Source organism: Enterobacter sp. UPMP2060 (genome assembly GCF_053709655.1).
In genome coordinates this window covers 1-55,930 of record NZ_JBSKJQ010000011.1, presented here as the reverse complement: position 1 = coordinate 55,930, position 55,930 = coordinate 1, and the positions used below count along the sequence as shown (strand labels likewise).

General features: G+C 57.6%; 53 protein-coding genes (1 of these 53 cut by a window edge). 19 read left to right on the top strand and 34 right to left on the bottom strand.

What is annotated here, in order from left to right:
* The 4 genes from tyrB to ACWKXN_RS18375 all read left to right on the top strand — a co-directional run.
* Positions 1-829, top strand: partial view of an aromatic amino acid transaminase gene (gene tyrB / locus ACWKXN_RS18390; RefSeq protein ID WP_454544124.1) — the 3' portion only. The gene continues 365 nt to the left of window position 1, outside the view; 829 of the gene's 1,194 nt are visible here — the last part of the coding sequence; its start codon lies beyond the left edge, outside the window; it ends in the stop codon at positions 827-829.
* A 217-nt stretch (positions 830-1,046) separates the two neighbouring features.
* Positions 1,047-1,760 (top strand): acid phosphatase AphA, encoded by a 714-nt coding sequence (aphA, locus tag ACWKXN_RS18385; protein WP_182072276.1) that lies wholly within the window; start codon positions 1,047-1,049, stop codon positions 1,758-1,760.
* A gap of 113 nt (positions 1,761-1,873) precedes the next feature.
* Positions 1,874-2,290 (top strand): secondary thiamine-phosphate synthase enzyme YjbQ, encoded by a 417-nt coding sequence (locus tag ACWKXN_RS18380; protein WP_454544123.1) that lies wholly within the window; start codon positions 1,874-1,876, stop codon positions 2,288-2,290.
* Positions 2,291-2,292: 2 nt separating this feature from the next.
* Positions 2,293-2,646, top strand: a complete 354-nt coding sequence (locus ACWKXN_RS18375) for an MmcQ/YjbR family DNA-binding protein (protein ID WP_023310053.1) — start codon at positions 2,293-2,295, stop codon at positions 2,644-2,646.
* Between the two features lie 3 nt (positions 2,647-2,649).
* On the opposite strand, the gene uvrA is transcribed toward ACWKXN_RS18375, so the two are convergent.
* The gene (gene uvrA / locus ACWKXN_RS18370) at positions 2,650-5,472 is read right to left on the bottom strand and encodes an excinuclease ABC subunit UvrA (protein WP_454544122.1); all 2,823 of its coding nucleotides are present in this window, start codon (positions 5,470-5,472) and stop codon (positions 2,650-2,652) included.
* 250 nt (positions 5,473-5,722) lie between these two features.
* Between uvrA and ssb1 the strand changes: the two genes are divergently transcribed.
* Complete coding sequence (ssb1, locus tag ACWKXN_RS18365) at positions 5,723-6,253, top strand: single-stranded DNA-binding protein SSB1 (RefSeq protein ID WP_029740211.1); 531 nt, start codon at positions 5,723-5,725, stop codon at positions 6,251-6,253.
* A gap of 62 nt (positions 6,254-6,315) precedes the next feature.
* Here the strand turns inward: ssb1 and ACWKXN_RS18360 are convergent, their stop codons facing one another.
* Complete coding sequence (locus tag ACWKXN_RS18360) at positions 6,316-6,597, bottom strand: YjcB family protein (RefSeq protein ID WP_008503385.1); 282 nt, start codon at positions 6,595-6,597, stop codon at positions 6,316-6,318.
* Between the two features lie 645 nt (positions 6,598-7,242).
* On the opposite strand from ACWKXN_RS18360, the gene ACWKXN_RS18355 reads away from it, so the two are divergent.
* Positions 7,243-8,808, top strand: coding sequence for an EAL domain-containing protein (locus ACWKXN_RS18355; RefSeq protein WP_454544121.1), 1,566 nt, complete (start codon positions 7,243-7,245; stop codon positions 8,806-8,808).
* A gap of 6 nt (positions 8,809-8,814) precedes the next feature.
* Here ACWKXN_RS18355 and soxS read toward each other — a convergent pair whose 3' ends face one another.
* Positions 8,815-9,141 (bottom strand): superoxide response transcriptional regulator SoxS, encoded by a 327-nt coding sequence (soxS, locus tag ACWKXN_RS18350; RefSeq protein WP_013095071.1) that lies wholly within the window; start codon positions 9,139-9,141, stop codon positions 8,815-8,817.
* A 98-nt stretch (positions 9,142-9,239) separates the two neighbouring features.
* On the opposite strand from soxS, the gene soxR reads away from it, so the two are divergent.
* The 4 genes from soxR (at position 9,240) to ACWKXN_RS18330 (ending at position 14,104) form a co-directional block, all read left to right on the top strand.
* Complete coding sequence (gene soxR / locus ACWKXN_RS18345; RefSeq protein WP_014882155.1) at positions 9,240-9,698, top strand: redox-sensitive transcriptional activator SoxR; 459 nt, start codon at positions 9,240-9,242, stop codon at positions 9,696-9,698.
* A gap of 293 nt (positions 9,699-9,991) precedes the next feature.
* The gene (locus ACWKXN_RS18340; protein WP_454544120.1) at positions 9,992-10,663 is read left to right on the top strand and encodes a glutathione S-transferase family protein; all 672 of its coding nucleotides are present in this window, start codon (positions 9,992-9,994) and stop codon (positions 10,661-10,663) included.
* A gap of 294 nt (positions 10,664-10,957) precedes the next feature.
* Positions 10,958-12,307, top strand: coding sequence for a guanine/hypoxanthine transporter GhxP (ghxP, locus tag ACWKXN_RS18335; protein ID WP_023310059.1), 1,350 nt, complete (start codon positions 10,958-10,960; stop codon positions 12,305-12,307).
* 150 nt (positions 12,308-12,457) lie between these two features.
* A complete protein-coding gene (locus ACWKXN_RS18330; RefSeq protein WP_033144417.1) occupies positions 12,458-14,104 on the top strand; it encodes a Na+/H+ antiporter in 1,647 nt (548 codons plus the stop codon).
* Positions 14,105-14,612: 508 nt separating this feature from the next.
* Here ACWKXN_RS18330 and ACWKXN_RS18325 read toward each other — a convergent pair.
* Positions 14,613-15,500: a LysR family transcriptional regulator gene (locus ACWKXN_RS18325; protein WP_454544119.1), complete on the bottom strand. Its 888-nt coding sequence runs from the start codon at positions 15,498-15,500 to the stop codon at positions 14,613-14,615.
* Between the two features lie 102 nt (positions 15,501-15,602).
* On the opposite strand from ACWKXN_RS18325, the gene ACWKXN_RS18320 reads away from it, so the two are divergent.
* Both ACWKXN_RS18320 and ACWKXN_RS18315 read left to right on the top strand, forming a co-directional pair.
* Positions 15,603-16,013 (top strand): CidA/LrgA family protein, encoded by a 411-nt coding sequence (locus ACWKXN_RS18320; protein WP_021242769.1) that lies wholly within the window; start codon positions 15,603-15,605, stop codon positions 16,011-16,013.
* Positions 16,006-16,695: an LrgB family protein gene (locus ACWKXN_RS18315; protein ID WP_023310063.1), complete on the top strand. Its 690-nt coding sequence runs from the start codon at positions 16,006-16,008 to the stop codon at positions 16,693-16,695. The genes ACWKXN_RS18320 and ACWKXN_RS18315 overlap by 8 nt, the downstream gene beginning before the upstream one ends.
* Before the next feature lie 32 nt (positions 16,696-16,727).
* On the opposite strand, the gene actP is transcribed toward ACWKXN_RS18315, so the two are convergent.
* The 3 genes from actP to acs form a co-directional block, all read right to left on the bottom strand.
* Positions 16,728-18,377: a cation/acetate symporter ActP gene (actP, locus tag ACWKXN_RS18310; RefSeq protein WP_454544118.1), complete on the bottom strand. Its 1,650-nt coding sequence runs from the start codon at positions 18,375-18,377 to the stop codon at positions 16,728-16,730.
* Positions 18,374-18,688 carry a DUF485 domain-containing protein gene (locus ACWKXN_RS18305; protein ID WP_023310065.1) on the bottom strand — a complete coding sequence of 105 codons (315 nt, stop codon included), beginning with the start codon at positions 18,686-18,688 and terminating at the stop codon, positions 18,374-18,376. The genes actP and ACWKXN_RS18305 overlap by 4 nt, the downstream gene beginning before the upstream one ends.
* 135 nt (positions 18,689-18,823) lie before the next feature.
* Positions 18,824-20,782 (bottom strand): acetate--CoA ligase, encoded by a 1,959-nt coding sequence (gene acs / locus ACWKXN_RS18300; RefSeq protein WP_048976116.1) that lies wholly within the window; start codon positions 20,780-20,782, stop codon positions 18,824-18,826.
* Positions 20,783-21,206: 424 nt separating this feature from the next.
* Between acs and gltP the strand changes: the two genes are divergently transcribed.
* On the top strand, positions 21,207-22,520 hold the full coding sequence (gene gltP, locus ACWKXN_RS18295) for a glutamate/aspartate:proton symporter GltP (protein WP_023310067.1): 1,314 nt from the start codon (positions 21,207-21,209) through the stop codon (positions 22,518-22,520).
* Between the two features lie 83 nt (positions 22,521-22,603).
* Here the strand turns inward: gltP and ACWKXN_RS18290 are convergent, their stop codons facing one another.
* The 3 genes from ACWKXN_RS18290 to fdhF form a co-directional block, all read right to left on the bottom strand.
* Entirely contained in the window at positions 22,604-23,278 is a 675-nt protein-coding gene (locus ACWKXN_RS18290) for a tetratricopeptide repeat protein (RefSeq protein WP_048976119.1), read from the bottom strand.
* 121 nt (positions 23,279-23,399) lie between these two features.
* Positions 23,400-23,552, bottom strand: a complete 153-nt coding sequence (locus tag ACWKXN_RS18285; RefSeq protein WP_032644722.1) for a Hok/Gef family protein — start codon at positions 23,550-23,552, stop codon at positions 23,400-23,402.
* Positions 23,553-23,875: 323 nt separating this feature from the next.
* Positions 23,876-26,023: a formate dehydrogenase subunit alpha gene (fdhF, locus tag ACWKXN_RS18280; RefSeq protein ID WP_454544117.1), complete on the bottom strand. Its 2,148-nt coding sequence runs from the start codon at positions 26,021-26,023 to the stop codon at positions 23,876-23,878.
* A gap of 256 nt (positions 26,024-26,279) precedes the next feature.
* Here fdhF and ACWKXN_RS18275 point away from each other — a divergent pair, with 256 nt between their 5' ends.
* Positions 26,280-27,011 carry a response regulator gene (locus ACWKXN_RS18275; RefSeq protein WP_029740750.1) on the top strand — a complete coding sequence of 244 codons (732 nt, stop codon included), beginning with the start codon at positions 26,280-26,282 and terminating at the stop codon, positions 27,009-27,011.
* Here ACWKXN_RS18275 and ACWKXN_RS18270 read toward each other — a convergent pair.
* From ACWKXN_RS18270 to ACWKXN_RS18245, 6 genes are all read right to left on the bottom strand, one after another.
* The gene (locus tag ACWKXN_RS18270; protein WP_039262394.1) at positions 27,008-28,012 is read right to left on the bottom strand and encodes a carbohydrate kinase family protein; all 1,005 of its coding nucleotides are present in this window, start codon (positions 28,010-28,012) and stop codon (positions 27,008-27,010) included. The genes ACWKXN_RS18275 and ACWKXN_RS18270 overlap by 4 nt on opposite strands.
* On the bottom strand, positions 28,012-28,872 hold the full coding sequence (locus ACWKXN_RS18265) for a ketose 1,6-bisphosphate aldolase (protein WP_033144425.1): 861 nt from the start codon (positions 28,870-28,872) through the stop codon (positions 28,012-28,014). Before ACWKXN_RS18265 ends, ACWKXN_RS18270 begins: the two co-directional genes overlap by 1 nt.
* Positions 28,873-28,882: 10 nt before the next feature.
* Positions 28,883-29,569 (bottom strand): D-lyxose/D-mannose isomerase, encoded by a 687-nt coding sequence (locus ACWKXN_RS18260; RefSeq protein ID WP_047059282.1) that lies wholly within the window; start codon positions 29,567-29,569, stop codon positions 28,883-28,885.
* Positions 29,570-29,683: 114 nt separating this feature from the next.
* Positions 29,684-30,625 carry an ABC transporter substrate-binding protein gene (locus tag ACWKXN_RS18255; RefSeq protein ID WP_021242935.1) on the bottom strand — a complete coding sequence of 314 codons (942 nt, stop codon included), beginning with the start codon at positions 30,623-30,625 and terminating at the stop codon, positions 29,684-29,686.
* Positions 30,626-30,657: 32 nt separating this feature from the next.
* Entirely contained in the window at positions 30,658-31,653 is a 996-nt protein-coding gene (locus ACWKXN_RS18250; protein WP_032662554.1) for an ABC transporter permease subunit, read from the bottom strand.
* A complete protein-coding gene (locus ACWKXN_RS18245) occupies positions 31,650-33,170 on the bottom strand; it encodes a sugar ABC transporter ATP-binding protein (RefSeq protein WP_454544116.1) in 1,521 nt (506 codons plus the stop codon). The genes ACWKXN_RS18250 and ACWKXN_RS18245 overlap by 4 nt, the downstream gene beginning before the upstream one ends.
* Positions 33,171-33,401: 231 nt before the next feature.
* Between ACWKXN_RS18245 and ACWKXN_RS18240 the strand changes: the two genes are divergently transcribed.
* Both ACWKXN_RS18240 and yjdP read left to right on the top strand, forming a co-directional pair.
* Positions 33,402-35,684, top strand: a complete 2,283-nt coding sequence (locus ACWKXN_RS18240; protein ID WP_033144427.1) for an ATP-binding protein — start codon at positions 33,402-33,404, stop codon at positions 35,682-35,684.
* A gap of 69 nt (positions 35,685-35,753) precedes the next feature.
* A complete protein-coding gene (gene yjdP, locus ACWKXN_RS18235) occupies positions 35,754-36,077 on the top strand; it encodes a DDRRRQL repeat protein YjdP (RefSeq protein WP_033144428.1) in 324 nt (107 codons plus the stop codon).
* Positions 36,078-36,117: 40 nt separating this feature from the next.
* Here the strand turns inward: yjdP and phnP are convergent, their stop codons facing one another.
* The 16 genes from phnP to ACWKXN_RS18155 all read right to left on the bottom strand — a co-directional run bounded on the left by phnP (position 36,118) and on the right by ACWKXN_RS18155 (position 47,834).
* Positions 36,118-36,876, bottom strand: coding sequence for a phosphonate metabolism protein PhnP (gene phnP / locus ACWKXN_RS18230; RefSeq protein WP_094935049.1), 759 nt, complete (start codon positions 36,874-36,876; stop codon positions 36,118-36,120).
* 9 nt (positions 36,877-36,885) lie between these two features.
* Positions 36,886-37,320, bottom strand: coding sequence for an aminoalkylphosphonate N-acetyltransferase (gene phnO, locus ACWKXN_RS18225; protein WP_182931448.1), 435 nt, complete (start codon positions 37,318-37,320; stop codon positions 36,886-36,888).
* On the bottom strand, positions 37,313-37,864 hold the full coding sequence (gene phnN, locus ACWKXN_RS18220) for a ribose 1,5-bisphosphokinase (protein ID WP_236903190.1): 552 nt from the start codon (positions 37,862-37,864) through the stop codon (positions 37,313-37,315). The genes phnO and phnN overlap by 8 nt, the downstream gene beginning before the upstream one ends.
* Positions 37,861-38,997, bottom strand: coding sequence for an alpha-D-ribose 1-methylphosphonate 5-triphosphate diphosphatase (phnM, locus tag ACWKXN_RS18215; RefSeq protein ID WP_454544115.1), 1,137 nt, complete (start codon positions 38,995-38,997; stop codon positions 37,861-37,863). The genes phnN and phnM overlap by 4 nt, the downstream gene beginning before the upstream one ends.
* Entirely contained in the window at positions 38,994-39,674 is a 681-nt protein-coding gene (gene phnL / locus ACWKXN_RS18210; protein ID WP_454544114.1) for a phosphonate C-P lyase system protein PhnL, read from the bottom strand. Before phnL ends, phnM begins: the two co-directional genes overlap by 4 nt.
* A 9-nt stretch (positions 39,675-39,683) precedes the next feature.
* Positions 39,684-40,439, bottom strand: coding sequence for a phosphonate C-P lyase system protein PhnK (gene phnK / locus ACWKXN_RS18205; protein WP_182382927.1), 756 nt, complete (start codon positions 40,437-40,439; stop codon positions 39,684-39,686).
* Positions 40,436-41,281 carry an alpha-D-ribose 1-methylphosphonate 5-phosphate C-P-lyase PhnJ gene (phnJ, locus tag ACWKXN_RS18200; protein ID WP_033144435.1) on the bottom strand — a complete coding sequence of 282 codons (846 nt, stop codon included), beginning with the start codon at positions 41,279-41,281 and terminating at the stop codon, positions 40,436-40,438. The genes phnK and phnJ overlap by 4 nt, the downstream gene beginning before the upstream one ends.
* On the bottom strand, positions 41,274-42,338 hold the full coding sequence (locus ACWKXN_RS18195) for a carbon-phosphorus lyase complex subunit PhnI (RefSeq protein WP_454544113.1): 1,065 nt from the start codon (positions 42,336-42,338) through the stop codon (positions 41,274-41,276). Before ACWKXN_RS18195 ends, phnJ begins: the two co-directional genes overlap by 8 nt.
* On the bottom strand, positions 42,338-42,922 hold the full coding sequence (phnH, locus tag ACWKXN_RS18190) for a phosphonate C-P lyase system protein PhnH (RefSeq protein WP_454544112.1): 585 nt from the start codon (positions 42,920-42,922) through the stop codon (positions 42,338-42,340). Before phnH ends, ACWKXN_RS18195 begins: the two co-directional genes overlap by 1 nt.
* Entirely contained in the window at positions 42,919-43,371 is a 453-nt protein-coding gene (phnG, locus tag ACWKXN_RS18185; RefSeq protein WP_033144437.1) for a phosphonate C-P lyase system protein PhnG, read from the bottom strand. Before phnG ends, phnH begins: the two co-directional genes overlap by 4 nt.
* Positions 43,372-44,097: a phosphonate metabolism transcriptional regulator PhnF gene (phnF, locus tag ACWKXN_RS18180; RefSeq protein WP_454544111.1), complete on the bottom strand. Its 726-nt coding sequence runs from the start codon at positions 44,095-44,097 to the stop codon at positions 43,372-43,374. It abuts the gene before it with no gap.
* A 20-nt stretch (positions 44,098-44,117) separates the two neighbouring features.
* Positions 44,118-44,897: a phosphonate ABC transporter, permease protein PhnE gene (gene phnE, locus ACWKXN_RS18175; protein ID WP_454544110.1), complete on the bottom strand. Its 780-nt coding sequence runs from the start codon at positions 44,895-44,897 to the stop codon at positions 44,118-44,120.
* Positions 44,898-45,014: 117 nt separating this feature from the next.
* Complete coding sequence (gene phnD, locus ACWKXN_RS18170) at positions 45,015-46,031, bottom strand: phosphonate ABC transporter substrate-binding protein (protein ID WP_224979807.1); 1,017 nt, start codon at positions 46,029-46,031, stop codon at positions 45,015-45,017.
* A 24-nt stretch (positions 46,032-46,055) separates the two neighbouring features.
* The gene (gene phnC / locus ACWKXN_RS18165) at positions 46,056-46,844 is read right to left on the bottom strand and encodes a phosphonate ABC transporter ATP-binding protein (protein ID WP_033144439.1); all 789 of its coding nucleotides are present in this window, start codon (positions 46,842-46,844) and stop codon (positions 46,056-46,058) included.
* A 136-nt stretch (positions 46,845-46,980) separates the two neighbouring features.
* On the bottom strand, positions 46,981-47,418 hold the full coding sequence (gene yjdN, locus ACWKXN_RS18160) for a VOC family metalloprotein YjdN (protein ID WP_167818950.1): 438 nt from the start codon (positions 47,416-47,418) through the stop codon (positions 46,981-46,983).
* An 80-nt stretch (positions 47,419-47,498) separates the two neighbouring features.
* Complete coding sequence (locus ACWKXN_RS18155; RefSeq protein WP_023310096.1) at positions 47,499-47,834, bottom strand: zinc ribbon domain-containing protein YjdM; 336 nt, start codon at positions 47,832-47,834, stop codon at positions 47,499-47,501.
* Positions 47,835-48,429: 595 nt separating this feature from the next.
* On the opposite strand from ACWKXN_RS18155, the gene crfC reads away from it, so the two are divergent.
* Positions 48,430-50,775 carry a clamp-binding protein CrfC gene (crfC, locus tag ACWKXN_RS18150; RefSeq protein ID WP_182072921.1) on the top strand — a complete coding sequence of 782 codons (2,346 nt, stop codon included), beginning with the start codon at positions 48,430-48,432 and terminating at the stop codon, positions 50,773-50,775.
* The gene (locus tag ACWKXN_RS18145) at positions 50,772-51,647 is read left to right on the top strand and encodes a diguanylate cyclase regulator RdcB family protein (protein ID WP_033144442.1); all 876 of its coding nucleotides are present in this window, start codon (positions 50,772-50,774) and stop codon (positions 51,645-51,647) included. Before crfC ends, ACWKXN_RS18145 begins: the two co-directional genes overlap by 4 nt.
* A gap of 44 nt (positions 51,648-51,691) precedes the next feature.
* On the opposite strand, the gene kdgT is transcribed toward ACWKXN_RS18145, so the two are convergent.
* Positions 51,692-52,684, bottom strand: coding sequence for a 2-keto-3-deoxygluconate transporter (kdgT, locus tag ACWKXN_RS18140; protein WP_033144443.1), 993 nt, complete (start codon positions 52,682-52,684; stop codon positions 51,692-51,694).
* Positions 52,685-53,332: 648 nt separating this feature from the next.
* Between kdgT and proP the strand changes: the two genes are divergently transcribed.
* Complete coding sequence (gene proP, locus ACWKXN_RS18135) at positions 53,333-54,835, top strand: glycine betaine/L-proline transporter ProP (RefSeq protein WP_029740241.1); 1,503 nt, start codon at positions 53,333-53,335, stop codon at positions 54,833-54,835.
* Positions 54,836-54,868: 33 nt separating this feature from the next.
* On the opposite strand, the gene ACWKXN_RS18130 is transcribed toward proP, so the two are convergent.
* Complete coding sequence (locus tag ACWKXN_RS18130) at positions 54,869-55,822, bottom strand: nickel/cobalt transporter (protein WP_454544109.1); 954 nt, start codon at positions 55,820-55,822, stop codon at positions 54,869-54,871.
* Positions 55,823-55,930 lie beyond the last annotated feature (108 nt).

Here is a 55,930-nt window from a genome sequence, read left to right as displayed (position 1 = left end):
AGGCGTGTGGGTCAGTGACCCGACGTGGGAAAACCACGTTGCGATCTTCGAGGGCGCAGGTTTCAACGTGGCGACCTATCCGTGGTTCGACAGCGAAACGAACGGCGTGCGCGTTGAAGCGCTGCTGGAGAAACTAAACACGCTGCCGGCGCGCAGCATTGTGCTGCTGCACCCATGCTGCCATAACCCGACCGGGGCGGATCTCACCAACGCCCAGTGGGATGCGGTGATTGAGGTACTGAAGGCCCGCGACCTGATTCCGTTCCTCGACATTGCCTACCAGGGCTTTGGTGCGGGCATGGAAGAAGATGCTTACGCCATCCGCGCCGTGGCCTGCGCCGGGCTGCCAGCGCTGGTCAGCAACTCCTTCTCTAAAATCTTCTCCCTGTACGGTGAACGCGTTGGCGGTCTGTCCGTGGTTTGTGAAGACGCCGAAGCGGCGGGTCGCGTGCTCGGCCAGCTGAAGGCGACGGTGCGCCGTATTTACTCCAGCCCGCCAAACTTTGGTGCGCAGGTGGTGGCGAAGGTTCTCGGTGACGAACAGCTGAAAGCGTCCTGGCTTGCCGAAGTGGAAGCGATGCGTAAGCGCATCCTGTCCATGCGAAAGGAGCTGGTTAACGTGCTGAAAGAGGCCGTGCCGGGACATAACTTCGACTATCTGCTCAAGCAGCGTGGGATGTTCAGCTATACCGGTCTGAGCGCGGCGCAGGTCGATCGCCTGCGGGAAGAGTTCGGCGTCTACCTGATCGCCAGCGGCCGTATGTGCGTGGCGGGCCTGAATGCCAGCAACGTTCATCGCGTGGCGCAGGCGTTTGCTGCTGTAATGTAAGCACTTACCAACCGACCCTCTCCCCGTGGGAGAGGGCTGGGGTGAGGGTATCAGGCCGCACAAAAACGTTGCCCGGCATTCTGTGATCGTCTTCTTTTTATTCCGCTTCATAAGCAAAAACTCCTTCCCTTCACCTCCCGCTGGGGTTATGGTCGGATAGTTTTTTGACCATCCGCTCAAATTAAAACGATAACAAACTGAATATTCAGGGGAAAATATGCGCAAGATCACACTGGCGCTCAGCGCCGCCTGCTTATTGTTCTCGCTTAACAGCGCCGTCGTCGCACGAGCTTCTGCCCCGACGCCGCTTTACACCGGCACCACCGCCGCCATTCTTGCCGAGCAGGCACCCATTCACTGGGTTTCAGTGGCCCAAATCGAAAACAGTCTGATCGGCCGCGCGCCAATGGCCGTGGGTTTTGACATTGACGATACCGTGCTTTTCTCAAGCCCCGGCTTCTGGCGCGGGAAGAAAACGTATTCACCCGACAGCGAAGCGTATCTGAAGAACACGGAATTCTGGGAAAAAATGAATAACGGCTGGGACGAATTCAGCATCCCGAAAGAGGTTGCCCGTGCGCTTATTGCTATGCACGTGAAGCGCGGTGACAGCATCTACTTTGTTACCGGCCGCAGTCAGACCAAAACCGAAACCGTCTCTAAAACGCTGCAGGATGATTTCCAGATCCCGGCGACCAGCATGAATCCGGTCATTTTTGCCGGTGACAAAGAGGGGCAAAACACCAAAACCCAGTGGCTGGAAAAGAAAAATATCAAAGTATTCTACGGCGATTCGGATAACGACATCACCGCCGCGCATGACGTGGGAGCCAGAGGGATCAGGGTGTTACGTGCCTCTAACTCGACCTATCGACCGCTTCCGATGGCCGGAAAGTTTGGCGAAGAGGTGATCGTCAACTCGGAGTATTAAGTACCCAGCAGCGTGTTTGACTCTTTTTTAATCAAATCTCGCTGCTGCGGGTTTTACCTTTCGTCTTCTTGCTGCACACTTAGAAAGATTCATCTTTCATCACGGAGCAGCACATGTGGTATCAACAGACCCTGACCTTAAGCGCTAAACCACGCGGATTTCACCTGGTGACGGATGAAGTCATCGGGCAACTCCGCGATCTGTCGCGGGTGAAAACGGGTTTGCTGCATCTGCTGCTTCAGCACACGTCCGCCTCTCTCACGCTTAATGAAAATTGCGATCCCACCGTCCGGTCCGACATGGAGCACCATTTTCTGAAGAGCGTCCCGGACAACACGCCTTACGAGCATGACTATGAGGGGGCGGACGATATGCCTTCCCATATTAAATCTTCCCTGCTGGGCGTATCGTTGATGCTGCCGGTTCACAACGGGCGGCTGCTGTTGGGAACGTGGCAGGGGATCTGGCTGGGAGAGCATCGCATTCACGGTGGTTCGCGTAAAATTATCGCCACGCTACAAGGGGAATAAAGATGACAATTTCGGAGATACTTCAGTACTGCATGAGCAAGCCCGGCGCGGAGCAGAGCGTTCATAGCGACTGGAAAGCCACGCAGATAAAAGTGGGAGATGTGCTGTTTGCGATGGTGAAAGAGGTGGAAGGCCGTCCGGCGGCGTCGCTGAAAACCAGCCCTGAACTGGCGGATTTGCTACGTCAACAGCATGATGACGTGAGGCCGAGCAAGCACCTCAATAAGGCGCACTGGAGCACCGTCTATCTGGATGGATCGATTCCTGGCTCGCAGATTTACTACCTGGTGGACGCGTCCTATCAGCAGGCGGTTGAGCTGCTGCCGGAAACCACCCGACAGCAACTCTCCGTGTGACAATTACAGCAACGGTTTAAGGAAGCGCGCGGTGTGCGAGGCTGCGCACTCTGCAACGGTCTCTGGCGTACCGGAGACGAGAATTTCACCGCCGCCGCTGCCGCCTTCCGGACCGAGATCGACAATCCAGTCCGCAGTTTTAATCACGTCCAGGTTATGTTCGATGACCACGATGGTGTTGCCCTGATCGCGCAGCTGATGCAGAACCTCGAGCAGCTGCTGAATATCGGCAAAGTGCAGGCCGGTGGTCGGCTCATCCAGAATGTAAAGCGTCTGACCGGTGCCGCGTTTTGACAGCTCACGCGCCAGCTTCACGCGCTGCGCTTCACCGCCGGACAGCGTGGTGGCCGACTGCCCCAGACGAATGTAGGTCAGGCCGACGTCCATCAGCGTCTGCAGCTTACGCGCCAGCGCAGGGACGGCGTCAAAGAACTCGCGGGCCTCTTCGATGGTCATGTCCAGCACTTCGTGGATGGTCTTGCCCTTGTACTTAATCTCCAGCGTTTCGCGGTTATAGCGTTTGCCTTTGCACTGGTCGCACGGCACGTAGATATCCGGCAGGAAGTGCATTTCAACCTTGATCACGCCGTCGCCCTGGCACGCTTCGCAGCGGCCACCGCGCACGTTAAAGCTGAAACGTCCTGGCGTATAGCCGCGTGAACGCGCTTCCGGCACACCGGCAAAGAGTTCACGTACGGGCGTGAAGACGCCGGTATAGGTTGCCGGGTTAGAGCGCGGGGTACGGCCAATCGGGCTCTGGTCAATGTCGATAACTTTATCGAAATGCTCCAGACCCTGGATGTCGCGGTACGGCGCAGGCTCGGCCAGCGTCGCGCCGTTCAGCGCCGTCTGCGCAATCGGGAACAGCGTATCGTTGATCAGCGTCGATTTACCGGAACCGGACACGCCGGTGATGCAGGTAAACAGGCCAACCGGCAGCGTCAGGGTGACGTCTTTCAGGTTGTTGCCGCGCGCGCCGGTCAGCTTCAGCACTTTTTCCGGATCTGCCGCTACGCGCTGTTTCGGCACCTCAATCTTACGCTTGCCGCTCATGAACTGACCGGTCAGCGACTCGGGCACCGCCATGATGTCCTTCAGCGTCCCTTCCGCGACCACCTGGCCGCCGTGTACGCCAGCGCCAGGGCCAATGTCGATGACGTGGTCAGCCGCGCGGATCGCATCTTCATCGTGCTCGACCACGATCACCGTGTTGCCGAGGTTACGCAGGTGGACCAGCGTGCCGAGCAGACGCTCGTTGTCGCGCTGGTGCAGGCCGATGGACGGCTCATCCAGCACGTACATCACGCCGACTAAGCCCGCGCCAATCTGGCTTGCCAGACGGATACGCTGGGCTTCACCGCCGGAGAGCGTTTCTGCCGAGCGGGAAAGCGTCAGGTAGTTCAGGCCGACGTTCACGAGGAATTTCAGGCGATCGCCGATCTCTTTCAGCACTTTTTCGGCGATTTTCGCGCGCTGGCCGGAGAGCTTCAGATTGTTGAAGAAGTCCATCGCATGGCCGATGCTCATGTCTGAGATGGTCGGCAGCGCGGTGTTTTCCACAAACACGTGGCGCGCTTCGCGACGCAGACGCGTACCTTCACAGGTGGCGCAGGAGCGGTTGCTGATGAACTTCGCCAGCTCCTCGCGCACCGCGCTGGATTCGGTCTCTTTGTAGCGGCGCTCCATGTTGTGCAGCACCCCTTCGAACGGGTGGCGGCGCACGGAGGTATCGCCGCGATCGTTCATATACTTGAACTCGATGTTCTCTTTGCCGGAACCGAACAGGATCACTTTGTGCACGTTCGGGCTCAGGCTCGCCCACGGGGCTTCGACGTCGAACTTGTAGTGCTCCGCCAGCGATTTCAGCATCTGGAAGTAGTAGAAGTTACGCTTGTCCCAGCCGCGAATGGCCCCGCCCGCCAGCGACAGCTCCGGGTTCTGAATCACACGGTCCGGATCGAAATATTGTTGAACACCCAGGCCGTCACACGTCGGGCACGCGCCCGCCGGGTTGTTGAATGAGAACAGGCGCGGCTCGAGCTCGCGCATGCTGTAGCCGCAAATCGGGCAGGCGAAGTTGGCGGAGAAGAGCAGCTCTTCCGCTTTTGGGTCGTCCATGTCGGAGACCACGGCCGTGCCGCCAGAGAGTTCCAGCGCCGTTTCAAAAGATTCCGCCAGGCGCGTGGCGAGATCGTCGCGTACCTTAAAGCGGTCAATCACCACTTCGATGGTGTGCTTCTTCTGCAGCTCCAGCTTTGGCGGGTCGGACAGGTCACACACCTCGCCGTCGATACGGGCGCGGATATAGCCCTGGCTTGCCAGGTTTTCCAGCGTTTTGGTGTGTTCGCCTTTTCGCTCTTTAATGATCGGCGCCAGCAGCATCAGGCGTTTCCCTTCCGGCTGCGACAGCACGTTATCCACCATCTGGCTTACGGTCTGGGCCGCCAGCGGGACGTCGTGGTCCGGGCAGCGCGGCTCGCCCACGCGGGCATACAGCAGACGCAGGTAGTCATGAATTTCGGTAATGGTACCGACCGTTGAACGCGGGTTATGCGAGGTGGACTTCTGCTCAATAGAGATAGCAGGGGACAACCCTTCAATATGGTCGACATCCGGTTTTTCCATCAGCGACAGGAACTGACGCGCGTACGCAGAGAGCGATTCAACGTAACGACGCTGTCCTTCGGCATACAAAGTGTCGAAAGCCAGTGAGGATTTGCCAGACCCCGAAAGCCCGGTCACGACAATGAGTTTGTCGCGAGGGATTATGAGGTTGATATTCTTGAGATTGTGGGTGCGGGCGCCCCGAACTTCGATCTTATCCATTCACCTTTCCCGGTTGGAACACGGATTGCCTGATTTGTTTGAAGGACAAACGGCTGTCAGAAACGGCTAATTATGACACAATTTGACCTGTTTGAATATACAGTATTGGAATGCATTTTCTGATTGGCTGTGTAACAATGTGGAGTTGCGAGAGAACTCTGGAACGTGCTACGCAACTATCAAAGTGCAGCATGGAAATGGTACACTCGCGCGTTTACACTATTAAGAAACGTATTCAGGAGACACGAACATGGCCAGCAGAGGCGTAAACAAGGTGATTCTCGTCGGTAATCTGGGCCAGGACCCGGAAGTACGCTACATGCCGAGTGGTGGCGCAGTTGCCAACATTACGCTGGCTACTTCCGAATCCTGGCGTGATAAAGCGACCGGTGAGATGAAAGAGCAGACCGAATGGCACCGCGTAGTGCTGTTTGGCAAACTGGCCGAAGTGGCCGGTGAGTATCTGCGTAAAGGTTCTCAGGTCTATATCGAAGGCCAGCTGCGTACCCGCAAATGGACCGATCAGGCCGGCGCTGAGAAGTACACCACAGAAGTCGTGGTCAACGTGGGCGGTACCATGCAGATGCTGGGTGGCCGTCAGGGCGGTGGCGCACCGGCAGGTGGCGGTCAGAGCCAGCAGCAGGGCGGTTGGGGTCAGCCTCAGCAGCCGCAGGGCGGCAACCAGTTCAGCGGCGGCGCACAGTCTCGTCCGCAGCAGCAGTCTGCTCCGGCGCCGTCTAACGAACCGCCAATGGATTTCGACGACGACATTCCGTTCTGATTTCCGCGTGCTGAAAACAAAAAACCCAGACTATCGTCTGGGTTTTTTTATTCCGGAAGGGATCAGGTAATCACCATCGGCCAGTCTGGCGGCGTATGGCTCATTGCCTCAACCATCACCACTTTAATGTTTTCCCAGACGGCAGCGATATCCAGCAGGGTGATGCCAAGCAGACCCGTTGCAAACCAGCAGGCCGCACCCAGCCCCAGCAGGGTGCTGATGACAGCAAGACCTGCATAGTCAGATTTACGAAACTGAATATTCAGCGTGCTGGCTAGAAACATCAGTACCGCACTCAACAAAGGCCAGCGCAGGAGAACCATGCTGGTAGTAATGGTTGCCATAAAACCCATCCTCTATAAAACAGACGAACTGAATGAAACGGTGTTTCTCGTTACAAAATATGTGTGAACTATATCACATTTGTTGATTTATTCGCCAGTGTCTGTGCGATCAAAAAAGAGGATTTTATTCTTCAGAAAAGGCGATTGCGCGGGCTGGTTCTGCCTTCGGCGCACGAGGAGGCGGAGCCACAGCTTGCCGAAAATGCCCTTCGGGCAAGTGGGGATAGCGCAAATTCGGTTTTTATAAGAGGGGCGTTATTCTCCGCCAATACTCAAAATATTGTGGTGTAGGCTGACTATTTATAAATCAACGAACACAATGCCTCAGAGCAAATAGCATAAAATGTCCTGATGAAGTTGTACTTTTTTCATGCTGTCAGACGTTTGGCTTAATCAACGATTGTCTGTTGTGTTATCTTCCCGTCTGCCTGACGGGCTGGATAATTATTTTCCTTAATTGAAACGGAACGAATACTTACAGTTTAACTTACGGGAAAATATTATCGGCATAACGAAATTTAAGATTTTTAATACTAAAAGTCAGTTGCTAACTTCGCATGATTCATGCAACGTAATCACCTGTTTAACAAAGCATCCGGCCTTAAGTACTACAGGCGTACAACATGCAGGGATATAGGGCGGGAAATGAATCGTAGCGCGCGGCGCAAAATGCTCAGGGTGGTAGGGATCATCATGGTAGTTATGCTGCCGGTGATGCTTGCGCTATGGTTTGCCCAACTGCGTGCCGTGTCTGAAACAAGCGCCCAGCTACGCACATTTGCTGAACTGGCTTTAGACAAAACAGAGCTGGTTATTCAACAGGTTGAGCTTGCCAGGGACGAGGCGGTAAAATATCAGGGCGAGCTTTGCACGCCGGGACACCGTCAATATATGCTGAACGTTGTTCGTGGTCGCCTGTTTGTCGCCGATTTAATTTACGCTGAAGGTCAGAATTTTCTTTGTTCGACCGTTTTTACACCGGATCACCCCTACGCCATTCCTGTCGCTAATTACACGCGCAAACCTGACGTCGCTATCTATTATTATCGCGATACCCCATTTTATACTGGCTATAAAATGACATATATGCAGCGCGGAAATTATGTGGTGGTCGTCAATCCGCTTTCATACAGCGAAGTCATGTCCGCGGATCATTCTCTCTCCTGGGGTGTGTACGACACGGTAACCAATGCTTTCTTTTCCGTCAGCCAGAAAGCCAATGTTTCTTTATTAAATTCGATGATTCGGGATAAGGAATCGGTATTTCAAAAAGATAACCGCTTTTATACGATCGTAACATCTCCCAAAAGACCGATTGCGGCCATTGTCTCGACATCAAATAAACGCTTTTATGAAACGCTTTATCACCAGGCGACGTTGACGCTACCGCTGGGCATGATCTGCAGCATTATTATTTTGCTGGTATGGTCGCGTACCCATCGTGAGCTCAATTCGCCGGGGCGCTTACTGCACCGGGCGCTGAACAAACGACAGCTTTGCGTTCACTATCAGCCGATTATTGATATTAAGAATAACCAGTGCGTGGGCGCGGAGGCGCTGTTACGCTGGCCTGGCTTTAACGGGCAGGTAATGAGCCCGGCTGAGTTTATCCCGCTGGCGGAAAATGAGGGAATGAGCGAGCGGATTACGGACTATGTCGTTGAGGAGGTGTTCAACGATCTGGGCCATTTCCTGGCCGAGCATCCGCATCTCTATATTTCGATTAACCTGTCGGCCACGGATTTCCACTCTTCGCGGCTGATCGCCATGATTTCCGACAAGGCCCGCCACTACGCCGTCCGTGCGCAGCAAATCAAAATAGAAGTGACGGAACGCGGTTTTATCGATGTGCTAAAAACCACCCCGGTGATTCAGGCTTTCCGTCAGGCGGGTTATGAAGTCGCGATCGATGATTTCGGTACCGGCTACTCGAACCTGCACAACCTCTACTCGCTGAACGTGGATATTCTGAAAATCGATAAATCGTTTATCGATACCTTAACGACCAACAGTACCAGCCACCTGATCGCCGAGCATATTATCGAGATGGCGCAAAGCCTGCGGCTGAAAACCATTGCGGAAGGGGTAGAGACGGCAGAGCAGGTGAGCTGGCTGTTGAAGCGCGGCGTCCAGTTTTGTCAGGGATGGCACTTCGCGAAAGCGATGCCGCCCCAGGAATTTATGACCTGGCAGCAGCAGCCTTTGCACTGAGGGTGATTAATTCAACTGGTGGCGATAGTCGCTCGGCGTGCGGTCAAACTCGCGGCGAAACACGCGGGAAAAGGTTTGTTGCGACACATAGCCAAGGTCCATCGCGATATCAAAAATGGGCCGCTGCGTTGAGCGTAGCGCCTGCGCCGCCAGCAGCAGTCTGCGCTGGCGAATGTACTCACCCAGCGTCTGATGCATGACCGTGCGGAACATTCTCTGTAAATACCATTTCGAATAGCCCGACTTTTTAGCGACCACATCAATGTTCAACGGTTGGTCGATATGTTCATCAATCCATTCAATAAGCGTCTGAATAATCTGCTGATGCGACATAAGGTTGCCCCTCTGTAGATACAACTATCTCGGTTAATTCGTCGTTTTCTCTGCGGGTGAGTATAATTCCTCAAGTTAACTTGAGGTAAAGAGGTTTTATGGAAAAGAGATTGCCGCGAATTAAAGCGCTGTTAACCCCCGGTGAAGTGGCGAAGCGAAGCGGCGTTGCGGTATCCGCGCTCCACTTCTATGAAAGCAAAGGGTTAATTAAAAGCATCCGCAACGGGGGCAACCAGCGTCGCTATACCCGCGACGTGCTCCGCTACGTGGCGATTATCAAAATTGCGCAACGAATCGGAATTCCCCTGGCCACGATCGGCGAGGCGTTTGGCGTGCTGCCGGAAGGGCATACGCTTAGCCCGAAAGAGTGGAAAGAGCTGTCGTCCCAGTGGCGTGAAGAGCTGGACAGGCGTATTCATACGCTGGTCGCGCTGCGTGACGAGCTGGATGGCTGCATCGGCTGCGGCTGCCTGTCGCGTAGCGATTGTCCGTTGCGTAACCCCGGCGACAGGCTGGGCGAGCAGGGGACGGGGGCGCGGTTGCTGGAAGAGGAATGAGATTGTGCGGCCGGCAAAAAGCATAATAAAGAACTAAAGCGCCACATAAGGGCGCTTTAGTTTTTCCCGGTCTTTGTCTTTCACTCTATCCCGCTGGTTCACGGGAGGGTTTCCCCCGACATCAGCACCCCTCAGTGTCGAGCTGGTTGGGGAGGTTCCGGATTGTGCTGACACTTTAATTCTATGCAAGACCCGTTTTTTCGCCAGCCTCACCGACCGTTTTTTAGACGAATTTTTTTCGCGGTGTTGTTCAATTTTCTATAGTTAAAAAGTATGAATAACAGGAGAAAGCCATGCTCACGGTACACCACCTTAACCAGTCGCGCTCGCACCGCGCGATCTGGGCGCTGGAAGAACTCGGCCTGCCTTATGAGATCGTCCACTACCAGCGCGAAAAGAACATGCTGGCGCCGGAGGCTCTCAAAAAGGTGCATCCGTTGGGCAAATCGCCGGTCATCGAAGATAACGGGCTGATCCTTGCGGAGTCTGGCGCCATTCTGGAATATCTGCAGGAAACATACGATGCCGGGTCGCGCCTTAAGCCTTTAGATCCGGCGCATAAGGTGCAATACCGCTTCTGGCTGCATTACGCCGAAGGATCGCTGATGCCGCTGCTGCTAATGAAGCTGGTCTTCAACAGCCTCGGCAAGCCGCCGGTGCCGTTTGGTATCAGAACCCTGGGCAAAGCGCTGGGGCAGGGGGTGCAGAAAGCGTATCTCAACCGTCAACTGGAAACCCATGCGCGCTTTATTGAGTCACATCTTGCCGAAAACAGCTGGTTTGCCGGGGATTCGCTCAGCATGGCCGATATCCAGATGAGCTTCCCGATCTTTGCGCTGCTGGCGCGCGGCGGTATCGCTAATCTGCCGCATATTCAGGCGTGGAAGACAAAAGTTGAGAACACCCCAGGCTGGCAAAGAACCCTGGAACAGGGGGGACCGTTATCTATCCCGGGCGAGGACTGAAATGTAAACAAATTGCGCATAGACGATAACGTTTGCGCATCCTCTGTTTATTTCTTCAGCGTCATAAGGGAATTTTAGCGAAAAACGATAAAGTTCAGTTGAAAAGGGCGGGGATTACGCTAGATAATCGTTTGCCTTAATTTGACCACCCGTTTGTAAGCGCGGAGCTAAACGTTTGCTTTTTTTGTGACGCCCTTTCGTCACAAACGCAACACAAGGATTTGACGTTCAGCTGGCAGTGGCGTCTCCACCTCGCTTACGGACTTCCTAAAAAACTCTCAGGGGATGTTTTCTATGTCTACGCCATCTGCGCGTACTGGCGGTTCACTTGACGCCATGTTTAAAATTTCGGCCCGCGGCAGCACCGTGCGCCAGGAAATTGTTGCCGGTTTGACAACGTTTCTGGCGATGGTTTATTCCGTCATCGTTGTGCCGGGCATGCTGGGCAAAGCAGGCTTCCCGCCAGCGGCTGTCTTTGTGGCGACCTGTCTTGTGGCCGGCGTGGGCTCCATCGTGATGGGTCTGTGGGCGAACCTGCCGCTGGCGATTGGTTGCGCCATCTCTCTGACCGCGTTTACCGCGTTCAGCCTGGTGCTGGGTCAGCACATCAGCGTACCGGTTGCGCTGGGTGCCGTGTTCCTGATGGGTGTGCTGTTTACCGTGATTTCAGCGACCGGCATCCGTAGCTGGATTTTGCGCAACCTGCCGCAGGGCGTGGCGCACGGTACCGGCATCGGTATCGGCCTGTTCCTGTTGCTGATCGCCGCCAACGGCGTCGGTCTGGTCATAAAGAACCCGCTGGACGGTCTGCCGGTAGCTCTGGGCCACTTCGCCAGCTTCCCGGTGATCATGTCGCTGATCGGTCTGGCGGTGATTATCGGTCTGGAAAAACTGAAGGTGCCTGGCGGCATTCTGCTGACCATTATCGGCGTTTCTATTGTCGGCCTGATTTTCGATCCAACCGTACACTTCTCCGGTATCTTCGCCATGCCGTCGCTGAGCGATGACAAAGGCAACTCCCTGATTGGCAGCCTGGATATCGTTGGCGCGCTGAACCCGGTGATCCTGCCAAGCGTGCTGGCGCTGGTCATGACCGCCGTGTTTGACGCGACCGGTACCATTCGTGCGGTGGCCGGTCAGGCGAACCTGCTGGATAAAGACGGTCAGATTATTGACGGCGGCAAAGCGCTGACTACCGACTCCCTGAGCAGCGTCTTCTCTGGTCTGGTGGGCGCGGCGCCTGCGGCGGTCTACATCGAGTCCGCAGCGGGTACGGCGGCAGGCGGTAAAACCGGCCTGACGGCGATCACCGTCGGCGTGCTGTTCATGCTGATCCTGTTCCTCTCTCCGCTCTCCTATCTGGTTCCGGCGTATGCGACCGCGCCAGCGCTGATGTACGTTGGCCTGCTGATGCTGAGCAACGTGGCGAAAATCGACTTTGCGGACTTCGTGGACGCGATGTCTGGCCTGATTACCGCGGTCTTTATCGTCCTGACCTGTAACATCGTGACCGGCATTATGATCGGCTTCGCGTCGCTGGTGATTGGTCGTCTGGTCTCCGGTGAATGGCGCAAGCTGAACGTCGGCACCGTGATTATCGCCGTTGCGCTGGTAGCGTTCTACGCGGGCGGCTGGGCAATCTAAGTTGTCCATTGATGCGAAAACGGGTGGCTCAGGCCGCCCGTTTTTATTTTCAGGACTCATCCTGTTGCCTTTTGCGTTACTCTGGAGAAGATAGAATAAAAGGCACGACGCCTTCCGGAGTACATAAGCAACACAGCAAACAGGGAACGCATGGAAATCTTCTTCACAATACTCATCATGACCCTTGTGGTCTCGCTATCCGGGGTGGTTACACGCGTACTGCCCTTTCAGGTCCCCCTGCCATTAATGCAAATTGCCATCGGCGCGCTGCTGGCGTGGCCGACGTTTGGCCTGCACGTGGAATTTGACCCCGAACTGTTCCTCGTGCTGTTTATTCCGCCGCTGCTGTTTGCCGATGGCTGGAAAACGCCCACCCGCGAATTCCTTGAGCACGGGCGCGAGATCTTCGGCCTGGCGCTGGCGCTGGTGGTGGTCACCGTCGTCGGGATTGGTTTTCTGATCTACTGGGCGGTACCGGGTATTCCATTAATACCGGCTTTTGCGCTGGCCGCCGTGCTGTCGCCAACCGATGCCGTGGCGTTGTCCGGCATTGTGGGTGAAGGCCGTATTCCGAAGAAAATCATGGGGATTTTACAGGGTGAGGCGCTGATGAACGACGCCTCCGGCCTGGTCGCCCTGAAGTTTGCCGTGGCCGTTGCGATGGGCACGATGGTCTTTACCATCGGCGGCGCAACCCTGGAATTCTTCAAGGTGGCGATTGGCGGTATTCTGGCGGGCTTCGTGGTGAGCTGGCTGTACGGCCGCTCATTGCGCTTCCTCAGCCGCTGGGGCGGCGATGAACCCGCAACGCAGATCGTACTGCTGTTTCTGCTGCCGTTTGCCTCTTATCTGATTGCCGAACATATCGGCGTGTCGGGCATTCTGGCTGCGGTTGCGGCAGGGATGACCATCACCCGTTCCGGCGTAATGCGCCGCGCGCCGCTGGCCATGCGTCTGCGTGCCAACAGCACCTGGGCCATGCTGGAATTTGTCTTTAACGGCATGGTGTTCCTGCTGTTGGGCCTGCAGCTGCCGGGCATTATGGAATCCTCGCTGGTGGCGGCGGAGGCCGATCCGAACGTTGAGGTCTGGATGCTGTTTACCGACATCGTGCTGATCTACATGGCGCTGATGCTGGTGCGTTTCGGCTGGCTGTGGACGATGAAAAACTTCAGCGTACGTTTCCTGAAGAAAAAGCCGATGGAGTTCGGCTCGTGGACAACGCGTGAGCTGCTGATCGCCTCTTTTGCGGGCGTACGCGGGGCGATCACCCTTGCCGGTGTGCTCTCCATTCCGCTGCTGCTGCCCACGGGCGACGTCTTCCCGGCGCGCTACGAGCTGGTCTTCCTGGCGGCGGGCGTGATTCTGTTCTCCCTGTTTGTCGGCGTGATTATGCTGCCGATTTTACTCCAGCATATTGATGCCGGTGATTCGACCCAGCAGCATAAAGAGGAGCGTATTGCCCGGGCGGCCACCGCCGAAGTGGCAATTGTCGCGATTCAGAAAATGGAAGAGCGTCTGGCCGCGGATGCGGAAGAGAACATCGACAATCAGCTGCTGACGGAAGTCAGTTCCCGCGTGATTGGTAACCTGCGCCGCCGCGCGGACGGGCGTAACGATGTGGAAAGCTCGCTGCAGGAGGAAAACCTGGAGCGCCGGTTCCGCCTGGCGGCGCTGCGCTCAGAGCGCGCCGAGCTGTACCATCTGCGCGCCACGCGCCAGATCAGCAACGAAACGCTGCAAAAGCTGCTGCACGATCTGGACCTGCTGGAAGCGCTGTTGATAGAGAATCAGTAGCGCTGTTTTTGCCCGGTGGCGTTGCGCTTACCGGGCCTGCGTGCTCGATCGGTTCCCTCTCCTTGTGGGCTGAGGGTTTCCCACAAAATAATGCCTGCACGGACGACCCCCTCTCCCTTGAGGGAGAGGGCTGGGGTGAGGGGGAACATACGGCTGTGGAGGTCATTCCGTTCACTTTATGTTCCTTGCTACTCTGTAACGACATGACCGGTGAACGTGCCAGGGTGGCTCAATCGCCACCACCCTGGCGACCCGGGCTCCCGGCGGTAAATCGCCGCTTCGCGGTGCCCTCAGCTTATTCCTTCAGGCTATCGGGTCGGGCATGAGCCTGCATCCCTGCAGGCCACGCCCTCTCGGCGCATCCCTGCGCCTCGCCCCGGCCTTACGGAAACGCTTCGGCGATTTACAGCCGGACCAGGGTGTCGCTGTAAGTCATTAATTTTGCAAAGAAGCGTTCATCGCTTCAGGTAAAAAATTACTGGGGATTCCTCAGCCCTGTGGGAGAGGGTTAGGGTGAGGGCACCCAAAACCCCTCACAACACTGCAGCCACGCCTGCGCGCTCTGCGATAAATACACCCCTTCACGCCAGATCATCCCCAGCTGCCAGTGCAGGTCGCTCTCCAGCGGGATCCAGCGCAGCGTGTTTTTATCCAGCCGCTCGCAAATTGGCTGCGGCAGAATGGCAATCCCCACGCCGGCCTGCACCATCGCCGCCAGGAAATCCCACTGTCCGCTGCGCACCGCTATGCGCGGCTTAACGTTATGCTGGTTAAACAGCGTCATTAGCTGGCGGCTGAGGGCGAAGTCTTCGTTGTAGATCAGCAGAGGGTGCTCGCCGAGCAGTTCAGGTCTCACCGAGTCCAACTTCAGCCAGTCGCCGGAGCGGGGAACCAGCACGCACAGCGGGTGGCTAAAGAGCGGAAGCGTCGCCAGACTGCTCTCTTCCTCAACGGGAAGGGCGGTCATTGCCACGTCGAGCTCGCCGTTGGTGACGGCCTGCTGGACGGTTAACCCACCAAACTCCGAAATCTTCAGCTCAACGCCGGGATAACGCTGGCGAAACAGGCTAATCGGCCCGGCCATCATCATCCCCACCATGGGCGGAATGCCGAGGCGAAGCACTCCTTTCTTCAGATGATTGATATCGCCCAGCTCTGCTTCCAGCTGGCGAAACTCCGCCAGAATCGCCAGCCCGCGTTCGAATACCACGCGTCCGGTGTCGGTCAGCAGCAGCTTGCGCCCGTCGCGGATCAGCAGGGTACAGTTCAGTTCATCTTCGAGGTTTTTCAGCATCTTGCTGATGGTGGGCTGGGTAACAAACAACTTCTCCGCTGCGCGGGTAAAACTTTGCTGACGAACCACTTCGACAAAATAGCGCAGCGTTCTTATGTCCATGATTATTCCTCGAAACTATACCTTTGATGATTTTAATTCATTTCAGTCCATACCGTGCGCTCTCTATACTGGCGCCTCGTCTCATTTTTGAGGAAAACCCCCATGGCCGTGGCGTTAAGCCGTGTTACGCCTGCCGTTGTGCAACGACTCCAGGTCCCGGTGCAGGTACTGCTCTACGCGGGACTGTTTGTTTTCGCGGAATATCTTGTCGGCTGGCTGCATCTGCCGCTGCCCGCCAATCTTGTCGGGATGCTGCTAATGCTGACGCTTATTCTGTGCCGCGTGATCCCCCTTAACTGGGTGCGCGCCGGGGCGCGCTGGCTGCTGGCGGAGATGCTGCTGTTCTTTGTTCCGGCGGTGGTGGCGGTGGTGAACTATGCGCAGCTGCTGATGGTGGACGGCTGGCGAATCTTTGCGGTTATCGCGCTGAGTACGCTGATGGTGCTGGGCGCAACCGCCTGGGTGGTGGATAAAGTGTATCGCTTTGAAATCAGCAGGCACAAACATGACTAATTTTCAGATCAGCGTCCTGTGCCTGATTGCGACGCTGGCGATCTACTTTGCCAACAAGCGGCTGTATCGCCGCTTTCACGCCCTGCCGCTGATGCCGCTGGTCTTCACGCCGATCCTGCTGGTGTTGATGCTGGTCTTCGGCCACATCTCCTGGCAAAACTACATTGGCGAATCCCACTGGCTGCTGTGGCTGCTCGGCCCGGCGACCATCGCTTTTGCCGTCCCCGTTTACGACAACCTGGCGATTATCAAACGCCACTGGATGTCGCTCAGCGCGGGCGTCATCACCGCCACGGTGGTGGCGGTGTGCAGCTCCGTCTGGCTGGCGCGGCTGTTTACGCTGCCCGATGAAATTCAGCGCAGCCTGGCGGTGCGTTCGGTAACCACGCCGTTTGCGCTGGCGGCCGCTAAACCGCTCGGCGGGCAGCCGGATCTGGTGGCGCTGTTTGTGGTGGTGACGGGCGTCTTTGGGATGGCCGTCGGCGATATGCTCTTTCTGCGGCTTTCTATCCGGGAAGGGATGGCGAAAGGCGCGGGGTTTGGCGCGGCGTCGCACGGGGCGGGCACGGCACGTTCGTATGAGCTGGGGCAGCAGGAGGGCGTTGTCGCAAGCCTGGTAATGATGCTCTCAGGCGTAGTGATGGTGCTGATTGCGCCGCTGGTGGCGTGGGTGATGTTTTAAGCTCCCCGGCCAGAATGACCGGGGAGAAAGGCTTAGTGCGCGCGGCCCTGCTCAACGCCCAGGCCGGTTTGTGAGCGGATAAACTGGGCGCGGAATTTCTCACGCTCCAGATTACCCTCCGGCGAATTGTCGGTGGCCGAGAAGAACCAGATGCCGATAAACGCCACGGCGATCGAGAACAGCGCCGGGTATTCATACGGGAAGATAGCGCTTGCGTGACCGAGGATCTGCACCCAGATGGTCGGGCCCAGAATCATCAGGATCACCGCCGTCAGCAGCCCCAGCCAGCCGCCAATCATCGCGCCGCGCGTGGTCAGCTTCGACCAGTACATGGAGAGCAGGATGATCGGGAAGTTACAGCTTGCCGCAATCGAGAAGGCCAGCCCCACCATAAACGCGATGTTCTGCTTCTCAAACAGAATGCCTAACAGAATCGCCACGATGCCCAGCACCAGCACGGTGATTTTCGAGACCTTCAGCTCGTCGCGCTCGCTCGCGCCTTTGCGGATAACGTTGGCGTAGAGGTCATGCGACACCGCAGACGCGCCGGCGAGCGTCAGCCCAGCAACTACCGCAAGAATGGTGGCGAAGGCCACGGCGGAGATAAAGCCGAGGAACAGGTTACCGCCCACCGCGTCCGCCAGGTGCACCGCCGCCATGTTGTTACCGCCAATCAGCGCGCCCGCCGCGTCTTTAAACGCCGGGTTCGCCCCCACCAGCATGATCGCGCCAAAGCCGATGATAAAGGTCAGGATATAGAAGTAACCCATGAAACCGGTGGCGTAGAAGACGCTCTTGCGCGCTTCACGCGCATCGCTCACGGTGAAGAAGCGCATCAGGATATGCGGCAGGCCCGCGGTACCGAACATCAGGCCGAGACCAAGCGAGAGCGCAGATATCGGGTCTTTCACCAGCCCGCCCGGGCTCATGATCGCTTCCCCTTTCGGGTGGACCGCCATCGCTTCGGTGAACAGGTTATTGAAGCTGAATCCGACGTGCTTCATCACCATAAAGGCCATAAAGCTGGCGCCGAACAGCAGCAGGACGGCTTTGATGATCTGCACCCAGGTGGTTGCCAGCATGCCGCCGAACAGGACGTACATCACCATCAGCACGCCAACCAGCACCACCGCGACGTGGTAGTTCAGGCCGAACAGCAGTTCGATCAATTTACCCGCACCGACCATCTGCGCAATCAGGTACAGCGCCACCACCACCAGCGAACCGCAGGCGGAGAGGGTGCGAATCGGCCCCTGCTTCAGGCGATAGGAGGCCACGTCAGCGAAGGTATAGCGGCCCAGGTTACGCAGGCGTTCGGCAATCAGGAACAGGATGATCGGCCAGCCGACGAGGAAGCCGAGGGAATAAATCAGGCCGTCATAGCCGGAGGTGTACACCAGCGCGGAGATCCCGAGGAAAGAGGCGGCGGACATAAAGTCACCCGCAATTGCCAGCCCGTTCTGGAAGCCGGTAATGTTGCCGCCAGCGGTGTAGTAATCGTTACGGGAGCGCACGCGTTTCGACGCCCAGTAGGTGATGTACAGCGTCAGCAGGACGAAAATCAGGAACATCACAATGGCCTGCCAGTTGGTTGGCTGGCGCTGGACCTCGCCGGTAATGGCATCCGCCGCGTGGGCGGCAAAGGGAAGCGTGGCGGCGAGCGCCGTCAGAACTCTCTTCATGATGCTTTTACCTCTTGCAGTACCGCTTTATTAAGTCGATCGAACTCACCGTTCGCGCGCCAGACGTAGACGCCGGTCAGCAGGAATGAAATCACAATCACGCCAATGCCAATCGGAATACCTCGCGTCACGCTGGTCCCCTCGTGCAGCGGGGTGCCCAGCCAGTGCGGGGCAAAGGCGATCAGCAGAATAAAGCCGACGTAGATAACCAGCATGATGATGGAAAGGATGAAGGCAAACCGTTGCCGCTTATCGACGAGCTCCCTGTAGTGCGCACTATTCTCTATCTGCTGACAAATATCGTTATTCATCACAGAGTCTCCAAAGGTAAGGTAGGTTTGTTTTTAGTCCCCTCTCCCTTTTGGGGAGAGGGTTAGGGTGAGGGGAGGAAGGTGCGGTCTGATGCCCTCACCCCAGCCCTCTCCCACAGGGAGAGGGAGAAAACACTAGGAAGGCATCGCGATGGCCTGCTTCTCTTCGAGCAGTTTTTCCACCACGCCAGGATCCGCGAGCGTTGAGGTATCACCGAGGTTGCTGGTGTCTCCAGCCGCGATTTTGCGCAAGATACGACGCATAATTTTGCCGGAACGGGTTTTCGGCAGCGAGTCGGTCCAGTGCAGCACGTCCGGCGTCGCCAGCGGGCCAATCTCTTTACGCACCCAGTTGCGCACCTCAGCGTAGAGCTCAGGCGACGGTTCTTCACCGTGGTTCAGAGTGACATAGGCGTAAATCGCCTGGCCTTTGATGTTATGCGGAATGCCCACAACTGCCGCTTCGGCAATCTTCGGATGCGACACCAGCGCCGATTCAATCTCAGCGGTGCCCAGACGGTGGCCGGAGACGTTCAGCACGTCGTCCACGCGCCCGGTTATCCAGTAATAGCCATCTTCGTCACGACGCGCGCCGTCGCCGCTGAAGTACATGTTTTTAAAGGTCGAGAAGTAGGTCTGCTCGAAGCGATCGTGATCGCCGAACAGGGTACGCGCCTGACCCGGCCAGGAATCTGTGATCACCAGGTTGCCTTCGGTGGCGCCTTCCAGCGGGTTGCCTTCGTTATCCACCAGCGCAGGCTGCACGCCGAAGAACGGACGGGTTGCGGAACCGGCCTTCAGCTGCGTGGCGCCCGGCATCGGAGTGATCATGAAGCCGCCGGTTTCGGTCTGCCACCAGGTGTCCATCACCGGGCATTTTTCGTTGCCGATTTTCTTCCAGTACCACTCCCAGGCTTCCGGGTTGATTGGCTCACCCACGGAACCGAGGATGCGCAATGAAGATCGGTCAGTGCCTTCGATGGCTTTATCGCCTTCCGCCATCAGTGCGCGGATCGCCGTTGGCGCGGTGTAGAGAATGTTGACCTGGTGTTTGTCGACCACCTGACACATACGCGCCGGGGTCGGCCAGTTTGGTACGCCCTCAAACATCAGCGTTGTTGCGCCACAGGCCAGCGGGCCGTACAGCAGATAGCTGTGTCCGGTAACCCAGCCCACGTCGGCGGTACACCAGTAGATGTCGCCCGGATGGTAGTCGAAGACGTATTTGAAGGTGGTGGCCGCATAGACCAGATAGCCGCCGGTGGTGTGCAGGACGCCTTTCGGCTTACCGGTGGAGCCGGAGGTGTAAAGAATGAACAGCGGATCTTCGGCGTTCATCTCTTCCGGCTGATGCTGGTCGCTCGCGTTCTCAATCAGGTCGCTCCACCACAGGTCGCGCCCCTCGGTCCAGTCGATTTTGCCGCCGGTACGCTTAAGGACGATGACGTTACTGACCGTTTTGACATTCGGGTTTTTCAGCGCTTCGTCGACGTTTTTCTTCAGTGGGATACCGCGTCCGGCGCGCACGCCTTCATCGGCGGTGATCACCAGTTTTGAACTGGAATCGACAATACGGCCCGCTACCGCCTCCGGCGAGAACCCGCCGAAAATGACCGAGTGGATCGCGCCGATACGCGCGCAGGCCAGCATGGCCACCGCAGCTTCCGGCACCATCGGCATATAAATAGCGACTACATCGCCTTTTTTAATGCCCTTTTCCAGCAGGACGTTGGCGAAGCGGCACACGTCGCGGTGCAGCTCTTTGTAGGTAATGTGTTTGCTTTGCGAGGCATCATCGCCTTCCCAGATGATGGCCGTCTCGTTCCCGCGCTCGGCGAGGTGACGATCGAGGCAGTTCGCCGCCAGGTTCAGGGTGCCATCTTCATACCATTTAATGGAGACATTGCCGGGCGCAAAGGAGGTGTTCTTCACCTTCTGATAAGGTTTGATCCAGTCAAGGATATGGCCCTGCTCACCCCAGAAGGTGTCCGGGGCGGTGATAGATTGCTGATATTTCTCGTGGTACTGCTCCGGGGTGATCAGGCAACGGTCCGCAATATTTGCGGGAATGTCGTGTTTATGTATTTGGCTCATGGCTTTTTTTCTCCTTGTAAGATGTTAATAATATGTCGCAAAAACGTTAATTGTAGGGGCTTTACAAGCTTTGTTTATTATTTGGGCTACAGATCACGCATTGTTTGAAGAGTATGAAAATTGAGCGAATGAAACTTTGAAGGAAAATAATTGATGCTGACGATTATTCACATTTATGTTTAAAAAAAGCGTTTTTATAACAAAAGGTTATTTATCAGAATTAGAACAAACTCCCGTCATCGTCGCTTTTGTGAGTGAAACGCGTCGTTCTTTAAGGCTTGCGCAACAGGTCGCGCAAATGATACTCATACGCCGCGTTAAAAAATCCCATAAACCAACGCAACACAATTCATACCCTTTCAGTATGTCTCCCTGTTCATGCAGTTTGAGTGAACAAGGCGCTTCATTGAGGAAGTCAGTTTCTATGAAAAACGTTAAAGTCAGCCTTGCCTGGCAGATCTTAATCGCCCTTGTGCTGGGCATCTTGCTGGGCAGTTACCTCCACTATCATAGCGACAGCCGCGAATGGCTGATTGCGAACTTGCTTTCACCGGCAGGGGATATCTTTATTCATCTGATCAAGATGATTGTGGTGCCGATTGTGATCTCGACGCTGGTGGTCGGTATTGCGGGCGTCGGCGATGCGAAACAGTTAGGCCGTATTGGTGCGAAAACCATTATCTATTTCGAAGTGATCACTACGGTTGCGATTATCCTCGGTATCACGCTGGCGAACGTGTTCCAGCCGGGGTCCGGGATCGATATGTCGCAGCTGGCAACGGTGGATATTTCGAAATACCAAAGTACGACCGCTGACGTGCAGAGCCATGCGCATGGCCTGATGGGCACTATCCTGTCGCTGGTGCCGACCAACATCGTGGCGTCGATGGCGAAGGGCGAGATGCTGCCCATCATCTTCTTCTCGGTGCTGTTTGGTCTGGGGCTCTCTTCCCTGCCGGCGACGCACCGTGAGCCGCTGGTGACCGTGTTCCGCTCTATCTCCGAAACCATGTTTAAAGTGACGCACATGGTGATGCGCTACGCGCCGGTAGGGGTGTTTGCGCTTATCGCCGTCACCGTGGCGAACTTCGGTTTTGCCTCCCTGTGGCCGCTGGCGAAGCTGGTGCTCCTGGTGCACTTCGCCATTCTGTTCTTCGCGCTGGTGGTGCTGGGGATCGTGGCGCGCCTGTGCGGGCTGAGCATCTGGATCCTGATTCGCATCCTGAAAGATGAGCTGATTCTGGCGTACTCCACGGCAAGTTCTGAGAGCGTGCTGCCGCGCATCATTGAGAAGATGGAAGCCTACGGCGCGCCTGCCTCTATTACCAGCTTCGTGGTACCGACCGGCTACTCCTTTAACCTGGACGGTTCGACGCTGTACCAGAGCATCGCCGCTATCTTTATTGCGCAGCTGTACGGCATTGACCTGTCGCTGTGGCAGGAGATCGTGCTGGTGCTGACGCTGATGGTGACGTCAAAAGGTATTGCAGGCGTTCCGGGCGTCTCCTTCGTGGTGCTGCTGGCGACGCTTGGCAGCGTCGGTATTCCGCTGGAAGGTCTGGCGTTTATCGCCGGTGTCGACCGTATCCTCGACATGGCGCGTACCGCGCTGAACGTGGTGGGGAATGCCCTGGCGGTGCTGGTTATCGCCAAGTGGGAACACAAATTCGATCGTAAAAAAGCGCTGGCGTATGAACGCGAGGTGCTGGGTCGTTTTGATAAGACGGCTGACCAGTAATGTTAAAAGCCGGGTGGCGGCTTCGCCTTACCCGGCCTACACAAGCCGTAGGCCCGGTAAGCGCAGCGCCACCGGGCAATGCTTTACTCTCCGCTCAGCGCATCAAACTCTTCGCATCCGGTATCAAAGCCTTCAGTGCAGCTCAGGTTCAACCAGTACAGCGCTTTCTGTTTATTGGGTGTGATAAAGCCTTTCTCACCCTGCCTGAACAACATCCCCGCCCAGTACTCGGCGTAGCCCGTGCGTGAAAGTGCCGAGCTCCGCTTGAACCACGAGGCGGCCTGCACGTCGTCCTGGGCCACTTCAACGCCGTTGGCATAAATCAGCCCCAGCAGCATTTGCGCATCTACCGCAGAATCGTTGTCGATATCTTCGGTCGCCGTTTGCAGCAGTTTGATGGCCTGGGGATAGTCGGTTGTACCAGCCTGAGTGTTGACCAGCACGCGCGCCAGCATGATCGCGCCGCGTTTGCTGCCCGCGATGGTTGCCTGCTGCGCCAGTGCCTTAGCTTGCGCATAATTTCCCTGGGTAAAGAGGATTTGCGAGAGCAGCCCCATGGCGTCGACATCGCCACCTTTAGCGGCTTTCTCGGCCCACAGCGCGGCCTGCTTGCTGTCACCGGAGCTAAAGTATGTATCGGCCAAATAATACTGGGCACGGGCGTCACCCGCTTCAGCCTGTTCTTTGTACTGGCTGCCAATCTCGTCGGCACGGACAAGCGATGTAAAAAGTAACAACAACAGAAAAATATGTTTCATGGGTTCTTATCATCGAGGTACACGCCGCGCAGTATAATCGCGGCGACAGAAGAAAAAAATGGGTGCATTAAGACCTCAGCATCCTGCAAGCCGGGCGGAACCGTGGTTCCGCCCGTAGAGGTTAGCCTGCGTTACAGGCTAATTTTGCCGCCACCTCCTGATGTTCACCCTTTATTGAAAACTCGCATAACTTACCTCGAGTAATAAAGGTAAAGATCACTATCGTCAGGCAAATAATAAAGACAATGCCTAACGCAGTTTTTAATGGCGTCATGCCTTTTACTCCTTGTCAAAAAAAGAATAAGAGGCTACTCTCAACTTGTCGGAGTTGAGGGAGAGTAGCCTCGGGTAAATGAAAATTTCCCGGGGCTTTCTACTTTCTGTCCCTCAACAATGCTCAAGACAGAAAGTCTTAAGCACCCGCCGCACATCTTATCCCTCTGAATTAAAATGCAAAGATGTAATTCTTTTTCGCGAGAATTACATTATTTCTGCGAGCCGCTTTCCAGAATAATAATTGATATATTTGATGAGTTAATCGGAAATAAAAAGGGAGTGAATATCTCACTCCCTTTATTCACTGATGAATTAACGGCTTCAACCCATTGCGCTTTCGCGCAGTCGGGCTTTCAGCTTGTTATATTCGTCGATGACATACTGTTCTGCAGCGTGCTGATCCGCAATCGGCTCCACGCGTACGGCGCAGTATTTATACTCCGGCGTTTTGGTTATCGGGCTTAAGTTCTCCGTCACCAGCTCGTTACAGGCGCCAATCCACCACTGGTAGGTCATATAGACCGCCCCTTTGTTCGGACGATCGCTGACCTGCGCGCGGGTAATGATCCGGCCTTTGCGCGAATTCACCCACACCAGCGCTTCATCCTCAATGCCGAGGCGCTCAGCGTCGGCGGTGTTGATTTGCGCGTAGCCCGGTTCGTCCGCCAGCGCCGCCAGCGCGGCGCAGTTACCCGTCATCGAACGGCAGGAGTAGTGGCCCACTTCACGCACGGTGGAGAGCACCATCGGATACTCGTCGGTGAGTTTATCGATCGGCGCGACCCAGTCGCAGGTGAAGAACTGCGCCAGCCCGTTCGGGGTGTCGAACTTCTCTTTAAAGAGGTATGACGTCCCCTGATCGGCTTCTGACTCATCGCGACACGGCCACTGGATGTACCCCAGCTCACCCATTTTTTCATAGGTTGCCCCGTAGAAGTCCGGACACAGATTGCGCAGCTCGTCCCAGATCTCCTGAGTGTTGTTGTAGTGCATCGGGTAGCCCATGCGGGTGGCTATTTCGCTGATGATCTGCCAGTCCGTTTTCAGATCCCACTTCGGCTCGACCGCCTTAAAGAAGCGCTGGAAGCCGCGGTCCGCCGCCGTGTAGACGCCTTCATGCTCGCCCCAGGAGGTCGACGGTAAAATCACATCCGCCGCCGCCGCGGTTTTAGTCATGAAGATATCCTGTACAATCACCAGCTCCAGATCCTCAAACCCTTTGCGCACCGCAGACAGCTCGGCGTCGGTCTGGAGCGGATCTTCACCCATGATGTAGGCCGCTCGCACTTCGCCGTGCGCCGCGCGGTGCGGCAGCTCGCTGATGCGATACCCGGTGTGTTCCGGCAGGCTTTCCACGCCCCAGGCCTTCGCGAACTTAGCGCGGTTTTCCGGAAACTTCACGTACTGGTAGCCCGGGTAGGTGTCCGGCAGCGCGCCCATATCGCAGGCGCCCTGGACGTTATTCTGCCCACGCACCGGGTTGACGCCGACGTGCGATTTACCCAGATTGCCGGTCAGCATCGCGAGGCTCGTCAGAGAACGCACGGTTTCCACGCCCTGATAGAACTGGGTCACGCCCATTCCCCACAGGATGGCGGCGGTTTTCGCCCCGGCATACATCCGTGCCGCCTGGCGGATCTCCTGCGCGCTGACGCCGGTGATTGTTTCCACCGACTCTGGCGTATAGCCTTCGACAATTTTCCGATACTCTTCAAAACCTTCCGTACGGGTCGCGACAAACGCCTGGTCGTACAGGTTCTCCTCAATAATGACGTGCCCCATTGCGTTCAACAGCGCGATGTTCGAGCCGTTTTTCAACGCGATGTGCATATCCGCAATGCGCGCGGTTTCAATTTTGCGCGGATCGCAGACGATGATTTTCGCCCCGTTCTGCTTGGCGCGAATAACGTGGTTCGCGACGATAGGGTGAGAATCCGCCGGGTTATAACCAAAGATGAAGACGAGATCGGTGTTATCTATCTCGTTGATGGCATTACTCATTGCGCCGTTACCGACCGACTGGTGCAGACCTGCAACCGATGGGCCGTGTCAGACGCGAGCGCAGCAGTCGACGTTATTGGTTCCAATAACGGCGCGCGCGAATTTTTGCATCACATAGTTGGTTTCATTCCCGGTCCCGCGTGAAGAGCCGGTGGTCTGAATCGCATCCGGGCCATACTTGGCCTTGATAGCGCTCAGACGCGTGGCGACGTAATCCAGCGCCTCGCTCCAGGAGACGGCTTCCAGCTTGCCGCCGCGCTCGCGGCGGATCATAGGGGTTTTCAGGCGCGGGGTGAGGATTTGGGTATCGTTAATAAAATCCCAGCCGTAGTAACCTTTCAGGCATAGCGTGCCCTGGTTGGTTTTCCCCTGTGCGGCCTCCGCCCGGACGATTTTGCCGTTATCGACCACCAGGTGGATCTTGCAACCTGAGGCACAATAAGGGCAAACCGTGACGACTTTTTTCATCAGTCTGCTCCAGTTAATCGAATCATTCGCACCCACTATGCAGCTTCTATGCCATGTTTTTTGTATGGGTATACCCTGACTTTACGGTCCCTTCGCGGTGAAAACCCTGACAAAAAGCAGCCAATCGTCAAAATTGACGTGTCGACAGGGCAGCGGATGTGACATGGGTTGAATTTCCGTCACTGAAAAAACCATTTGACTGGAGCCGACGGCAGAATGGTTCAGACTTAACATAATCCCCTGACGGAAGCATACGATGAAACCGGCGATCCTGGTGGTTGATGACGATACGGCAGTCTGCGAACTGCTTCAGGACGTGCTGAGCGAGCACGTCTTTAGCGTGCTTGTCTGCCATAACGGCCAGGATGCACTGCGGCAGGTACAGCAGGAGCCGAATATCGCGCTGGTGCTGCTGGATATGATGCTGCCGGATATCAACGGCTTACAGGTTTTGCTGCAGCTGCAAAAGCAGCGCCCGGCGCTGCCGGTGATCATGTTAACCGGGCTGGGCAGTGAGTCAGACGTGGTGGTGGGGTTGGAGATGGGGGCCGACGATTATATTGGCAAACCGTTCAACCCGCGCGTGGTGGTCGCCCGCGTTAAGGCGGTATTGCGCCGTACGGGCGTGCTGGCTGCGGAAGTCCCCGCAGCGCCCGTAGCGGGCATTGCTTTTAACGGATGGACGCTCGATACCACCCGCTGTGAGCTGAGCGATCCGCAGCGTAACCCTGTCCCCTTAACCCAGGGCGAGTACGGCTTGCTGCTGGCGCTCACGCAAAATGCCCGTCGGGTGCTGAGCCGTGACCGGCTGCTTGAGCTGACCCACAGCGAAAGCGCGGACGTGTTCGACCGCACGATTGACGTGCTGATCATGCGCCTGCGCCGGAAGATCGAGGCTAATCCGCATCAGCCTGCGCTCATCAAAACCATCCGTGGGCTGGGCTATGTGTTTGCCACCGATGTTTCCCATAGCGAGAAAGCGGCCTAGGTATTCTCTTTGATAAACAGCTGCAGCTCGGCCAGCGTTTTCGCGCCGTCAATCGCATTGGCGGCCAGCAGGCTGGCCCGCGCACAGGCGTGTGCCAGATAAATGCTCTCCGTGAGCGGCAGCGATTCATGGCAGCCGTATAAAAACCCCGCGCAAAACGCATCGCCCGCGCCAACGCTGCCGACAATCTCTTTCTGCTCCAGCAACCATGATGGGATCCAGCGGCCTTGCTCACCCGGCGCTTCGCCCCATGCGCCTTCCGGACAGTGGATCACCACCCGCTGACGCACGCCTGCCGCCAGCAGCTGCGTCGCGGCATCGGCGATATGGGCGATATTCAGCGCATCGTCGGCGTCGCGCATCTCCAGCCCGCTAAACTCCCCGGCTTCCAGCTCGTTAATCACCAGATAATCAAGGTGGCGCAGGGCAGGGAGCACCAGCGGCTGATAGCGCGGGTCGCCCTTGCGGGAAACCAGATCGAGCGACGTTTCATACCCCTGGTCGCGCATCTGCGCCAGCAGGCGCGCGCTGCGGGTGCCAAACTCGTCATCGGGCATATCCAGGCTGTCGAGCAGCAGCAGGTAGCCGAGATGGAAGATCTTCATCGATCCGTCTAAGCGATCGAAGGCGGGAAGATCCAGCAGGCGGTTGGCGCCCGGCGAGTGGAAGAAGGTGCGCTGTCCGCTGGGATCGGTCATCACCTGCGACATGGAGGTTGGTGCAAAGGTGGTGCGCTGGACGCGCTGGCGGTTGACGTGGTACTGGTCCAGCATCGCCAGAATGTAATCCCCGTCGGCATCTTCGCCAATCAGCCCCACCGCCTGCAGCGGCAGGCCAACGTGCATTTTCGCCAGCGTCAGCAGCACGTTGAGCGGCGCGCCGCCGGTTGAGCGTTCGCTGTGGGTAATTTCCGCCAGCCAGCCGCGCTCCGGCCACTGCACGATCTGGTGGACGTGATCCACCAGCATGTTGCCTGCGGCGATGATGCCTTTGCGTTCCATTATGCCTGCCCCGCGCTGCCGAAGATGCGCATCTGTTCGGCGACCGTATCGGCAATCGCCTCTTCTATCCCCAGCAGCAGCTCGGCAAATTCATCGTACAGCGGCTGGCGGTTCGCCATGCGCTGCTCAACGGCGGCGAGTGCGGCCTGCGACATGCCGGTGTAGAAGTTGATTTTATGAATGCCGAGCTCGATGGCGCGGCGGAAGTCGGCATCGCTAATCCCGGAGCCACCGTGTAAAACCAGCGGCAGGCCCGTCTGCTGGCGAATGGCGTCCAGGCGTGGGAAATCGAGTTTCGGCTCGCCCTTGTATTTGCCGTGCGCGTTGCCGATGGCAACCGCCAGCGCGTCAATGCCGGTTGAATCGACAAACTCGCGCGCCAGCTGCGGGTCGGTAAAGAACGCTTCATCCGCATGCCCGTATAGCGCGCCGCCTTCATCGCCACCGACTGCGCCCAGCTCCGCCTCCACCGACACGCCGACCGCGTGGCACATCTTCACCACCTCCCGCGTCTGGCGAATGTTCTCCTCATAGCTTAGCGTAGAGCCGTCAAACATTACCGAGCTGAACCCTAAGCGCAGGGCGCGCACCACCGCCTCGAAATGCAGGCCGTGGTCGAGGTTGAGCACCACGGGAATATCGTGACGGGCGGCTTCGAACTTCACCGCTTCGACAAGCGAATCCAGGGAGACGTACTTAAAATGCACTTCGGCGATGTTGATGATAAACGGTGAGCGTTCCTGCTTCGCGGCGGCGAACAGCGCGCGCAGGAAGTGGGAGTCGAGCACGTTAAACGCGCCCAGCGCGTAGCGATGCGCCCTGGCGTGCTCCAGACCGTCGGCAAGAGAGATCAATGGCATCATTTACTCCTTATATCCGAAACAGGTTGTACTCGTTGCACAGCACCAGCAGCGCCGGTTCGTCTTCTTCGATGTTGTTATAGCGGGCAACGGGCTGCAAAAAGTGGTTATCGTGCTCGTCGTCGTTTACCGATGACACCTCCCCAACCAGCACGTCGCCGAAGCCGCGTTCGCCCCAGAAGCTGTGGTACAGAGTGGGTGTCAGGCAGATGCTTTCCCCTGGCGTGAGGCGCAGCTGGCTTCCGGGCGCGTGGGTCTGACGGCAGCCGTCGACGGTGACCGTCACGTCGGTGTTTTCCGTCTCTTCATGCGCCCCGGCATTCCATAACTCAATAATCAGATTCCCGCCGCCCCGGTTGATGATGTCTTCCCGCTTGCGCCAGTGAAAATGCATCGGCGTCACCTGGCCGTCGCGCACGTGCATAATTTTTTCGGCATAGCACTTTTCATAAGGCACGCCGTTGGGCGAGCCGTTGCGCAGGGTAAACAGCGTCAGGCCCTCAGCGGCAAAGCTGTTGCCGCCGAACGCCGTCACGTCCCAGCCGAGCTTGAGGTCGAACACCTCCTGCCATGCGGCCTGGTCAAGCTGCTGCCATTTCGTTGGCGGGAAGCTGGCAAACGGCGGGAGGTGCACGTCGTGCATGGAAAAAAACTGTCGCGTGTGGCCGAGAATTTCATTGATGTCGGAGCGTTTCATGGGGACTCCTGGCTTTTTTTGCAAAACCCTAGCCCTCACCCTCAGGGGGAGGGGGAGTAAGTTCCCTCTCCCTGTGGGAGAGGGTTAGGGTGAGGGCATCAGGCCGCACCGAAGTTACTTAACCGTCCAGCCCTTATACGTGCCGACGTTCTTTTTATCGATCATCGTCACCGGGATCAGCACAGGCGCTTTCGGCGCAGGTTTGCCCTGAAGAATGTCATAGCCGATCTCCACCGCTTTTGCCGCCATCACCTGCGGATCCTGCGCCGGGGTCGCGACAAACAGGGAGTTTTCGCGCTTCAGCGCTTCCTCACCGTCCGGGCTGCCATCCACGCCGACGATAAAGAACTCGTTGCGTTGAGCCTGCTTCGCGGCCAGATCGGCACCGATCGCCGTCGGATCGTTAATCGCAAACACGCCGTCGATCTTCGGATTGGCCGCCAGCAGGGAGGTCATGACTTCCAGACCGCCTTCACGACTGCCCTTGGCGTTCTGGTTATCCGAGAGCACCTTGATATCCGGATGTTTTTTGAATTCCGTCTGGCAACCTTCCACGCGGTTTTGCACCGCAGAGACCGGCGGTCCGTTGATGATCACCACGTTGCCTTTGCCTTTCAGGCGATCGGTAATGTACTTACAGGCCATTTCGCCCGCCTGGGTGTTATCGGATGTGATGGTCGCATCCGCCCCTTCCGCCGCCACGTCAACCGCAACGACCACGATCCCGGCGTCCTTCGCGCGCTTCACCGCCGGGCCGATCCCTTTGGAATCCGCGGCGTTGAGGATGATCATGTCCACCTTCGCAGCGATGAAGTTATCGATCTGCGCCACCTGCTGGCCCAGATCGTAACCGCTGGAGACCAGCGTCACCTTGACGTTATCGCCAGCCAGCTTGCGCGCTTCCAGCTCGGCACCTTTGGTGATCTGCACGAAGAACGGGTTGGCCAGGTCGCCCACCGTCACGCCGATGGACTTCAGATCTTTTGCCTGCGCAAACGGCGTTGCGGCAAGCAGCGCGCCAGCACAGAGCGCGGTCACTAACGGTTTCAAACGCATGTTGTTTTCCTCGAAGCTGTAGGGTTTTGTTGTTATGCACTTTGATGGTGTCGGGTACGGTATTTGTCGATCAGCACCGCTATGATGATCACCGCCCCTTTGATCACCAGCTGCCAGAAGTAGGAGACGCCCATCAGCGTCATGCCGTTGTTGAGGGTGGCGATGATTAATGCGCCGACCAGCGTGCCGGTGATCGTGCCGATCCCGCCGACGAAGCTAGTGCCGCCGAGGATCACCGCCGCAATCGCATCCAGCTCGTAACCCGTGCCGAGGTTGCCGTTGGCGCTGTAGAGGCGCGAGGCGCTCATCACGCCGCCGAGCCCGGAGAGCAGGCCGCTCATGCCGTAGACAAACAGCAGCACCAGCCAGACCTTGATGCCGGTCAGTCGCGCCGCCTGCATGTTGCCGCCCACCGCGTAGATGTGGACGCCGAGCGTGGTGCGGCGCAGGATGAACCAGCAGATAGCAATCACCGCAAGGGCAATGACTACCAGCCACGGGATCGGGCCGAGGTAGTTATTGCCGATCCACTCGAAGCTGATGTTGGAGTTAATGACCGTCGTGCCGTCCGCCAGCAGATACGCCGCGCCGCGCAGCGCCGTATAGGTGCCGAGCGTCACGATGAAGGGCGGCAGCCCGGCAAAGGCCACCAGCGCGCCGTTGAACAGACCCAGCACCATGCCGAGCATCAGCGCGGCCGGAATGGAGAGCATCGCAAATTCAGGGATAAGCGAGACCACCATCGCCGCTACCGCCGTGGTACCCAGAATCGAGCCCACGGAGAGGTCAATCCCGCCGGTTAAAATGATGAAGGTCATTCCCGCCGCCAGCACGATGTTGATCGACGCCTGACGGGTAATGTTGAGCAGATTGCTCTCGGTGAAGAAGTTCGGGGCGATAAAGCCAAATACCGCCACAATCAGGATAAGAATCGGCAGGATGCCGACCGTTTGCATCAGATCGCTCATCAGCATTTTTTTGGCGGAGGCGGATTTCGCCACCTGCTGCGGATGGGTTGGAGTTGTCATGATTGCACCGCCTGATGATGAGTGTCGTTCACGCCGGTTGCCAGCGTCATAATGTTTTCCTGAGAGATGTCGCGCCCGTGGAGTTCACCCGCAATGCTGCCTTCCCGCATCACGTACACCCGGTCGCTCATGCCCACCACTTCCGGCAGCTCGCTGGAGATCATTAAAATCGCCACCCCTTTGCGCGCCATCTGGTTCATGATGCGGTAGATCTCGCTTTTCGCGCCGACGTCCACGCCGCGCGTGGGTTCGTCCAGAATCAGAATGCGCGGACCGATGGCCACCCAGCGGGAGATCAGCAGCTTTTGCTGATTGCCGCCGGACAGCCCGCCCGCGCGCACCTGCGAATGGGGCACGCGGATGTTAAGCAGGGCAATGGCGTCATCGGAAATCGACTGGGCTTTTTTGCGGTTTAACATACCGAAGGTGGCGTCGCGCTCCAGCGTCGCCATGGTGATGTTCTCCTGCGCCGCCAGCTCCAGAAACAGCCCCTGCTCCTTGCGGTTCTCGGTGAGAAAACCGATGCCGTTTTCGATGGCCGCACGCGGGGAGTGGATCACCACCGGCTCGCCGTCGACCTCAATCATGCCGCCGGTGGCTTTACGCACGCCGAAAATCAGCTGCGCCAGCTCGGAGCGCCCGGCCCCAACCAGGCCCGCCAGCCCGACGATTTCGCCGGAACGGACCTGCAGGCTGCACGGCTGTACCTTTTTACCGTCGGTGAGGTGGTGGACGTTGAGGCGCGGGCTGCCGAGGGGAATATCACGCTCTTTGTTGAACAGATCGCTTAACGGGCGGCCCACCATCATGCGCACCAGCTCGGAGGCGTTCAGCTTGTCGCGCGTCAGGCTGCCGACGTACTGCCCGTCGCGCAGAACGCTGACGCGGTCAGAAAGTTCATACACTTCCGCCATGCGGTGGCTGATATAGATGATCGCCATCCCTTCATCGCGCAGGCGCAAAATCAGTTCAAACAGGCGATGCGTTTCCCGCGAGGAGAGGGCGGCGGTGGGCTCATCCATCACCAGAATGCGGCTGTTGCGGTGCAACGCGCGGGCGATTTCCACCTGCTGCTGCTCGGCGATGGTCAGCTTCATCACCAGGTCGGTGGCATTGAACTGTGCCCCGAGGCGCTCAATCACCGCCTGCGCCTGGGCGACCATCTCTTTGCGCTGCACCACCCCGCCGCGCGACAGCTCGCTGCCAAGAAAGATATTTTCGGCAACGGTGAGGTTGGGCGCGAGCTGCATCTCCTGATAAATCAGGGTAATGCCTGCGGCCAGCGCATCTTTCGGCCCTTTAATGTGAAACGGCTGACCGTCGATCAGGATCTCACCGCTGGTGGCGGTATAGGCTCCCGCGAGAATTTTCATCATCGTGCTTTTTCCCGCGCCGTTTTCGCCCATCAGCGCGTGGATCTCTCCGGGAAAGACCGTCAAATCCACACCCTTGAGCGCGTGGAAACTGCCAAACGTTTTGGCAATGCTGCGCATCTCTAATACCGGGGTTCTGCTCATGGCGGATCTCCTGCGAATGCCGATATCTGCACTTCATCACAGGTGCGTAAATGCAAAATGTCAGAAGCTGTTCATATTTGTCATAGTTATGAATAGCTAATGTAGATCACAGTTATTGAACTACCCTCACCCCGGCCCTCTCCCTGAAAGGGAGAGGGAGCAAATCATTCCCTCGCCCCTTTGGGGAGAGGGCCAGGGTGAGGGCACCAAACCGCACAGGAGCCCAAGCCCATGCCATCACGCCGTCCGCCCTTTTTCGCCAGCGCCCGAGGCCGCCTGCTGATTTTTAATCTGCTGGTGGTCGCCGTGACGCTAATGGTGAGCGGCGTGGCGGTGCTCGGCTTTCGTCACGCCAGTCAAATCCAGGAGCAGGTTCAGCAGCAAACGCTGGACGATATGACCGGCAGCATGAACCTGGCCCGCGATACCGCCAACGTGGCGACGGCGGCGGTGCGGCTTTCGCAGGTCGTCGGGGCGCTGGAGTACAAAGGCGAAGCCGAGCGCCTGAAGCAGACGCAAATGGCGCTGCGCCGCTCGCTGGAACAGCTTGCGGAAGCGCCGCTGGCGCAGCAGGAGCCGGCGCTGGTGGCGCGTATTATTCAACGAAGCAATGAGCTACAGCAGAGCGTGACGGAGATGCTTGAGCGCGGCCAGCGGCGCCATCTGGAGCGTAACGCGCTGCTGAGCTCGCTGTATCAAAGCCAGAGCTACCTGCGTCATCTGCAGGACATCAACCGCCGTTACGACAGCAACGTGCCGGATGCGCAGCAGCTGATGGAGATGGACCGGCTGATCGCCGCCGCCATCGACACTCCTTCGCCGCGCGCGACCGTTCAGCAGCTGGACGCCGTAGCCGCTGCGCTGCCCCGGAGTGCCGTACAGCCGGTCGTGAAGGGGGTTCTGCCAGATTTTAATGCCGAGTTAGGCAAGCTCGCCCCGCTGTCGAAGCAGCTGGAAGAGAGCGACCTGGCGATAAGCTGGTATATGTTCCACATTAAGGCGCTGGTGGCGATCCTCAACAGCGACATTAATCAGTACGTCGGGCAGGTGGCGCAGGCCTCCCGGCTTCGCACGGCCCAGAGCCATCACGAGCTGCAGTCCATCAGCGTGTTTATCAGCTTCTTCGCCGTGCTGGCGCTGATCATCACCGGGTGCGCCTGCTGGTATATCTACCGCAATCTGGCCTCTAACCTGACGGCGATTTCCCGGGCAATGTCGCGCCTTGCTCACGGCGAACAGGATGTCTCCGTTCCCGCCCTCCAGCGGCGCGATGAGCTGGGCGAGCTGGCGCGCGCGTTTAACGTTTTTGCCCGCAATACCGCCTCGCTTGAGCACACCACGCGCCTGCTGAAAGAGAAAACCACGCAGATGGAGATCGACCGCGTTGAGCGTCAGGGGCTGGAAGAGGCGCTGCTGCACAGCCAGAAGATGAAGGCGGTCGGACAGCTGACCGGCGGGCTGGCGCATGATTTTAACAACCTGCTGGCGGTAATCATCGGCAGCCTTGAGCTCACCGACCCCGAATCAAAAGACGCGCCGCGCATTACCCGGGCGCTGAAGGCGGCCGAGCGGGGGGCCTTACTGACGCAGCGCCTGCTGGCGTTTTCCCGCAAGCAGTCCCTGACGCCGCATGCGGTAGAGATGCTGCCGCTGCTGGAGAACCTCCGGGAGCTGATGCGCCACTCCCTGCCTGCTACCCTCACTCTGGAGATTGAAGCGCAAACCCCGGCATGGCCCGCGTGGATTGACGTTAGCCAGCTGGAAAACGCCATCATCAACCTGGTGATGAACGCGCGCGATGCGATGGAAGGGCAAAGCGGGGTGATTAAAATTCGGACCTGGAATCAGCGCGTCACCCGCAGCGACGGGCGCAGGCAGGATATGGTGGCGCTGGAGGTCATTGACCGCGGCAGCGGCATGTCGCAGGAGGTGAAATCCCGGGTCTTTGAACCGTTCTTCACCACCAAGCAGACCGGAAGCGGAAGCGGGTTAGGCCTGTCGATGGTCTACGGCTTTGTGCGCCAGTCCGGTGGCCGCGTGGAGATTGAAAGCGCGCCGGGGCAGGGAACGACCGTTCGGCTTCACCTCCCGCGCTCGGTGCTGCCTGCTGCGGCAGACGATGAAGCGCTGTCAGCCACCGCCTCCGTCGATAGCGAGCGGCTGGTCCTGGTGCTGGAAGATGAGGCGGATGTTCGGCAAACCCTGTGCGAGCAGCTGCACCAGCTTGGTTACCTGACGCTGGAAGCGGACAACGGCGAGCAGGCGCTGAATATGCTGGCGGCGTCGCCGGATATTGGCATGTTTATCAGCGACCTGATGCTACCCGGCAGTCTGAGCGGCGCTGAGGTGATTAACCATGTGCGCAGCCATTATCCGCAGCTTCCTGTGCTGCTGATCAGCGGCCAGGATCTACGGCCCGCGCATAACCCTCAGCTGCCGGACGTCCAGCTACTGCGTAAGCCGTTTACGCGGGTGCAGCTGGCGCAGGCGCTGCGCAAGGTTATGGTAATTTGAGATTCCTCCGCTACCCCGGCTTCCCGCCGTTCATTATCGTAAGGCCAGTTCACCTGCGAGTCTGGCCTTATGAAACGTTACTCAACTGCTCTGTTATTCGGTCTGCTGTCACTCACCAGCCAACTGGCTCATGCCGATATTGTTGATGATGCTATTGGCAACATTCAGCAGGCGATCAACGATGCCTATAACCCCAGCAGCAGCCGCAGCAATGACGACGACGATCGTTATGACCGCAGCCGTCAAATCGACAGTCGACAATACGACGATCGTCGTCGGCAGCTTGAAGACAGACGCCGTCGTTTAGATGAACGTCAGCGTCAGCTGGATGACGACAGACGTCGTCTGGAAGAGGATGAGCGCAGGTTAGAAGACGATTACGATCGAGGCTAAGTGCGGGCTGTTGCCCTCACCCACGGGAGAGGGAGAAAACCTAATCCAGTACCAGCACCATCCCGTCATAGCCCGCTTCTATGCCCTGCGGCAGCGGGTTATCCATCATCCACACGTCAAACTGATGGCTGATGTGCGTCAGGATCACCTGCGGGCAGCCAATTATCTCGTTTAACGCAATCACGGTATTTAAGTCGCAATGGTTTCGCGGCGTTTCCTCGCGCGGTTCATGGCTGCAGTCGATAATCATCGCCTGCGGCTGATTGTTGAGCAGGAACTTCACCGTTTTTTCCGGCAATCCGGCGGTATCGGAAAGCCAGGCCACGCGGCTGTGGGCCGATTCCAGCAAATACCCGAAGGTCAGTTTTGAATGGTTGAGCGGCAGCGGCGTGACCCGCAAACCCTGAAGCTCAAACATCACAAACGGTTCGACCGTGTGGCTGAAATCCAGAATGCCGGGGTGCTTAAACAGGTCGTCGCACCCGGCGTCGTCCGGCGGACCGTAAACCGGAATCGTCGCCCCCACGCCCCAGCGCAGCGGGAACAGCCCCTGAACGTGATCCATATGGTAATGGGTGAGCAAGAACTGCTGGAAGCTGCCCGCCGGCCAGTCGTCCATCAGATGCGGAATACCGGCATCCAGCAGGGTGACGGCATCGTTGAATTTCACCACCGCGCTGCACGGGCGACGGCGATAGTTATCCTGCAGGCGCGCCCGGCGACACGCCGCGCAGTCGCAGCCAAAGACCGGCACCAGCTGGGCGCCACCCGTTCCCGTCAACGTGATGGTCAGACTCATAGCGCACCTCTACAGCGGTTTGGTGAATCGGAAATGGCTCTGCGTGTATCCTTCACGAACGTAAAAACGGTGCGCGTCGGTGCGCTTCACGCTGGTGGAAAGTTCGGTCAGCTCCGCGTCGGCCTGTCGCGCTACCTCTTCCGCCCAGGCCAGCAGCTGACTTCCGACCTTTAACCCTCGCGCCTGCGGCATCACCACCAGCTCCTGGATCTCGCCGATCCAGCGCGCGTGGTGCAGGTGAAACTGCATGTGCAGCCCGATCATGCCGATGACCTGTCCCTCTCTCTCCGCAAGCTGGTAGCGCATGTTGCGATCCTGCAGATTGGCAAGATAGCCCGCGTGGAACGCCTGGCGATCGAACTCTGCCTGCTTGAGCTCGCAGATCAGGGCGTAAACACTCTGCGCATCGTCGGCGGTGGCGGGGCGAAGCTGGCAGTCAGGCATGCTGTTTCTCCTTCTGACGGATAAGCGATAAAAAGGTATCGACTGACTGTAGCAAACTTCCGTCGTTATTGAGGATGTGGCAGTCCGACGGGGCATAGCGGGCCGCACGCTCAAGCCGCAGATCGATCTCACGGGCTGATTCACGCCCCCGGCTTTGCAACCGGCTGCGCAGAACGTCCGGCGAAACCTGCAGGCAGACCGGCAGCAGAGCCGCCTCATAGCGGGCGCGCGCTTGCGGCAGATGCGCACGCGAGCCGTTAACCAGCACGTCGAACCCCGCATGCAGCCAGAGGTCGATTTCGATGCCCACGCCATAGTAATAACCGTTGGCGTGCCAGCTCAGCGCCAGCAGGTTTTGCCCGGCACGGATGAAAAACTCCTGCTCGCTCAGGGCGATATGATTTTCGCTCCCGGCATGGGCCGCGCGGGTAATATAGCGGTGCGCGACCAGCAGCTGCGGATGTTCCCGCTGCCGTAAGGCGGACAGCAGACTGTCCTTACCGGAGCCGGAGGGCCCCATTAACCAGATGAGCCTTCCCATCAGAACACCCTTTTTCCCTGACGCCAGACGTGGTCGATATGAACGTGCTCGCCCTTGCGGTGGGCCAGCACCAGATCCGCGCGTTTACCCTCGGCGATTTCCCCGCGATCCTGAAGATTAAGCGCCGAGGCCGGGTTTTTCGTCACCAGTCGAATCGCCTGCGGCAGCGTAAAGCTGTTGTTCTCGTCGTCGGCAACCCGGAACGCCGCATCCAGCAGGCTGGCGGGGTAGTAGTCGGATGAGAGGATATCCAGCAGGCCGAGGGAGGCAAGCTTGCTTGCCGCGACGTTGCCGGAGTGCGATCCGCCGCGCACGATGTTTGGTGCGCCCATCAGCACGTTCATGCCGTGCCTGCGGGAGGCTTCAGCCGCTTCAAACGTGGTGGGAAATTCGGCGATCACGCTGCCAAGCTGATGGGATTCGCGCACGTGATCGTGCGTGGCGTCGTCATGGCTGGCCAGCGCGATATTGCGGTCACGACACATCGCGGCAATCCTGATACGGTTTGGCTGCGACCACTGGGCGGCAAGCGCCAGCTGCTCTTCCTCGTAGCGGGCCATCTCCGCATCGCTGAGAGAATATTTGCCCTGATAGTATTCGCGATACTTTTCAATGTTGGCGAACTGGCGCTGCCCCGGCGAGTGGTCCATCAGGGAGACCAGCGAGACCGGCTCGCGCCCGACCAGCTTTTCAAACAGCGGCAGGGTGGTGTGGTGCGGCAGCTCGCAGCGCAGGTGCAGACGGTGCTCGGCGCGGTTGAGGCCGCGCTTTTGCGTCTCCTCCACGGCGTTAATCATCTTCTCCAGATTCTCCAGTCGATCGCCGCCGTCGCGCACGTCGCCAATCGCCACCGCGTCCAGCACGGTGGTAATGCCGCTGGCGACCATCAGCGCGTCGTGGCTGCTCATCGCCGAATGGGCGGGCCAGTCGACCTTCGGGCGCGGGGTGAAAAATTTGTCCAGATTATCGGTATGCAGCTCAATCAGCCCCGGCAGCAGCCAGCCGCCTTCACCGTCCATCGCTTCAGGGGTACGGCTTTGGGTTTCGGCAAAGGCGCGAATAACGCCTTCATGAACTTCAACCGAGCCATTAACGACTTCATTTTCCAGCACCAGCCTGACGTTATTGATAATCATGCGTGGACCCCCATCGGGTGCAATCTGTCCGCCACGCGGCTGCGTACGGCGTCGTCGTGGAAGATCCCGACGATCGCCGCGCCGCGCGCTTTGGCCTGTTCGATCAGTTCCACCACGGCGGCGCTGTTTTTGCCGTCGAGCGAGGCGGTGGGTTCATCCAGAAGTAAAATCGGGTAGTCGACGATAAACCCGCGGGCGATATTGACGCGCTGCTGTTCACCGCCGGAAAAGGTCGACGGGTCGAGATGCCACAGGCGCTCCGGCACGTTGAGGCGCGTCAGCAGGCTGGCGGCTTTGGCGGCGCAGGCTTCGCGCGGCACGCCGAGATCCAGCAGCGGCTGCATCACTACGTCCAGGGCGGAGATCCGCGGGATCACCCGCAGAAACTGGCTCACCCAGCCGATCGTCGTGCGGCGCACTTCCAGCACTTTGCGCGCGGGGGCCTGCACCAGATCGACCCATTCATCATTGTGGCGAATGTGAATGTGGCCTTCATCCGGCAGATAGTTGGCGTACAGGGAGCGTAGCAGGGTGGATTTTCCGCTGCCGGAATGGCCGTGCAGCACCACGCATTCGCCGCTGCTGATCTCTAATGAGGCATTTTGCAGCACCGGCAGGCGCACGCCGTTTTGCTGGTGGAGCACAAAGGTCTTACTTACGTTTTGTACGTGGATCATGTTGGCCTCTTAATTCTGCAATACGGACGACACCAGCAGCTGGGTGTACGGATGGTGTGGATCGTCGAGCACCCGGTCGGTTAACCCACTTTCCACCACCTGGCCCTGCTTCATCACCAGCAGACGGTCCGCCAGCAGGCGCGCGACGCCCAGATCGTGGGTGACAATCACCACCGCGAGGTTCAGCTCCACCACCAGGCCGCGCAGCAGGTCGAGCAGGCGCGCCTGCACGGAGACGTCCAGCCCGCCGGTGGGTTCATCCATAAACACCAGCTTCGGATGGGTGACCAGGTTGCGCGCAATCTGCAGGCGCTGCTGCATCCCGCCGGAGAAGGTTGTCGGCAGGTCGTCGATGCGCGAGGCGGGGATTTCCACATCGATCAGCCAGTTCTGGGCGGTGGCGCGGATGTTGCCGTAGTGGCGCGCGCCGGTAGCCATCAGGCGTTCGCCGATGTTGCCCCCGGCTGAGACCTGACGGCGCAGGCCGTCCATCGGGTGCTGATGCACCACGCCCCACTCGGTGCGCAGCAGGCGGCGGCGCCCGGCCTCGCTCATGCCGTACAGCGAGGCGCCCTCATACAAAATGTCGCCGTTCTGCGGCGTCAGGCGTGCGGAGATGGACTTCAGCAGGGTGGTTTTGCCGGAGCCGGACTCGCCGACGATCCCCAGCACCTCGCCCGGCCACAGCTCGAACGACACGTCGCTAAAGCCTTTGCCCGGCGCATACAGGTGAGTCAGGTTATTAACCGAAAGCAGCGGTTTCATTGGCTATTCGCCTCGCTCTGTTGGCGGCAGTAATCGGTGTCGGAGCAGACAAACATCCGTTTGCCCGTATCGTCCAGCACCACCTCGTCCAGATAGCTGTGTTTGGATCCGCAGATGGCGCACGGCTCGTCCCACTCCTGCACCGTAAACGGGTGATCGTCGAAATCCAGGCTTTCCACGCGGGTGTAAGGCGGGACGGCGTAGATGCGCTTTTCGCGCCCGGCGCCGAAAAGCTGCAGGGCGGGCATCATGTCCATCTTCGGGTTATCGAATTTTGGGATTGGCGACGGGTCCATCACGTAGCGCCCGTTCACCTTCACCGGGTAGGCGTAGGTGGTGGCGATATGGCCGAAGCGGGCGATGTCTTCATAGAGTTTGACCTGCATGACGCCGTACTCTTCCAGCGCGTGCATGGTGCGGGTTTCCGTTTCGCGCGGCTCGATAAAGCGCAGCGGCTCCGGGATCGGCACCTGGAAAATTAAAATCTGATCTTCCGTCAGTGGGGTTTCGGGGATGCGGTGACGGGTCTGGATCAGCGTCGCGTCTTCGGTTTTTTCGGTGGTATTGACGCCGGTGACGCGCTGGAAGAAGCTGCGGATCGACACGGCGTTGGTGGTGTCGTCGGCGCCCTGGTCGATGACCTTCAGCACGTCCGCCTCGCCGATCACGCTGGCGGTGATCTGTATACCGCCCGTGCCCCAGCCGTAGGGCATCGGCATTTCGCGGCCGCCGAACGGCACCTGATAGCCCGGAATGGCCACCGCTTTGAGGATGGCGCGGCGGATCATGCGTTTGGTTTGCTCATCCAGATAGGCAAAGTTGTAGCCGCTTAAGTTAGCCATTTTTGCGCTCCCGTTGCAGGCGTTTCAGCAGTTCCAGTTCGGCCTGGAAATCGACGTAGTGCGGCAGCTTAAGGTGCGAGACAAAACCGGCGGCCTCAACGTTATCCGCGTGGGCCAGCACAAACTCTTCGTCCTGCGCCGGGCCTGCAACGTGCTCGCCGTAGTCCGGTGCCTGCAGGGCGCGGTCGACCAGCGCCATTGCCATGGCCTTGCGCTCGCCGAGGCCGAATACCAGCCCGTAGCCGCGGGTAAAGTGCGGGTCTTCGTCTTCCGGGGCGACGAAACCGTTAACCATTTCACACTCGGTCATCAGCAGTTCGCCGACGTTCACCGCAAAACCCAGCTCTTCCGGTACGATTTCAACGTCGATATAGCCGCTGCGAATTTCGGCCGCAAACGGGTGGTTGCGCCCGTAGCCGCGCTGGGTGGAGTAGGCCAGCGCCAGCAGATAGCCTTCGTCGCCGCGCATCAGCTGCTGCAGGCGGGACGAGCGCGAGCACGGGTAAACTGGCGGCGTGCGGGTGATGTCATCCGGCTGCGCGCCTGAATCTTCTTCCGTCTTCGCCAGGCCCTGTTTTGCCAGCATGCTGAAGACGTGCGGAGACGGTTCCTGTTCGGCGTCGGAGGTGCTCAGCTGCGGCGATTCACCGTTCGCCAGCAGGGTAAAATCCAGCAAGCGGTGGGTGTAGTCGTAGGTGGGGCCAAGCAGCTGGCCGCCGGGAACGTCTTTATAAACGGCAGAAATGCGACGTTCCAGGCGCATCTCCGCCGTATTCACCGGCTCGCTGACCGCCAGTTTCGCGAGCGTGGTGCGGTAGGCGCGCAGCAGGAAGAGGGCTTCCACGCTGTCGCCGCTGGCCTGCTTCAGGGCCAGCGCCGCCAGCTCGCGATCGGCGATGCCGCCTTCGGTCATCACGCGGTCGACGGCGAGGTTTAGCTGCTGCTCAATCTGGGCGACGCTCAGCTCGGGAAGCCGTTCATCGCCCCGTCGTCTGTGCGCCTGTAGCGCATGGGCGGCGGCGATGGCCTTCTCGCCCCCTTTGACGGCAACGTACATCAGCACACCTCCACGTGGGTGGTCCGCGGGATTGCCAGCAGGCGCTCGCCGCAGGTCAGGATCAGGTCAATGCCCAGCGGGAACGGGTGCGGGCGCTCGGTCAGCTCGTGAATGATGCACTCCGGCAGCTGCGGCGCGACCATGCGTTCGTCGGCGATGCCTGCCCCCGTGAGGCGCAGCATGCGGCCGCCGCTCAGGCTGGAGACCTGCAGGATCAGCGTGGCGCTGGTCTCCGGGGCGACGGCGCTGCCTTCGCTCAGGGCGTTCAATTGCTCATGGCTGATTTGTTCATCGGCCACGGCAAAAACCGCCTGCTGGGGCTGATCGACCAGCGGGGCGCTAGTGTGAAAACGCAGGTTCTGGCTGGCGATATCGTTCGACAGCGCGCCCGAGAGCCACACCGGGGTGTCGTTGTCGGCAAGCGTCAGCAGCACGCTGGTGGTCGCCAGATTCAGCGGCAGCCAGCCCTGGGAGAGCTGGTGCAGCGAGACGATCACGCCCGGCTCGCTCATCGCCTTCAGCAGGCGACGAAAACTGTGTTGGGCATCCTGGACGGCCTGGGTAAAAGCAGGTTGAAGCGTCATGCGTTGTCTCCGCGAACGAGCGTAAAGAAGTCGACCCGGCTGGTATTCACTTCGGCCTGACGTGCGGCAATGCGCGCGGCGCGGTCGGCTTCCAGCGGGGCAATAAGGGTTTCCATTAGCGTCTGGAAATAGGGTTGTTCCTGTAAAAGCGCGTCGATCACCGCGCAGCGCTCGGCGTGCGCTTTGTCGCGCCCCAGCACGTAGCTGTAGCCCAGCGTGCCGCTGTTCAGGCGGATTGCCGCGCGGGTGAGGGTGGCGTCTCCGGCGAAAAAGCGCTCGCCGGTGCCGCCCATGCGCGCCTGGATCTGAACGAGGCCGATCTCCGGGGCGCGAAGGGTGTCGTAGTCTGGCGTCAGGCTGAGCGCGTTCATGCGGGCAGCCAGCGCGGCAGGCTGGCTGTGGGCCAACACGCGCATCCAGCGCTGTCGGGTGGCGGTGTCGAAGTGCATTCAGTGCTCCATGGTGAATTCGATCATGTCGGCGCGGGTCAGGCTGACGGAGTATTCCGTCGCGTTGATCTCGCCGTCACGGTGGTTGAGGGTGCGCACGCAGAGCAGCGGGGCCATATTGGGGATTTCGAGCACCTTGCTCTCTTTTGCCTGCGCGCGACGGGCGCTGATGCGCGTCTGGGTGCGCTTGAGCGCAATGCCTGTCGCATCCTGAAGAAAATCATGCAGCGAGCCGCTGGAGAAATGCTGGAGCACGGGCCAGAGGGCGAGGTCCGCAAAGTAATGGTCTATCTGGCATACCGCCACGCCGTTAACGCGACGCAGGGTACGCAGGTGAATGACGTCGTCGCCCTCCTGAATACCCAGCGCGTCCGCCACGTGGCTGGAGGCCGGACGCAGCACCGAGAGCAGCTTTTCGCTGGTCGGGTGGCTGCCCTGATCCAGCAGGTTCTGGCTAAAGCGCGCCTGGGCGTTCAGCGGGTAGTCGAACGGGCGCATCAGCACCAGCACGCCCACGCCCTGACGGCGCTGGACCCAGCCGCGCTCGACCAGCTGGTCAATGGCGCGACGCAGGGTGTGGCGGTTCACCTGATAGAGGTCGGCAAGCTGCTGCTCGGCGGGCAGGTAGTCCCCGCAGCGGTAGTGCGTGCGCAGCTCCACTTCGAGCTTTGCCGCAATCTCTTGCCAGCGGGTAGGGTAACTGGTCGGATGTCTGGATAAGTGCATAGAAAACAAAGCCTCGCTTCTCAGATGAAGTGCTTACGCAAACGTTGAGAGAGGAAATCCAGCAGGCTGACGGTGACGATGATGAGCACCATCAGGGCGCAGGTTTGCTGGAACTGGAAGCCGCGAATCGCTTCCCACAGGGTGACGCCAATCCCGCCTGCGCCCACCATGCCGACCACCGTCGCGGAGCGGACGTTGGACTCAAAGCGGTACAGGGAATAGGAGATCAGGAGCGGCATAACCTGCGGCAGGACGCCGTACAGGATCTCTTCGATTTTGTTGGCGCCCGTGGCGCGGATGCCTTCCACCGGGCCGGGCTCGATGGCTTCGACCGCTTCAGAAAGCAGCTTGGAGAGCACGCCGGTGGTGTGGATGAACAGCGCCATCACGCCGGCGAACGGGCCCAGGCCGACGGCGACCACGAACAGCATCGCAAAGACCATTTCGTTGATGGCGCGACAGGCGTCCATCAGGCGACGCATCGGCTGGTATACCCACCACGGCACGATGTTTTCGGCGCTCATCAGGCCAAACGGAATGGAGAGAACGACGGCAAGGGCGGTGCCCCAGACGGCGATTTGCAGGGTGACCGCCATTTCGCTGAGATAGTCCTGCCACTGGCTGAAGTCCGGCGGGAAGAAGTCGGCGGCGAAGGTCGCCATGTTGCCCGCGTCTTTGAAGAGCAGCAGCGGATCCATTTCCGCGCCCTTCCAGGAGATAACCAGCACCGCCAGCAGGATGGCCCAGCTTATGAGCGAGAACCAGCTGCGCTTCGGCGGCGGGAGGATGATGGTTTGCATGTTGGCTCCTTTGGGTTTAGTCCCCTCTCCCTTGAGGGAGAGGGTTAGGGTGAGGGGGAAATGTGCGCGCTGATGCCCTCACCCCGGCCCTCTCCCACGGGGAGAGGGAGAAAGGCACTACTGCACCGCTTTATTCACGCTCGTCATCGCACCGAGCGCGGCGGTCAGGCGGTCGAGGTCTTCCAGCTGGGCCTGAATGGTGGCCACTTTGCTGGTCTTCTCCTCGTCCTTCAGCCCTTTGTTGTCCTTCACGCCCTGCATCTCTTTAAACAGCGCCAGCTGGCGAATCGGGACCAGCTGCAGGTCGCTTGACGGGCGGAACGGTGCCCAGCCCAGACGCGCCAGGACCGCTTTCTCTTCCGGCGTTTTGCCATAGGTCATAAAGAAGTCGTACACCTTGTCCTTGGTGCTCTCGGAGAGATTTTTACGCCAGACGATCGGGTCGCCCGGGATCAGCGGCGATTTCCAGATAACCTTGATCTCTTTCAGCTTGTCCGGCGCGGAAGTTTTCAGCTTGTCGAGGTTCTCGGTGTTGTTGGTGGCGACGTCCACCTGCTTGTTGGCCACGGCCAGGGCGTTGGTTTCGTGGCTGGCGTTCACCGTGCGTTTGAAGTCGCTGGCGGAGGCGTTGTTTTTGGCGAAGACGTAGTAGCCAGGGACAAGGTAGCCGGAGGTCGAGTTCGGGTCGCCGTTGCCGAAGGTCAGCTCTTTGCGTTTGGCGAGCATGTCGTTGAGGTTGTTGATCGGGCTGTCTTTGTTGACGATCAGCACGCTCCAGTAGCCCGGGGAGCCATCTGCCGCGACGGTCTGGGCAAAGACCTGGCCGTTCGCGCGGTCCACCGCTTCCATGGCGGAGAGGTTGCCGTACCAGGCGATGTCCACTTTATTAAAACGCATCCCCTGGATGATTCCCGCGTAGTCCGGGGCGAAGAAGGCGTTCACTTTGATCCCCAGCTTATTTTCCATATCTTTCAGGAACGGTTCCCACTGAGGCTTCAGGTTCTGCTGTGATTCCGTCGAAATAATGCCGAAGTTCAGCGCTTTTTCCTGCTCTTGTGCATACGCCGGGCTTAACAGGGTGCTGAGGCTGAACATGCTGGTAAAGGCCAGCGCGGCAACGGCTTTGTAGCTCATGTACTTTCCTCGGATCGGGTTTAATTAAGCAGCCTGCGCGTTCTCTTCGACGCGGTTAATGCTGCGGTAGAGATGGTCAAAACGTTCGTTATCAAACTGATGGCTCGCGCCATCAAAGAACACATGTCCCTGACGCAGGGCGACAATGCGTTCGCAGTAGCGCAGGGCGTAATCCACCTGATGCAGCGTGACCACCACGGTGATGCCGTCGTTCTGGTTAATGTCGCGCAGGGTTTCCATTACGATGCGGGCAGACTCCGGGTCCAGCGAGGCAATGGGTTCGTCAGCGAGAATGATTTGCGCTTTCTGCATCAGCGCGCGCGCAATCGCCACGCGCTGCTGTTGTCCACCGGACAGGGTGGAGACGCGCTGGTGGGCAAAATGCGCCATGCCGACGCGGGTCAGGGCCTGCAAGGCTTCCTGCTTCTGTGAAGGAGAGAACCAGCGCAGACAGGTGCGCCAGAACGGGGTGCTGCCGAGCGCGCCAATCAGCACGTTCTCCAGCACCGTCAGGCGGTTCACCAGGTTGAACTGCTGGAAGATGTAGCCCGTCTGGGCGCGGCTCTTGCGGATATCGCTGGCGAGACGCCCCGCGCGCTGCACGGTATTGCCCAGCAGCTCGACGTGGCTTTCCGGCGTTTTATCGCAGGTGATAAGACCGCTTAAATGACGCAGAAGGGTGGATTTACCGGAACCGGATGGCCCCAGCAGCGCCACCATTTCGCCCTGCTGGACGGTCAGATCAACGGCATGCAGAGCCTTATTGTGATGGAAGGTCTTGCTCAGTTTCTCGACGCGGATGACGGTTTGCATGTGCTGGGCCTCACGATAAATGTGGCCTCATGCTGGCGCATCAATGTGACATTTGGGTTAAGTCTGGGTTGCGGGAGTTTGAAGAGTTGAGCGGAGTTTGATGACAGGCGGAGGCAGAGCGCCCACCGCCCGAAAATTAGTGCTGCTGCTTAACGACGTTAATCATCCACGGCACGCCGTATTTATCGGTGACTTTACCGAAACCGTGTGCCCAGAAGGTTTCCTGCCAGGCCATGTCGATATTCCCGCCCGCGGCGAGGTTGTTGAACCAGCGTTTGCCTTCATTAACGTCCTGGGTGTCGAGAACCAGCGTGAAGCCCGCGTACTGCGCGTTGCTGCCCGGCGGCATCCCGTCGCTCATCATGATATCGCTGCCCGCAATGCGGACGTTGGAGTGAGCGATAGCCGAATCCGGAAATTGCATACCGGACGGACAGCCTTCTTCGCTGTTATCGCTTTTTGGCATTTCGCCGAAGGTGATTTTATAGAGAAGCTCTGCGCCGACGGCTTGCTGGTAGAAAGAAGTGGCTTCTGCACAGTTGCCGGCAAAAGAGATGTAGGGACTTAACGGCATAATCTTTACCTCACGTAAGAAAAGCCCGTTAAGTGTAGTTCCCGAAAACCCGGTAAGCGAAGCGCCACCGGGCGGGTAAATCAGTTCTTTTTCACGAACTCTGATTTCAGCTTCATCGGACCGAAGCCGTCAATTTTGCAGTCGATATTATGATCGCCTTCAACCAGACGGATATTCTTCACTTTGGTGCCGATCTTCAGCATGGAAGAACTGCCTTTCACTTTCAGATCTTTAATCACGGTTACGCTGTCGCCGTCCGCCAGCAAATTGCCGTTCGCATCTTTTACGACAAGTGCATCAGCATCGTGGGATGGTTCGGCATCATTCCATTCGTGAGCGCATTCCGGGCAGATGAACATGCCATTATCTTCATAGGTGTATTCAGAATTGCATTTTGGGCAGTGTGGGAGTGACATATCGGTATCCTCAAAAAGTGTAAACGCGCTGGAAAGTGCCAGCTAAATGACGGCAGCGTGCCGAAAAAGGCGGCAAGTATAGCGCAAATCCACACGTTTGTCGGTGACATTGTGAATTAAAAAAATGCAAAAAGCGTATCGGGAGTGACACTTCCTGTCAGTCAGTTAAGCGATGCTTACCTCATTAACACGTTGGGAAGAAATGACGCTAAATATATCGAATATTTTATTGCAGCAAATTGCTACGCTCCTTCATTTCGGATAAGGTGAAGCGACACATTGTTATTTATCTCCTGACTTCGCTGCCATCCATATCTTTTGGCAGGGGCGTATTACCTCTCTTTTTAGGTGGGTAAATAATGATGATATATCCTGAAGTTTCTTAAAATTGGGCTACGCTTTTTTCCTTTGGCCGTCAGGCCAGGAGGGGAGCTATACACGCCATGCAAGGATAGCGAATTATTTCTGATTATCATCAATCAGTTATATTTCGGCGGACATGTTTTCCACACGTGATCATATAAGCCTGAACAACATAATTAATACCAGTGGCTTAATAAAAGTAATAAATTTGCGTTAAGGAAAGGCTTTTATCATGCACACACAGACCATTTTTGAATTAAGCCAGGAAGCTGAGCGTTTGCTACAGCTCGCCCGGCAAAACCTTGATACGTTGAAATCAATGCCGACTGCGATGCTGGAGAGCACCGCGGCTGCTATTACGGGTGAAAAGAACAACGTTTTACCTTTGCATTTTAGCGCGCGCGGTGTCGAAGCGCAGCAGGCGATGCTGAATAATGAATTACGAAAAATAACCCGGCTGGAAATGGTCCTGGCTATTGTTGGCACTATGAAAGCGGGGAAATCGACCACCATTAATGCGATTGTGGGGACCGAAGTGTTGCCGAACCGCAATCGTCCGATGACGGCGCTTCCTACCCTGATTCGCCACACGCCGGGTCAGAAGGAGCCGGTGCTGCATTTCTCACATGCCTCGCCCATTGATGAATTGATCCAACTGCTCCAGAAAAAGCTATGCGATTACGATCGAGGAAAGCTCGCCCAGCATCTGGAAATTGATAAAGACATGAATACGCTGCTGGAGCGCATTGAAAAAGGAGAGGCTTTTGAGAAGCATCACCTGGGCGCGCAGCCGATATTTCATTGTCTGAAAAGCCTCAACGACCTGGTGAGGCTTTCCCAGGCGTTAGGGGTGGAGTTTCCGTTCTCTGAGTATGCGGCTATCGAACATATTCCGGTGATTGAAGTGGAGTTCGTGCATCTTGCGGGTCTGGATGCTCACCTCGGACAGCTGACGCTGCTCGATACGCCCGGGCCGAATGAGGCCGGACAGCCGCACCTGCAAAAAATGCTCAGCGAGCAGTTGTCCCGCGCGTCGGCGGTGCTGGCCGTGATGGATTATACCCAGCTTAAATCCATCTCTGATGAAGAAGTCCGCCAGGCCATTTCCGCGGCGGGAAAATCCGTGCCGCTGTATGCGCTGGTCAATAAATTCGATCAGAAAGATCGCAATAGCGACGATGAAGAGCAGATCCGGGCGATGATCTCCGGCACCTTAATGAAAGGCAATATTTCGCCTGGCCAGATCTACCCCGTTTCGTCCATGTGGGCCTATCTGGCGAACCGCGCTCGCTACGAGATGAGTACCCACGGACAACTGCCGGATCATCAGGAGCAACCCTGGGTACAGGACTTTGCCGAAGCGGCGCTTGGGCGACGCTGGCGTACGGCGGACCTGGACGATATCGACCATATTCGTCATGCTGCCGATTTGCTCTGGGAAGATTCGCTTTTCGAACAACCGATACGCAAGCTGATTTACGCCGCCTATGCCAATGCCTCGCTTTACGCGCTGCGTTCGGCCTCGCATAAGCTGCTCAACTACGCACAAAATGCCCGGGAGTACCTCGACTTCCGCTATCAGGGGCTGACGGTTGCCTTTGAGGCTCTGGAACTGAATATCGCACGTCTGGAAGAGGACATGGCGCTTCTCCAGACGCGTCAGAGCGTGGTGAGCGATGAGGTGAAACATGAAGTTGAGGAGGCGCTGAACGCTACAGCGGACTTTATGGGAGCGCAAAAAACCGCGCTTAACCAGGCGATTGGCGAGGTGTTCAGCGCTCAGCATATTCTTGATTTAGCAGGTATCGATCGGCAGAATCCTCACGATGACGAGCTGAAGCAGCTGGTTCTGGACGATGAAGGGCAGGCGCAGATCGCGCTGAGTAAAATCCGCTCCTCCTGCGAACTGGTGATGCTGGATGCACAGACGAAAATCTGCCGGGAGCTGGCGTTACGCTTCGACCAGCTTGAATCTACGCTGGCGCGTTCCCTGAACGAAGCCATGCGCCCCATCGAAACGCGTATTAAAGAGCATCTGAGCCATGCGGGTTTTCGGGCGCGAATCAGTTTCCCGGCGTTTCAGGCTCACCAGCTCAACTTCAATACGCGGGCGCTGTTTAACGATGCGATAGCGCAGGATGACAGCCAGGCAGGCCCGTCATCAGGCGGGAGCAGCATGCGAGAAACGGTCTCTCGCTGGCTCAATAATCCGGGCTGGGGCTGGGATGAGTATGTGGAAACGCGCACGCGCTATGTTATCGATATTGCGCAGCTACATGACAAATTTAAGCAACATATTGAGCTGTTTTGTGAACAAATACGTAAAGCTTTGTCCGCGCAGGTCGATGTCTCTGTTACGGCAGGAATGGCGACGTTCTTTGCAGAATTCTCGCTGTGCCTGACCGGGTTACAGGAAAGCTTGCGTGATAGCCTCGCAGTGCGTCAACAGAATGAGCATTCAACCCGAGCGCTCTGCCAGCTGTTGAAGCAAAGTATTACGACTGCGGCGTGGATACAGGAAGATACCCGACTGTTACGCGATGATATTCAAACTCTATTCGCGGCAGAGCAACCATGACAACACCACTACTGGACGGCCCCGGGCGAACGCTGGAGTGTATTAATCCAAAATTTATGGTCGATCTGGTTCAGGGAGTGGACGCGGCGCGTCATCCTCACCTGGGACCACAACAGCTTCAGTTTCGTGAGCGTTTGACTCAGGAAATCATGACGCATACCCGGCTGCGCCCCTGGGCGATGGCGGGTATGCTCAATGAAAATGCGGCGCTGCGCCTGGGACTGGCGGAAAAACTGGCCGGCATGCTTGACCCGGGTCATCTCGCGCTGACGCTGATGGCAGAGAAACTGATTGCTTTGCGCCAGCAGACGCACCCGCGCGCCCAGCAGTCCCCCGGTCTGATGCAGCAGTACGCTGAACTCGCTTCTCATTTTACCCAACGCGCCGCCTATAAAGAGAAGGCGCTAACCCAGCGCGGGCTGACGGTGCAGGCGGGTGAGCATAGCGAGCAGATTTTTACCCGCTGGCGGGCCGGGCATTATGATGGCTGGTCGCTGGCCGGGCGCTGTTTTATCGTCCTGGAAGAGCTGCGCTGGGGGGCATTTGGTGACGCATGCCGCCTCGCGAATGAAGATGTGGCGGCAATGCTTAAGGATAACCTGCGCAGCATGGCGGCTAACTATCTGGCACAGGGCATCAATGCGTCCCCCACGACCCGCCATTTCTATCACCAGTGGCTGACAACGCCGGCCTCTCCGGGTTTAATCGATCATAAAGACATGCTGGGCTGGCTGGGGGACTGGTGTCAGGCGGATCAACATCCGGTGAGCTGGTCAGTGACGCAAAACTGGCAGACCGTCGCGCTGGGTATGCCGAGGCTTTGTTCGGCAAAACGGCTTGTGGACGGGATGGTGGAAGAGATTTTTGGCTAAATCCCTCACCCTCTCCCCGTTGGGAGAGGGAATGGTGCGGTGTGTTAATGATTCATTTCTATCGGCTTCGGTTCAGGCAGGGTCTCTTGCATATTCCCGTAGCGTTTCGCATACAGCGCCGTGATGATAGGGACCAGAATCGCGGTGACAATTACGCTCGCGGCAACCAGTGCCGTCGCTGAAGCGGCGACCGGTTCGAAGGCTGGGTTAATTTGGGCGATAATCACCGGGTTTGCAACAGCAGCACCCGCGGCTGAAGAGGCGGCGACGCCGGCCGTGCCGTTTCCTCCTCCGATGACGCGGTCGGCAATAATCAGCGGAATACCGGTGATGACGATCACGGCGACACCCAGCACAATGCCCAGCAGGCCGGTATCGAGAATGACCTTCAGGTTGATGGTGTTCCCCAGTGCGAAACCGAAGAACGGGATCAGCACCGGCGTGGCTTTGCTGAAGAAATCACGCAGATCGCGGTCGAGATTGCCAAGGGCGAAACCGACCAGGAAGGGCAGGATTGCGCCGACAAAGTGGTGCGGTTCAAACGAGGCCAGGCCAGCAGACCCCAGGATCAGCATCGTCATCAATGGGCCGGACTCCAGAGACATCAACACAAATGCGCCGGACTCTTCTTTCGTCCCGTACTGATTCATCAGGCTGGCGTACAATCCGCCGTTGGTCATATCCATCGCCGAGACAATCGCCAGGACCGATAAACCCGCAAAGAACCCGGTCTGAATTCCATTCTCCGGAATGAACATCGCGCATATCATTGCCACCGCCCAGGCTACCGCTATTTTGGTGATCACCAGCGTGCCGGATTTCCGTAATACTGTCCCCGTTGCCCGTAAATTAATGGATGCGCCGATACAAAAAAACCAGACGGCAAGAATGGGAACCGTGCCTGTTATCATGCCTTTTGTGAAACCGCCAAAATAAGCTCCGGTATTGGGAGCAAGGGTATTCAGGATCGCGCCCAGTACCAGCGGAACCAGCATCATGCCGCCGGGTATACGTTCTATCGTGGCTTTAATCTTCATAGACAAACCTCACATCGGATCCCGCAGTACGGGGGATAGGTGTTAAAAATTAGTCAATAAATTCAATTGATTGCTCGTATTGCTTGTGGTGCTTTTTCGAAAGCCCTGCAACAAAATTAAATGCGTGCTCTCAATTAACCTTTTCCTTAAACACGTAAAACGCTGAATTCGGATTTATGATGCGATCATTGGAATATTGATTCAATGAAAATAAAACATCGTTTTAGTTATCTTTATCACATATTCAATGTAAAACCTGAGGCCGGTTCCTGCTGATGAAGATTTATGTAAACCTGATGTGAATTAACGTGGTTTGTTTTTCTGTTACGAAAGAAATAATGACGTGCGGGAGGATGTTCTTTAGGTGGGGTAAGGAAGTACTTATTGGCACTCCTTGACAAAAATTTGCCTGAGTTGACTAGACACGAAAATATGTGTGAAGTTGATCACAAATATAAACGCTGGTAGGGTAAAAAGGTCATTAACTGCCCAGGCAGGCGTCAACAGGTTCGGTTGTATCGACGTAAAACGTCAATGTAAGTAAACCTGCTACGCTTGAATAAGGCGATTCGCATGGAGCGGATCCCATGGTTCACAGAACGCTAACTGGACTGTGAAACAGACAGGGCCGAGTCAACGAGGATAGCTATGCTGAGAAGGAAAAAGATTAAACCCATCACGCTTCGCGACGTCACCATTATTGATGACGCAAAGCTGCGTAAAGCCATTACCGCAGCCTCGCTCGGTAATGCGATGGAATGGTTCGATTTTGGTGTCTACGGCTTTGTGGCCTATGCGTTAGGTAAAGTGTTTTTCCCCGGGGCCGATCCCAGCCTGCAGATGATCGCCGCACTGGGTACGTTCTCCGTTCCCTTCCTGATTCGCCCGCTGGGTGGTCTGTTCTTCGGTATGCTCGGCGATAAATATGGTCGTCAGAAGATCCTGGCCATCACCATCGTCATTATGTCGATCAGTACATTCTGTATCGGCCTTATACCGTCTTACGCCACCATCGGCATTTGGGCACCGATTCTCCTGCTGATATGTAAGATGGCGCAGGGCTTCTCCGTGGGCGGTGAATATACCGGTGCTTCAATCTTTGTTGCCGAGTATTCCCCGGACCGTAAGCGCGGATTTATGGGGAGCTGGCTGGACTTCGGCTCGATTGCCGGGTTTGTCATGGGCGCGGGCGTAGTGGTACTGATTTCAACCGTGGTGGGCGAAGATAACTTCCTCGACTGGGGCTGGCGTATCCCGTTCTTCCTGGCATTGCCGCTGGGGATAATTGGTCTTTACCTGCGTCATGCGCTGGAAGAGACGCCTGCTTTCCAGCAGCACGTCGAAAAACTGGAACAGGGTGACCGCGAAGGGCTGCAGGATGGTCCGAAGGTGTCGTTCAAAGAGATTGCCACTAAGCACTGGCGCAGCCTGCTGACCTGTATTGGTCTGGTGATTTCGACCAACGTGACCTACTACATGCTGTTGACCTACATGCCGAGCTATCTGTCGCATAACCTGCACTACTCGGAAGATCACGGTGTGCTGATTATTATCGCCATCATGGTGGGTATGCTGTTTGTGCAGCCGATTATGGGCCTGTTGAGTGACCGTTTTGGTCGTCGACCGTTCATTATCCTGGGAAGCGTTGCGCTGTTTGCTCTGGCAATTCCGGCATTCATTCTGATTAACAGTGATGTGCTGGGGCTGATTTTTGCCGGTCTGCTGATGCTGGCGGTGATCCTTAACTGCTTTATCGGGGTGATGGCATCAACGTTGCCCGCGATGTTCCCGACGCACATTCGCTACAGCGCGCTGGCCGCGGCCTTTAACATCTCGGTGCTGATTGCCGGTCTGACCCCGACGCTTGCCGCCTCGCTGGTCGAGAGCACGCAGAACCTGATGATGCCGGCTTATTACCTGATGGTGATTGCGGTGATTGGTTTGATTACAGGTCTTACCATGAAGGAGACGGCGAATCGCCCTCTGAAAGGCGCAACACCTGCGGCGTCTGACATCCAGGAAGCGAAAGAGATCCTGCGCGAGCACTACGATAACGTAGAGCAGAAGATTGAGGATATTGACGCAGAGATTGAAGAGCTGCAGAAAAAACGCTCCCGACTGGTGGACCAGCATCCACGCATCAATGAGTAATAAAGAAACCCGCCAACGGCGGGTTTTCTTTTATTAGCATCCGGCAGCGATGTAGTCGCCATTGGCGCTGACGGGGATCACCGTCAGGAACAGCACCGTCGCAAACAGGATCAGGACTATCCCTCCGGCTATTTTGACTGCCGGTACGAGCCATCTCAATGAGGCGCTCTCTCCGAACCAGGTCACCGTGCGCTCGCGGGCGTAACGTACAGCCAGGGAAAGCCCCACAATAGAAAGTGCGGTGCCCAAAGACATGGTCATGACCGCGGCTACCCCCCAGGTGACAATGCCCAGCGCGTTCGAAAACATCAGAATCATGATCGCCCCGCTGCACGGACGTGCGCCAATCGCCAGAATGACGCCCAGGCGCGTTTTCCAGTCGCCCTGCGTCAGGTCTGTACCTACGCCGTGATGTCCGCAGCCACAGTGTTCATCATGCTGATGAAGCGGCTTGATGGCGGAGATAGTCATCCTGCGCGGGCGCAGGCTCTTCAGCGCCTGGTAAATGACAAAAGCACCGAATGCGCCAATAAGCACTGCGCTTATCTTCTCCACGTACCAGCGGCTGGTACTGATATCCCCTGAGGCGAGGTTAAACCCTACCGCCAGAATAAAGACAAACAGAATGGCGCTGACCCCCTGCATCAGGCTACCCAGGAAGGGGACAACCCGGGCGGCCAGTTCGCTTTCCTTATTGGTGGTCAGATAGGTCGTCACGATGAACTTTCCGTGTCCGGGTCCGATGGCGTGAAGGACACCATAAAGGAAAGCCCCCGTTAACAGCCATAATCCGCCGCTGTACTGGTGGTTATTAAGCTGCAGCAGATACATCACCAGATAGCGGTGCAGCGTAATTTGCGTGGCGAGACACCACTGGATAAAAGCGTTCCAGTGCGCATGCAGGGTAAAACCCGCAAAGAGGATTGCCAGCAGCAGCAAACCTGCGGTAGGGAGACGCCAGTCGCGGGCGAGGCGTTGTGTGGTCATGAGGGGGGCCTGCACAGGGGAGACTATTTGCCGCTAGTATAGTTGATCTTCCCGCTCAATTCGTAGGATCGCCTCGCGATCCGCTCATGATTGTGGATAACTTTGTGC

Excerpts from the sequence above, each read along its gene's own strand:
- soxS (WP_013095071.1), bottom strand. The coding sequence starts at position 9,141 with ATGTCGCATCAGCAGATTATTCAGACGCTTATTGAATGGATTGATGAA.
- ACWKXN_RS18145 (WP_033144442.1), top strand. The coding sequence starts at position 50,772 with ATGACAACACCACTACTGGACGGCCCCGGGCGAACGCTGGAGTGTATT.
- crfC (WP_182072921.1), top strand. The coding sequence starts at position 48,430 with ATGCACACACAGACCATTTTTGAATTAAGCCAGGAAGCTGAGCGTTTG.
- ghxP (WP_023310059.1), top strand. The coding sequence starts at position 10,958 with ATGTCTACGCCATCTGCGCGTACTGGCGGTTCACTTGACGCCATGTTT.
- ACWKXN_RS18330 (WP_033144417.1), top strand. The coding sequence starts at position 12,458 with ATGGAAATCTTCTTCACAATACTCATCATGACCCTTGTGGTCTCGCTA.
- uvrA (WP_454544122.1), bottom strand. The coding sequence starts at position 5,472 with ATGGATAAGATCGAAGTTCGGGGCGCCCGCACCCACAATCTCAAGAAT.
- ACWKXN_RS18375 (WP_023310053.1), top strand. The coding sequence starts at position 2,293 with ATGACAATTTCGGAGATACTTCAGTACTGCATGAGCAAGCCCGGCGCG.
- ACWKXN_RS18155 (WP_023310096.1), bottom strand. The coding sequence starts at position 47,834 with ATGTCACTCCCACACTGCCCAAAATGCAATTCTGAATACACCTATGAA.
- ACWKXN_RS18245 (WP_454544116.1), bottom strand. The coding sequence starts at position 33,170 with ATGAGCAGAACCCCGGTATTAGAGATGCGCAGCATTGCCAAAACGTTT.
- acs (WP_048976116.1), bottom strand. The coding sequence starts at position 20,782 with ATGAGCCAAATACATAAACACGACATTCCCGCAAATATTGCGGACCGT.
- phnP (WP_094935049.1), bottom strand. The coding sequence starts at position 36,876 with ATGAGTCTGACCATCACGTTGACGGGAACGGGTGGCGCCCAGCTGGTG.
- ACWKXN_RS18380 (WP_454544123.1), top strand. The coding sequence starts at position 1,874 with ATGTGGTATCAACAGACCCTGACCTTAAGCGCTAAACCACGCGGATTT.
- phnJ (WP_033144435.1), bottom strand. The coding sequence starts at position 41,281 with ATGGCTAACTTAAGCGGCTACAACTTTGCCTATCTGGATGAGCAAACC.
- ACWKXN_RS18360 (WP_008503385.1), bottom strand. The coding sequence starts at position 6,597 with ATGGCAACCATTACTACCAGCATGGTTCTCCTGCGCTGGCCTTTGTTG.
- kdgT (WP_033144443.1), bottom strand. The coding sequence starts at position 52,684 with ATGAAGATTAAAGCCACGATAGAACGTATACCCGGCGGCATGATGCTG.
- gltP (WP_023310067.1), top strand. The coding sequence starts at position 21,207 with ATGAAAAACGTTAAAGTCAGCCTTGCCTGGCAGATCTTAATCGCCCTT.
- ACWKXN_RS18240 (WP_033144427.1), top strand. The coding sequence starts at position 33,402 with ATGCCATCACGCCGTCCGCCCTTTTTCGCCAGCGCCCGAGGCCGCCTG.
- ACWKXN_RS18320 (WP_021242769.1), top strand. The coding sequence starts at position 15,603 with ATGGCCGTGGCGTTAAGCCGTGTTACGCCTGCCGTTGTGCAACGACTC.
- phnC (WP_033144439.1), bottom strand. The coding sequence starts at position 46,844 with ATGCAAACCGTCATCCGCGTCGAGAAACTGAGCAAGACCTTCCATCAC.
- aphA (WP_182072276.1), top strand. The coding sequence starts at position 1,047 with ATGCGCAAGATCACACTGGCGCTCAGCGCCGCCTGCTTATTGTTCTCG.
- phnK (WP_182382927.1), bottom strand. The coding sequence starts at position 40,439 with ATGAAACCGCTGCTTTCGGTTAATAACCTGACTCACCTGTATGCGCCG.
- ACWKXN_RS18255 (WP_021242935.1), bottom strand. The coding sequence starts at position 30,625 with ATGCGTTTGAAACCGTTAGTGACCGCGCTCTGTGCTGGCGCGCTGCTT.
- ACWKXN_RS18305 (WP_023310065.1), bottom strand. The coding sequence starts at position 18,688 with ATGAATAACGATATTTGTCAGCAGATAGAGAATAGTGCGCACTACAGG.
- ACWKXN_RS18195 (WP_454544113.1), bottom strand. The coding sequence starts at position 42,338 with ATGTACGTTGCCGTCAAAGGGGGCGAGAAGGCCATCGCCGCCGCCCAT.
- phnF (WP_454544111.1), bottom strand. The coding sequence starts at position 44,097 with ATGCACTTATCCAGACATCCGACCAGTTACCCTACCCGCTGGCAAGAG.
- ACWKXN_RS18290 (WP_048976119.1), bottom strand. The coding sequence starts at position 23,278 with ATGAAACATATTTTTCTGTTGTTGTTACTTTTTACATCGCTTGTCCGT.
- phnM (WP_454544115.1), bottom strand. The coding sequence starts at position 38,997 with ATGATTATCAATAACGTCAGGCTGGTGCTGGAAAATGAAGTCGTTAAT.
- ACWKXN_RS18285 (WP_032644722.1), bottom strand. The coding sequence starts at position 23,552 with ATGACGCCATTAAAAACTGCGTTAGGCATTGTCTTTATTATTTGCCTG.
- soxR (WP_014882155.1), top strand. The coding sequence starts at position 9,240 with ATGGAAAAGAGATTGCCGCGAATTAAAGCGCTGTTAACCCCCGGTGAA.
- ACWKXN_RS18275 (WP_029740750.1), top strand. The coding sequence starts at position 26,280 with ATGAAACCGGCGATCCTGGTGGTTGATGACGATACGGCAGTCTGCGAA.
- phnG (WP_033144437.1), bottom strand. The coding sequence starts at position 43,371 with ATGCACTTCGACACCGCCACCCGACAGCGCTGGATGCGCGTGTTGGCC.
- phnD (WP_224979807.1), bottom strand. The coding sequence starts at position 46,031 with ATGAGCTACAAAGCCGTTGCCGCGCTGGCCTTTACCAGCATGTTCAGC.
- yjdP (WP_033144428.1), top strand. The coding sequence starts at position 35,754 with ATGAAACGTTACTCAACTGCTCTGTTATTCGGTCTGCTGTCACTCACC.
- phnO (WP_182931448.1), bottom strand. The coding sequence starts at position 37,320 with ATGCCTGACTGCCAGCTTCGCCCCGCCACCGCCGACGATGCGCAGAGT.
- ACWKXN_RS18315 (WP_023310063.1), top strand. The coding sequence starts at position 16,006 with ATGACTAATTTTCAGATCAGCGTCCTGTGCCTGATTGCGACGCTGGCG.
- phnL (WP_454544114.1), bottom strand. The coding sequence starts at position 39,674 with ATGATCCACGTACAAAACGTAAGTAAGACCTTTGTGCTCCACCAGCAA.
- yjdN (WP_167818950.1), bottom strand. The coding sequence starts at position 47,418 with ATGCCGTTAAGTCCCTACATCTCTTTTGCCGGCAACTGTGCAGAAGCC.
- ACWKXN_RS18340 (WP_454544120.1), top strand. The coding sequence starts at position 9,992 with ATGCTCACGGTACACCACCTTAACCAGTCGCGCTCGCACCGCGCGATC.
- actP (WP_454544118.1), bottom strand. The coding sequence starts at position 18,377 with ATGAAGAGAGTTCTGACGGCGCTCGCCGCCACGCTTCCCTTTGCCGCC.
- phnH (WP_454544112.1), bottom strand. The coding sequence starts at position 42,922 with ATGACGCTTCAACCTGCTTTTACCCAGGCCGTCCAGGATGCCCAACAC.
- ACWKXN_RS18260 (WP_047059282.1), bottom strand. The coding sequence starts at position 29,569 with ATGAAACGCTCCGACATCAATGAAATTCTCGGCCACACGCGACAGTTT.
- ACWKXN_RS18325 (WP_454544119.1), bottom strand. The coding sequence starts at position 15,500 with ATGGACATAAGAACGCTGCGCTATTTTGTCGAAGTGGTTCGTCAGCAA.
- proP (WP_029740241.1), top strand. The coding sequence starts at position 53,333 with ATGCTGAGAAGGAAAAAGATTAAACCCATCACGCTTCGCGACGTCACC.
- ACWKXN_RS18270 (WP_039262394.1), bottom strand. The coding sequence starts at position 28,012 with ATGGAACGCAAAGGCATCATCGCCGCAGGCAACATGCTGGTGGATCAC.
- phnE (WP_454544110.1), bottom strand. The coding sequence starts at position 44,897 with ATGCAAACCATCATCCTCCCGCCGCCGAAGCGCAGCTGGTTCTCGCTC.
- ACWKXN_RS18250 (WP_032662554.1), bottom strand. The coding sequence starts at position 31,653 with ATGACAACTCCAACCCATCCGCAGCAGGTGGCGAAATCCGCCTCCGCC.
- ACWKXN_RS18355 (WP_454544121.1), top strand. The coding sequence starts at position 7,243 with ATGAATCGTAGCGCGCGGCGCAAAATGCTCAGGGTGGTAGGGATCATC.
- ssb1 (WP_029740211.1), top strand. The coding sequence starts at position 5,723 with ATGGCCAGCAGAGGCGTAAACAAGGTGATTCTCGTCGGTAATCTGGGC.
- ACWKXN_RS18130 (WP_454544109.1), bottom strand. The coding sequence starts at position 55,822 with ATGACCACACAACGCCTCGCCCGCGACTGGCGTCTCCCTACCGCAGGT.
- ACWKXN_RS18265 (WP_033144425.1), bottom strand. The coding sequence starts at position 28,872 with ATGCCATTGATCTCTCTTGCCGACGGTCTGGAGCACGCCAGGGCGCAT.